This is a genomic window from Paenibacillus sp., assembly GCF_031177825.1.
Taxonomy (GTDB): Bacteria; Bacillota; Bacilli; order Paenibacillales; family YIM-B00363; genus Paenibacillus_AE.
Map to the genome: position 1 here is coordinate 115343 of NZ_JAPSKE010000010.1, position 57671 is coordinate 173013.

The 57671-nt window shown below is 45.8% G+C and carries 46 protein-coding genes (2 of these 46 running past the window's edge); 1 reads left to right on the forward strand and 45 read right to left on the reverse strand.

Features of this window, described 5'->3' with window-relative positions:
• The 24 genes from RIN49_RS14150 to RIN49_RS14260 form a co-directional block, all read right to left on the reverse strand.
• Nucleotides 1–174, reverse strand: partial view of a cohesin domain-containing protein gene (locus tag RIN49_RS14150; RefSeq protein ID WP_309120810.1) — the 5' portion only. Its footprint begins 492 nt before the window's first position; 174 of the gene's 666 nt are visible here — the first part of the coding sequence; it begins with the start codon at nucleotides 172–174; the stop codon falls past the left edge of the window.
• A 90-nt stretch (nucleotides 175–264) separates the two neighbouring features.
• The gene (locus RIN49_RS14155) at nucleotides 265–4191 is read right to left on the reverse strand and encodes a leucine-rich repeat domain-containing protein (protein WP_309120811.1); all 3927 of its coding nucleotides are present in this window, start codon (nucleotides 4189–4191) and stop codon (nucleotides 265–267) included.
• Between the two features lie 223 nt (nucleotides 4192–4414).
• Entirely contained in the window at nucleotides 4415–11248 is a 6834-nt protein-coding gene (locus RIN49_RS14160) for a cadherin-like beta sandwich domain-containing protein (protein WP_309120812.1), read from the reverse strand.
• A 245-nt stretch (nucleotides 11249–11493) separates the two neighbouring features.
• The gene (locus RIN49_RS14165) at nucleotides 11494–11622 is read right to left on the reverse strand and encodes a hypothetical protein (RefSeq protein WP_309120813.1); all 129 of its coding nucleotides are present in this window, start codon (nucleotides 11620–11622) and stop codon (nucleotides 11494–11496) included.
• A gap of 67 nt (nucleotides 11623–11689) precedes the next feature.
• On the reverse strand, nucleotides 11690–12295 hold the full coding sequence (locus RIN49_RS14170; protein WP_309120814.1) for a YdcF family protein: 606 nt from the start codon (nucleotides 12293–12295) through the stop codon (nucleotides 11690–11692).
• A complete protein-coding gene (locus tag RIN49_RS14175) occupies nucleotides 12285–13691 on the reverse strand; it encodes an undecaprenyl-phosphate glucose phosphotransferase (protein ID WP_309120815.1) in 1407 nt (468 codons plus the stop codon). Before RIN49_RS14175 ends, RIN49_RS14170 begins: the two co-directional genes overlap by 11 nt.
• A 34-nt stretch (nucleotides 13692–13725) precedes the next feature.
• Entirely contained in the window at nucleotides 13726–14592 is an 867-nt protein-coding gene (locus tag RIN49_RS14180) for a glycosyltransferase family 2 protein (RefSeq protein ID WP_309120857.1), read from the reverse strand.
• Between the two features lie 14 nt (nucleotides 14593–14606).
• On the reverse strand, nucleotides 14607–15563 hold the full coding sequence (locus RIN49_RS14185; protein ID WP_309120816.1) for a glycosyltransferase family 2 protein: 957 nt from the start codon (nucleotides 15561–15563) through the stop codon (nucleotides 14607–14609).
• Nucleotides 15564–15565: 2 nt separating this feature from the next.
• Complete coding sequence (gene rfbD, locus RIN49_RS14190) at nucleotides 15566–16417, reverse strand: dTDP-4-dehydrorhamnose reductase (protein ID WP_309120817.1); 852 nt, start codon at nucleotides 16415–16417, stop codon at nucleotides 15566–15568.
• Nucleotides 16414–17442: a dTDP-glucose 4,6-dehydratase gene (gene rfbB, locus RIN49_RS14195; RefSeq protein WP_309120818.1), complete on the reverse strand. Its 1029-nt coding sequence runs from the start codon at nucleotides 17440–17442 to the stop codon at nucleotides 16414–16416. The genes rfbD and rfbB overlap by 4 nt, the downstream gene beginning before the upstream one ends.
• An 18-nt stretch (nucleotides 17443–17460) precedes the next feature.
• Nucleotides 17461–18006 carry a dTDP-4-dehydrorhamnose 3,5-epimerase gene (gene rfbC / locus RIN49_RS14200; protein WP_309120819.1) on the reverse strand — a complete coding sequence of 182 codons (546 nt, stop codon included), beginning with the start codon at nucleotides 18004–18006 and terminating at the stop codon, nucleotides 17461–17463.
• 12 nt (nucleotides 18007–18018) lie between these two features.
• Entirely contained in the window at nucleotides 18019–18762 is a 744-nt protein-coding gene (locus RIN49_RS14205) for a sugar phosphate nucleotidyltransferase (RefSeq protein ID WP_309120820.1), read from the reverse strand.
• Nucleotides 18763–18777: 15 nt separating this feature from the next.
• Nucleotides 18778–19182, reverse strand: a complete 405-nt coding sequence (locus RIN49_RS28800; protein ID WP_375295252.1) for a GtrA family protein — start codon at nucleotides 19180–19182, stop codon at nucleotides 18778–18780.
• Between the two features lie 39 nt (nucleotides 19183–19221).
• Nucleotides 19222–20016, reverse strand: coding sequence for a glycosyltransferase family 2 protein (locus tag RIN49_RS14210; protein WP_309120821.1), 795 nt, complete (start codon nucleotides 20014–20016; stop codon nucleotides 19222–19224).
• Nucleotides 19994–20842 carry a sugar phosphate isomerase/epimerase family protein gene (locus RIN49_RS14215; RefSeq protein WP_309120822.1) on the reverse strand — a complete coding sequence of 283 codons (849 nt, stop codon included), beginning with the start codon at nucleotides 20840–20842 and terminating at the stop codon, nucleotides 19994–19996. The genes RIN49_RS14210 and RIN49_RS14215 overlap by 23 nt, the downstream gene beginning before the upstream one ends.
• A complete protein-coding gene (locus RIN49_RS14220; RefSeq protein WP_309120823.1) occupies nucleotides 20839–21612 on the reverse strand; it encodes an NAD-dependent epimerase/dehydratase family protein in 774 nt (257 codons plus the stop codon). The genes RIN49_RS14215 and RIN49_RS14220 overlap by 4 nt, the downstream gene beginning before the upstream one ends.
• A gap of 10 nt (nucleotides 21613–21622) precedes the next feature.
• Complete coding sequence (locus RIN49_RS14225) at nucleotides 21623–22603, reverse strand: glycosyltransferase (RefSeq protein WP_309120824.1); 981 nt, start codon at nucleotides 22601–22603, stop codon at nucleotides 21623–21625.
• Nucleotides 22600–23724, reverse strand: coding sequence for an FAD-dependent oxidoreductase (locus RIN49_RS14230; protein WP_309120825.1), 1125 nt, complete (start codon nucleotides 23722–23724; stop codon nucleotides 22600–22602). Before RIN49_RS14230 ends, RIN49_RS14225 begins: the two co-directional genes overlap by 4 nt.
• Nucleotides 23725–25584 (reverse strand): hypothetical protein, encoded by a 1860-nt coding sequence (locus RIN49_RS14235; protein WP_309120826.1) that lies wholly within the window; start codon nucleotides 25582–25584, stop codon nucleotides 23725–23727. It abuts the gene before it with no gap.
• A gap of 17 nt (nucleotides 25585–25601) precedes the next feature.
• A complete protein-coding gene (locus RIN49_RS14240; protein ID WP_309120827.1) occupies nucleotides 25602–26900 on the reverse strand; it encodes a glycosyltransferase family 4 protein in 1299 nt (432 codons plus the stop codon).
• 7 nt (nucleotides 26901–26907) lie between these two features.
• A complete protein-coding gene (locus RIN49_RS14245) occupies nucleotides 26908–30267 on the reverse strand; it encodes a glycosyltransferase (protein ID WP_309120828.1) in 3360 nt (1119 codons plus the stop codon).
• A complete protein-coding gene (locus RIN49_RS14250) occupies nucleotides 30264–31136 on the reverse strand; it encodes a glycosyltransferase family 2 protein (RefSeq protein ID WP_309120829.1) in 873 nt (290 codons plus the stop codon). Before RIN49_RS14250 ends, RIN49_RS14245 begins: the two co-directional genes overlap by 4 nt.
• Nucleotides 31124–32308: an ABC transporter ATP-binding protein gene (locus tag RIN49_RS14255; RefSeq protein ID WP_309120830.1), complete on the reverse strand. Its 1185-nt coding sequence runs from the start codon at nucleotides 32306–32308 to the stop codon at nucleotides 31124–31126. Before RIN49_RS14255 ends, RIN49_RS14250 begins: the two co-directional genes overlap by 13 nt.
• A 12-nt stretch (nucleotides 32309–32320) precedes the next feature.
• A complete protein-coding gene (locus RIN49_RS14260; RefSeq protein WP_309120831.1) occupies nucleotides 32321–33130 on the reverse strand; it encodes an ABC transporter permease in 810 nt (269 codons plus the stop codon).
• A 199-nt stretch (nucleotides 33131–33329) separates the two neighbouring features.
• Between RIN49_RS14260 and RIN49_RS14265 the strand changes: the two genes are divergently transcribed.
• A complete protein-coding gene (locus RIN49_RS14265) occupies nucleotides 33330–35804 on the forward strand; it encodes an O-antigen ligase family protein (RefSeq protein WP_309120832.1) in 2475 nt (824 codons plus the stop codon).
• Nucleotides 35805–35860: 56 nt separating this feature from the next.
• Here the strand turns inward: RIN49_RS14265 and RIN49_RS14270 are convergent, their stop codons facing one another.
• The 21 genes from RIN49_RS14270 to RIN49_RS14370 all read right to left on the reverse strand — a co-directional run.
• On the reverse strand, nucleotides 35861–36880 hold the full coding sequence (locus RIN49_RS14270; protein ID WP_309120833.1) for a stalk domain-containing protein: 1020 nt from the start codon (nucleotides 36878–36880) through the stop codon (nucleotides 35861–35863).
• Between the two features lie 3 nt (nucleotides 36881–36883).
• On the reverse strand, nucleotides 36884–37099 hold the full coding sequence (locus RIN49_RS14275; protein WP_309120834.1) for a hypothetical protein: 216 nt from the start codon (nucleotides 37097–37099) through the stop codon (nucleotides 36884–36886).
• Between the two features lie 199 nt (nucleotides 37100–37298).
• Nucleotides 37299–37571, reverse strand: coding sequence for a hypothetical protein (locus RIN49_RS14280; protein WP_309120835.1), 273 nt, complete (start codon nucleotides 37569–37571; stop codon nucleotides 37299–37301).
• A gap of 15 nt (nucleotides 37572–37586) precedes the next feature.
• Nucleotides 37587–39410 carry a polysaccharide biosynthesis protein gene (locus tag RIN49_RS14285; RefSeq protein WP_309120836.1) on the reverse strand — a complete coding sequence of 608 codons (1824 nt, stop codon included), beginning with the start codon at nucleotides 39408–39410 and terminating at the stop codon, nucleotides 37587–37589.
• A 101-nt stretch (nucleotides 39411–39511) separates the two neighbouring features.
• Nucleotides 39512–40201, reverse strand: a complete 690-nt coding sequence (locus RIN49_RS14290) for a CpsD/CapB family tyrosine-protein kinase (RefSeq protein WP_309120837.1) — start codon at nucleotides 40199–40201, stop codon at nucleotides 39512–39514.
• On the reverse strand, nucleotides 40182–40940 hold the full coding sequence (locus RIN49_RS14295; protein ID WP_309120838.1) for a YveK family protein: 759 nt from the start codon (nucleotides 40938–40940) through the stop codon (nucleotides 40182–40184). The genes RIN49_RS14290 and RIN49_RS14295 overlap by 20 nt, the downstream gene beginning before the upstream one ends.
• A gap of 136 nt (nucleotides 40941–41076) precedes the next feature.
• Nucleotides 41077–43518 (reverse strand): S-layer homology domain-containing protein, encoded by a 2442-nt coding sequence (locus RIN49_RS14300; protein ID WP_309120839.1) that lies wholly within the window; start codon nucleotides 43516–43518, stop codon nucleotides 41077–41079.
• Between the two features lie 120 nt (nucleotides 43519–43638).
• Nucleotides 43639–44409 (reverse strand): tyrosine-protein phosphatase, encoded by a 771-nt coding sequence (locus tag RIN49_RS14305; protein WP_309120840.1) that lies wholly within the window; start codon nucleotides 44407–44409, stop codon nucleotides 43639–43641.
• 152 nt (nucleotides 44410–44561) lie between these two features.
• Nucleotides 44562–45980, reverse strand: a complete 1419-nt coding sequence (locus RIN49_RS14310) for an MATE family efflux transporter (RefSeq protein WP_309120841.1) — start codon at nucleotides 45978–45980, stop codon at nucleotides 44562–44564.
• A 68-nt stretch (nucleotides 45981–46048) separates the two neighbouring features.
• Complete coding sequence (locus RIN49_RS14315) at nucleotides 46049–47191, reverse strand: O-antigen ligase family protein (RefSeq protein WP_309120842.1); 1143 nt, start codon at nucleotides 47189–47191, stop codon at nucleotides 46049–46051.
• Nucleotides 47192–47255: 64 nt separating this feature from the next.
• Nucleotides 47256–48167, reverse strand: a complete 912-nt coding sequence (locus RIN49_RS14320) for a glycosyltransferase family 2 protein (RefSeq protein WP_309120843.1) — start codon at nucleotides 48165–48167, stop codon at nucleotides 47256–47258.
• Nucleotides 48168–48180: 13 nt separating this feature from the next.
• A complete protein-coding gene (locus RIN49_RS14325) occupies nucleotides 48181–49284 on the reverse strand; it encodes a glycosyltransferase (RefSeq protein WP_309120844.1) in 1104 nt (367 codons plus the stop codon).
• 1 nt (nucleotide 49285) lies between these two features.
• Complete coding sequence (locus RIN49_RS14330; protein WP_309120845.1) at nucleotides 49286–49891, reverse strand: CatB-related O-acetyltransferase; 606 nt, start codon at nucleotides 49889–49891, stop codon at nucleotides 49286–49288.
• Nucleotides 49879–51204 carry a nucleotide sugar dehydrogenase gene (locus RIN49_RS14335; RefSeq protein ID WP_309120846.1) on the reverse strand — a complete coding sequence of 442 codons (1326 nt, stop codon included), beginning with the start codon at nucleotides 51202–51204 and terminating at the stop codon, nucleotides 49879–49881. The genes RIN49_RS14330 and RIN49_RS14335 overlap by 13 nt, the downstream gene beginning before the upstream one ends.
• Nucleotides 51194–52462, reverse strand: coding sequence for a glycosyltransferase family 4 protein (locus RIN49_RS14340; RefSeq protein WP_309120847.1), 1269 nt, complete (start codon nucleotides 52460–52462; stop codon nucleotides 51194–51196). Before RIN49_RS14340 ends, RIN49_RS14335 begins: the two co-directional genes overlap by 11 nt.
• 40 nt (nucleotides 52463–52502) lie before the next feature.
• Nucleotides 52503–53684, reverse strand: a complete 1182-nt coding sequence (locus RIN49_RS14345) for an ATP-grasp domain-containing protein (RefSeq protein ID WP_309120848.1) — start codon at nucleotides 53682–53684, stop codon at nucleotides 52503–52505.
• A 9-nt stretch (nucleotides 53685–53693) separates the two neighbouring features.
• Complete coding sequence (locus RIN49_RS14350; protein ID WP_309120849.1) at nucleotides 53694–54236, reverse strand: GNAT family N-acetyltransferase; 543 nt, start codon at nucleotides 54234–54236, stop codon at nucleotides 53694–53696.
• 39 nt (nucleotides 54237–54275) lie between these two features.
• Nucleotides 54276–54860 (reverse strand): sugar transferase, encoded by a 585-nt coding sequence (locus RIN49_RS14355; protein WP_375295253.1) that lies wholly within the window; start codon nucleotides 54858–54860, stop codon nucleotides 54276–54278.
• A gap of 284 nt (nucleotides 54861–55144) precedes the next feature.
• A complete protein-coding gene (locus RIN49_RS14360; protein ID WP_309120851.1) occupies nucleotides 55145–56371 on the reverse strand; it encodes a DegT/DnrJ/EryC1/StrS family aminotransferase in 1227 nt (408 codons plus the stop codon).
• Between the two features lie 49 nt (nucleotides 56372–56420).
• A complete protein-coding gene (galU, locus tag RIN49_RS14365) occupies nucleotides 56421–57314 on the reverse strand; it encodes a UTP--glucose-1-phosphate uridylyltransferase GalU (protein WP_309120852.1) in 894 nt (297 codons plus the stop codon).
• Between the two features lie 15 nt (nucleotides 57315–57329).
• Nucleotides 57330–57671, reverse strand: partial view of a polysaccharide biosynthesis protein gene (locus RIN49_RS14370; protein WP_309120858.1) — the final stretch only. It continues 1485 nt past the right edge of the window; the window shows 342 of its 1827 coding nt (coding positions 1486–1827); the start codon falls outside the window, past its right edge; the stop codon is at nucleotides 57330–57332.

Below are 57671 nucleotides of genomic sequence, written 5' to 3' on the forward strand. Positions count from 1 at the left end.
CGCCAGGTTCGCCGCTTCGCTGATCGAAATATGAACGTCGAACGCTTTCCCGACGGTTTGCTGCTGCGCCGCGGCTGTGATGCTCACCGCCGCCGTCGATTCGGCGGCGACCGCCGTAGCGGCAGGCAGCGCCACCATACTGATGGCGACAAGCAGTAGGAACCAACTTTTCATGAATGGTACTCCCTCCCATCGTTACTGTAAGTAACTACAGCCCACATGCCGTTCGTCGGTGTGGGCTGTAGCAGCTACACAAGCTATGAATTAGACCGGTTCAGGAATCGGGAACGGGATTACGCTTTCGTCCGGGCGATCCGGGTCGATCTCTCGGAAATGAGGAATTAGCACCCGTATATGCACGAAAGTTAGATCCTTCAAATCGACGATACCGTCTTCATTGAAATCGAGGAGCTGCTCCGGCGTATATCCGCCGCCTTCGCCACTGCCTTCCCAGTCGACGACGGTTCCGAACGCTTTCGCCACTTTCACGAGGTCGGTCACCTCGACGCCAGGATTCTGATCGACATCCGGCCAAACGATCGGCACGTAGAAGTCTGTCGGTTCCGCAAGCAGATGAACGATGCCTGCGCCGTCCGTCGTTTGCGCTGCCGCAATGCCGAAGTACAACGGCAAACGCCCGCCAGGTTCAGACGTCGGCTCCGAATCTGTCGAATAGCCTCCGGAATCCGTTCCGTCCGAAAACATATCCCCGGCCTCCGCGTAGATCGTGAAGAGATTCGCCGCGCCCTGGATCGACTGTCCCTCCGCCAGCTTGCCGGAGACGATATACGTATCTCCGAACCAGAAGTAGCCGGGTTCCACATCCAGAACGAGCGAGCCGTTTAATTTAGATGCGATGTCCGCATGAGGCTTAACGCCCAACACATTCCAAAACGGCGCGACTTCGAGTTCGATTCGGAAGCTGCGGGCGTCGTGATCGAGCGACTGCTTCGACACGGTCGCCTTCACGAATTCGCCCGGACCGACCATCTCCTTGCTGAATTGAATGTCGAACGTTTCGTCAATGGCTGCAACTTCGATCAGAATCGAATCCGATACCGTACTGATCTGATTCGAACTTACCTTCACTCGCGCCGTCCCCGGTCCGACCGCCGTCAGCCATCCGTCGGCATCGACCGTGACGACCGATTCATTATCGGAGGTCCACGTGACAGCTTGGTACGTCGTATTTTCCGGCGTGAACCCATAGCCCAACTGCATATACGTATCGCCTTGCTTCAGCTTCAACGCATCGACGTTCGGTTTGATTTCTACGGAAGTCGGAAACACCGTCGGCAGCATCGTCTGCACCACGTCGCTAGAAGCGACGAAGCGCGCCGACTCCGAATCCGAGAACTTCGTCTTGCCGTGCAGGAGCGTAATATCCGTGTGCGGTTGGAACGACTGCAGCACATTAAAGGATACGTCGACGAGCTTTACGTTCTCGCCGTTCGGCGCGAGCCCCGTTTCCGCATCTTGTAACGAACCTACGACCCGGAGCGTGCTCTCCGGCGTGATGACATCCATCAAGGCGATGTCCGCAGAGCCGGCACTATATTCCGGGTTCGCTTGTACGCTGACCACTTCAAACACATTCTTGTCGTACGCCAGCTCGAACTCGAAGCCGTACAAGTCTGGAACGTCTTCCACGCTGATCGTCACGGAGAACTGATCTCCTGCCGTGACATGCGTCTTCGAAGCTTCGATCGCCGGCGTCGCGTTCCCCGTGAACGGGATGATCGGATCGTGACGAACATCGATTCCGTACCCTTTAAGCGTTGCGATATCGGCGACCGTCAGGCTGCCCTCCATGAGATCCAAGGGATTGTCGTACATATAAATGTGTGCATATTCCCCTTGGAACGCGCCGGCGTCGTACATATCCAACAAATCGCCTAGATCCGAAATAAGATTATTATCCAAATCCAGCCCATTCAACGGCAAGCCGACCAACGGGCTCAAATCGGAAATCGCATTATTGTACAATCGCAAGTCCGTAACGTTGTACGCATACTGCATCCCTTCGAGGTTTACGATTCTACTGCCTTCTCCTCCGTACATAAATGCATTCGCCGGAAGGTTCATCATATCCGCGGACGTCAAATCGGCGCTTTCCTGTCCGACGATCATTCGGATGCGGTCGATGAACGCCGGATCGGTATTATTGATCGGGATTGGCGCGTGCGCCATGAACATCCCCGTCGGCGCGTTCCGCGCCCAATTGTTCGCCGCGTCTACTGCTTCCACCGTATACTTATGCTTCGCGCCCGGCGTCGCCGCGACGTCCGTATACTCCCGCGCCGAGCCCGGCAACGACGCGACAGGTTCGCCGTCCCGAAGCACGCGATATTCGACTACGCCGTTCGCGTCGTACGCGCCTTCCCATTGAATCGTTAACTCGTTCTCTGTAACGCCGGTAACGCGAAGCGTCTGTTGATAAAAGATGGGCGGTTCCGTATCCGCCGGCGGAGCGGACTCGATCGCGTCATGACGCACGTCGACGCCTCGGTCCTTTAACGACTGGATATGATTTGCATTTCCAGTCCCCTCCACCAATTCCAAGCCGGGAATGTTTTGAATGAATAAGACATCTCCCGAATTGATACCCGCATTCATAACAAGCGGGCTCAAATCCGTGATGTGCGTGGAATCCAGATCGACTCTCTCCAGCGTACTCAATCCGGTCAATGCTTCGATGTTCGTAATCGGGTTTTCGTCCAACATCGCGCCTCTAAGCATCGTCATGCCGCTTAACGCGCTAATGTCCAAGATCTCGTTATTCGAGAGATACAAGTAATCCATCGCGGTCATTCCGCTTAACGCGCTTATATCGGAGATCATGTTCCCAGATAAATTCAACGTCCTAATGCTCGCCATACCGCCCAAGGAAGCGATGGAGCTAATGTCGTTCCCGCTTACGTTGAGATCCATCAACATAGGAAAACTCCCCGGCGTTATGGAAGAGATGTCGGTAATGTAGTTGTTATCGAGCGAAAGCTGGCTGATTCGATGTTTGCTAGTCTCCGATAAGCCGGTCAGCAACGTCTGAAGTCCGCTGTCCCCCATGTCCAAATCTCTTAGCATGAGGGATCCGATCGTCATCCGATTCACCGCATCGGCCACCAGCGCCATATCGGTCACATTCGTACCGGTAAGCTCTAAGCTATAGGTTAAATTAGGCAGATTCACCAGGTCTCCGGCATCGATCGCGGAGCCGTAAGCGTTGAAGGTTTGCAACTTCGTCATCCCCGTCATATCAGGGAGGTCCATTATCGGATTCGCCGATAACGAGATCGAACTTAGATTGGCAGCGTACTGAATGCCTTCAATATCCGTAATTCCTACTCCCCAAGGAAGATGGAAGTACTCGAGCGCCGATAAATCCGTTACCGTTACGTTAGCGGCCGGGTAAACGCCGATTGCGTTCAACGCCTCGCGTACCGCCGACTCCATCTTGGAGTCGGGGAACGTTACAGCGTCCATCGGCGGCTCTTCGCCGGAGCTGTAAGAATAAGTCGGGCCGTCCGTCGATTCGAGGAACGTGCCTCCCGACGTCTCCCTGTATATCGCCTCGACACGGTAGTTTGTCACGCCGGAGACGGGATCGGATATGTATGCTTCCGGGAATTCGTAGAAATCAAGATAAGTCCAACTAGATTGGTAATTCGTAGAGTAGTACACATTATAGCCTACCAACATCGTCCCGCTTGGACCATCGTTCAACGTAGCGTCATACCAATCCAAGACGACATGCAATCCCGCCTCGTCTTCGCCGGGACCAATGTTGATCGCCGTCCCGTCCGCCCAAACATCGCCGCTGTATGCCACGAATGCCGGCAGGAACGAAGCCGAAGCCGATTGCGAATACTCTATCGCCCCATTATCCAGATGGGCCGCAACGTAAACGGAATAATCCCCCGGCTCCGGCGGGAAATACTCGAAAGAAGTTTCCGCAACGGTGCCAAGCACATCCCCGCTTCCGTAGACCGCGTACGTTACGACCGCAGGTTCCCCGATATACGGACTCCAAGATACGACCAGACGGTCGTTCGTGGCGCTCACGGCGACGCTATTCCCCCACTCCCCCTCCGCGTTCGCCGCGCCGGGAGCGACCGGAATCGTAAGTACGCTTACAAGCAACGTAAAGATCAGCAATCGATTGATCCAGTTGTACAATATTCTTCTCCGCATCAACGTTCCTCGCTATTCGTATAAGAATATGAACCGAAACCGCCACATGACCTGTATCCTAGTTCTAAAGTGGCAATCCCTAATTATTATACATGACTAAGGTTAGAATTTGGTTAAAAAAATTTCCTGAACCGAGCGATTTCACCTCTATTTCGGTAATTTTCCTTCCCCTGCAGGCGAAACGAAAACGGAGCCCCCGCAAGGGAGCCCCGACAGAATAACATTATTGTAAAACACGCGGTTCGATCAGCTTTAACACGAACTCGATATCGCTCTGATCCATGAATCCGTCCTGATTGATATCGACCAAGACGCCCGAAGTCAAGAAGGCGAACACCTTGTTTATCTCGATTCTTCCGCCGCCGGCGGCCGGGTTGATCGCTTCGATCAGCGCCGCCCGCTTCGCCGGGGTCACGACTCCCAGGCTTTCCACCGCCGGATTGCCGACGCCCGCCGAGGAGTAGACCGCCGCGCTCCGAATGGATAACGATGCCGCTGCCGACCATACAATGCTTGCGTCGTTCCCGTTCGGCACCAGCGTCAGCACGACCGTCCGTCCGCTGTCGTCCGCCGGGTCGACCGCCGCCGAGGTTATCGAAGCGTTCGCCCCGCTTAAGACGAAGCCGTTCGCCGGAATCGCTCCCGCGCGATCGAGCGGCGTCGTAAAGACGACCGTCACCTTCGTACCGCTTGCGTCGACCGCGGCGTACTTCGCCCGCGGCACGAGGGCGCTCGGCGCAGGCATAATATTGCCTACGACGACGGTCCGTACCGCCCGATTGCCGGCGGCGTCTTCCGCGTAAACCGTATAGGCGCCGTTCGCCGTAACCTCGAAGTAGCTGCCGAACACCGCTTCTCCGACCGTAGGGAATGCGTCCGCCGTAAGCTCTCCGGGAGCCCACAGCACGCGTTCAAGCCGATTCCCCGAGCCGATCGCCTCCGCGGCGACGATCACCTTCACCGCCCCATAGGTCTGGCTTTCCGGAGCGAGCGCAAGAGCGATAGTCGGAGGATTCCGGAAAATGTTGCCGATGCCCACCGACTGACTCATCGTATTGCCTGCGGCGTCGGTCACCACGATCGTGTATATGCCCTTCTCCTGAACGACCACTTGCTGCTCCGCTACCGCCGGCAGCGTCGCGACATGGTCGCCGCCGATCCATTGGATCGACTGAATCGTATTGCCGTCCCCGTACACCGATACCGATACGGTGACCGTCACATCGCCCGAAGTCGGCGCATCCGGGTTTCTGGCGATCGTAATCGTCGGCGACGTCACGTAAATATTGTCCACCGTCGTGTAGGCTACCGTCTCGTTCCCCGCCCGGTCCTTGGCATATACCGTATACCAGCCGTTGGCGCTGACGTCGAAGGCGCGCGTCGCCAGATCGATCGAAGCGCCCGCATCGGCGAAATGCTCCTTCGACAGCGCCCCGTAATCCCACTTCAACGTCTCCAGCGCGTTGCCGATGTCCGTCCCGTAGACGAACTCGGATACCGACAAGGTTACGCTCTGATTCGTCGGCGCTTCCGTCCCCGCGATCAGCGCAAGTTCCGGAGCTCTCCGTTCGATGTTGCCGATCGCGATCGTCTGCACCGTCTTGTTGCCGGCCTGGTCGGACAAATAAACCGTGTACGTCCCGTTCTCCGTCGCCTCGAATTCGAAGGCGTAGTTCTCCGTATACGTCAGCGTCTCTCCGGCCGAAGCGAAATATTCGACAGGCAACTCGCCGTACGCCCACTTCAGCGCTCCAAGCCCGTTGCCGGAGCCCGTCGTGTAGCCGATCCCCAACACCGTTACATTGCCGTTCGTGACCTCCGTCGTCGTAACCGCGAGCGATGCGGTCGGAACCTCGCGGAAGATGTTATGAATGATTACGGTTTTCAGCGTCGCGAGTCCGGATGCGTTCGTCGCGTAAATCGTATACGTTCCGTTCTCGGTCACGTCGAACGAATACATGCCGTCCTCACCGCGCGTAAGCGTCGTGCCGCCGATCGCGAAATCGTCGGCATTCCGGACGCCCGCGGCCCACTTCACGATCGTCTCGTCCGCAGCGGTTACTCGAATCTCCACGTTCCCATTGGTCGGGGCTAGCGGACTCGCCGTCCAAGACAGCTCCGGCGCGGTCGCCGCGACGCGGATGAGGAACGTCTCGAACGTCTCGTTCCCGAGGCTGTCCGTCGCGCGGAACCGAAGCGCGTATTCCCCGGAGACGCTGAACGGCTGCAGCGCGTTAATGGGCTGCCATTCTCCTCCGTTGACGGAGAAATCTACGGTCGGAACCGCCCCGTTGTTGTCGCTGTAGTGCATCTCCTTCAGCAGTACGGTTTGGTTCGCCAGCTGCCCAGACGCGTAGTCGGAACCGTCTTCGGTCTTGAAGGAGACGGTCATCGTCGGTCCCGTCCGGTCGATCCGAACCCACTGTTGGATTTCGCCGACGTTCCCCGCCTCGTCGATCGCCCGGAGCGTTACGAGATGCTCGCCTTCTTCGTCGATCTCCAACGCTCCTTCGAGCGGAGCCGGAACGGATCCGTCGACGGCATATTCCGTCCGCACAGGCGATCCGGAGCCGTCCCCGGCGGAAGCCGCGAGCCGCACGCGCTGCGTCGTCCATTCGCCGCCCGCGTAAGGCAGGCCGTCTTCCGTCGTCGCCGCCGCCGTCAGCAGCGGGGCGGTCGTATCGATCCGCACGTCGAAGGATGCGGTTTCGATTACATTTTCCGATTGGTCGTAGGCCTTGAACTTCACCATATATTCGCCGTCGGCGGACAAGACGATCGACGCGCTCTCCTCCCACGTCGCCCCGTCATTCGCGGATGCCTCGACGCGAGCGATCTCGCTCTCCCCGTCCGTCGGCTCGAACGTCGCTTGGACCGGATGTCTCGTCCAGGCGCCCGGACTGTACCCTATCCCACCGCTAAGGAAAGACACCGCATATGTCGGCGGCGTCGCGTCGACCCGGAACGGATCCGTCACGACATGCGCGGTGTTGCCGCGGTCGTCCTTCGCCTGAAGATGCAAGTACCAGATGCCGTCCGCCGTCCGTTCGATCGCGTCCCCGCTCGCGAACGCCGTCCACCCCGATGCCGGCGTCTCGGGCGACGACGACCAAGCGTACAGGAAGCTGCTGTCGTTCAGCGGTCTTCCGTACGTCGTTTGCGCGACCGTGACGGTTGCGGAAGCCTTCTTCAGCCAGGCGCCGTCGGAGTGGTTGGTCGACGCAACGATGTGCGGGAGGTCGTACAAACTGGTCGTAAACCAAGCGCTATTGTCTTCTGTCGTCCCGTCGTTCCCTCCGGAAAGCGACGCCCTCAGAATGCCCGAGCTCGTCGTCAGCGCGGCCGGCACGTCGACGGAAGCGATGATCGTCTCGTAAGCCTCTCCCGCTTCAATCGAATCCGAACGGGTACAAGCGCCTCCCGAACAAGTCCAGCCCTCGCCCGTAAGCGTCAGATTTTGGAACGACGTCATCGCATGGAAGCTCACCCGCACCTCGCCCGCCGTCGGACCGCCTTCTACGTTCGCCACGGTGAAGACGATGTCGCGGCGTTGACCGGTCAGGAAGTCGCCCGGTTCGGCCGTTTCCGCCGTAATCGTAAGCTGCGGAGCGTAGGCCACGTTCACCTCGGCCGTGGACGCGATTTCGAAGCCGTCCAGCTCCAACGCGAACGTGAAGGGACCTTCCTCCGCAAACGGCGGATTGTAAATCTCCGCCGTCTCCGGAAATTCGACGACCGCCTCTTGACCGTACTCGACGTCGGTCGGGAGTAGGAACATAACCGTGTTGTCCATCGTCATCGGCTCGACTACGTACGGCGTGCCGTCCACCTTCACCGTCACGCCCGATTCCGGCGTCAACGCGCCGATCCCGTATTCGATCGGGAACGTTAATCTGACGACTTCCCCTTCGTCCAGACTGCGGCTCGGCGCGAACGCGACCGACACGCTCGTATTCGCCGATGTATACGGCGTTCCCAGCGTAACGCTCATCGACTCCGCAGGGGCTTCCGGGAACGCGAGCTGGTAAGGCTCCGAGATCGTCCCGCTTCCGCCCGCGATCCGGATATTGTCCTGCAGCCGGATGACCGGCTTCGCCGCGAACGGCGTATGGAACAAGTCGACTTCGCCGGAGCCGTAGTTTTGTACGAAAGCATGGAACTGGTACCAGCTCGGGGTCGTCTCCGGCGCGTTCGCGATCGGATTCATGAGGAACCATCGTTCGTCCCATCCCGTCACCGGATCGTCCGGATGCAGCCAACCGCCCGTTTGGAGCGCCTTATACTCCGCATACGTAAGTAAAGCGACCTTTTCCCTAGCCGTGTACGGTTCAATCGATTCATCGACTTCGATGACGCCTCCCGTCTTGAGCAGGTACGGCACCTCGATGTCCATCGGGACGAGCCAATGTTTCCGGTACGCTTCGCCGTCCAACAAGTTCAGGAAGTTCGTGTTCAGGCGGTAGGCGAGCGACGATTCATGCGTCGAGTCGAAGCGGTACCCGTCATCCGTCCGCGACGCAGCCGCGTTATAATCGAACGCGTCGTCCCACCCCGTCGGCTCCCCGTAATGCTCCAACGCGACCAGCTTCCCGCTTCCGTCGCCCACCGTCATCCATTCCCGGTCCGCGAACGTAACGATCTCCCCGGCCGGAAGGGCGGCGAAAGCATCGCCCGAAACCGCCAGCTCGGGGAGGATTCGCACCGAATACGTCATCGCTTCGTCCTCGGCATTCACGGCCCTCAGCTCAAGCTGCGTCTCCGTCCCCGGTTCCAACGGAATCTCCAACGGAGCCGAACCGTCCTCCTGCAGCGCTCCGTTCACGTACAGCCTTGCTCGAGGGTCGTTGAGCGAAGGAATGAGCTCCACCGTCTCCGCATTCCTAGGCACCATGAGTACATGGTTCGGCTCTTGCGGCAGGAAGTCCGACAAAAAATACCCGACATCGGCATGGAGCCCGTTCAATCGGTTATCATATACCAAATCCATGCGAACGACCCGATGGCTGTTCTTATCCGCGACGATCAAGTTGCCGGCGGCATCCGTCGCCAGACCGTAAGGGTAATCCTCCGCGTCCGGCAAGAATTGCTGCAAGCCGCCGGCATACTCGCCGTCGGGGGCGAAGACGTGCAGCGTTTGGTTGTCCGAATCCCCCACGAATACGTGCCCGGCCGCGTTCACCGCAAGGCCCGTAATATAGTCCAGCCGGTCGTACGCTCCCGGATAGGCGCCAAGCTCGTAAGCGAACGTTCCGTCCGCCGAGAACACTTGAATCTTGTTGATTCCGCTGGACACGTAGATGAATCCTTTGCGATCGGAGGCGATCAGCCGCGGCTGGTCCGCCTCGAACAAACCTGTTTGTTCCAGCGACGCCCCGCTGTATTCCACCACGTATCCGACCGGCGTCTCCACGTCGTACCGCGTCTCCGTCGCAAGCACATTGCCGTGCTTCGAGAGCGCGATGCCGTGCAGCTCGTTCGGCACTGTAATGTCAGTGTCCTTGGTGCCGTCGGCGAGAAACTTCACAATGCGCCCCGCAGCCGCCTCGGCCGCATATACGACGCCCGCCGGACTGACGGCGACGAGATCCGGAGCGAAGTTCTCTTGCCGGAATGCGGCTACCTTCGTTCCGTCAGCGTCGTACTTCTCGATCTCCCCTTGACCGGAATCGGCCACATACACATTCCCTGCGGCGTCTACGGCCACGTTCGTCGGGTAGTCGAAGTAGCCTTCCGCTTCGCCGAAGGCGTTCGCCTGCACGATCGTCCCGTGCTCCGTATCCGTCACGTACAGCGTCCCTTGCTCGCCGTACACGAAGTCGTCGCTGATCGCAAGTCCCGCGAGCTGCTTTCCGATTCCGCTCCACTCGTCCAGCAGCTCGCCGCTTGACGGATCGAATACCTGAATCTTGTTCTTGGTCTCGTCCAGCAGCAAGAGGTTGCCTTCCGCGTCGATCGCGACGTCTTTCGGGGTCGAGCTATTTTCAAAAGGATCGATCATTTCGCCTTCGCCGTCTTCGCTTGTCCCCAGCGGCGGCGGCGACGTCGGAAACTCGGCCAAGTATTCGCCATTCGCGCTTACCTTATAGACGGTGCCGACGCCGATGTCGCCGCCCATCATCGGGAACCGCTCGGTCACGTATACGTTGCCCGCCGCGTCGACCGCCGCACCCATCGGATCCGCTAGGGCCCCGCCGTTGTCCCAATACCACGTATTGCCATCCTCAAGCAACGCGACGAGCCGGTCGCTTCCGCTATTCGCTACGTACAGGTTGCCGGCATCGTCGATCGCGAAGCCCTTCGGATCGTCCAACAACCCGACGCCACGAAATTCTACGAACGATCCGGCGGCGCTGAAGACAACGATCCGGTCGTTGGAAGAGTCCGAGACGTAGATCCTGCCTTCGTCGTCCACTCTTACCGCAGACGGGTAATTCAACGACTCTATGGCGCCGTTGTCGTCGAACACGCCGATGGTCAGCAGCACCTCCCCCGTCGGAGACAGCTTGACGACCTGATGCCTGCTATAATCCGCGACATACGTATTTCCGGCCGCATCCACATCCATCCCGGAAGGGTAGTCGAGATCGTACGCGCCCGCCGGAATCGACGACATTCCGTTCACGTCGAACGGCCTCCGGATCGCCCGGATGAAGTACGTATTCGTACTCTCCTCGCCGATGACGTCGATTTCGATCCAGTTTTCCCCGTACCGGAGAGGAACCGTATAAGGCGCGTTGTCCTCCGCCTTATGTCCGTTAATCTTCAGTTTGCCGACATACGGAACGTTCAGCTGCGGCGTAATTTCCAGCGTGTCCGCCGAGCCGACCGTCACATCGTAGCCGAGCACGTAGGGGTTGAAGGAAGGTTCCCAGCTTCCCTCGCTATTTCCCATGAGCTCAAGCTCCGTGCCGTCCGCACGCACCGTCAGATCCCCGAGCAGATCGTCCCCTTCCGCCGCTTGCGCGACAGGGACGCCTGCCAGAGGGATGCACGACATCCAGGCGATCAGCCCGACCAGCAGCCACTTGTACGCCCCCTTGCGAAAATGCTTCCTCACTTTCCCACTCTCCCGCTAGTTCTATTAAGTTATGATGTTTACTAATATAGGTAATTAAGGATATGAACTGCAGGTAGATTATACCCTCCCAGCCAACTCTTGTATATATTTTTCATGCTTGAAAAAGAAGAAAAAATCCGACCCAGGGAGAGTCCCGGAACATGTCCGGCGTCGCGACGAAATCCACAAAAAAAACGCCGAGCCGGCTTTCGCCGCGCTCAGCGCATCGGTGCTGCAATATCGAATCAAAACAACCAGAGCCACAACAGCCACAAAATGGCCGCCCACATGCTCGCCCCAAGCAAAATGCCGAAGAAGATGCCGCGCCATACGGATAAATCCGTCTCCCGCAAACCTCGTTGTTTGTCCCTCATGGCCGTTCCCTCCTAATAACAATATATGCTATCAGTATGGGAAACTTGCCGCTGCGGTAAACCTAGGTCAGAGGGCGTATTTCGCCCAATAGACGAGCGTCTTCGCCCACTCCATCATCACGACCTGCTGCTTCTCGCCGTCCTTCCACCATCCGTCGAAGTCGCTTCGATCGTCCGGAGCGCCGCAGTAGGCGAGTTCAATGCCGGACCCCTTATAGACTTTCTCGAAAATGAACCGCGACCGCTTCGCATGCCAGTCCGACGTGACGACGACCGCCGAATCGTACCCGAGCTGTTCCATGAGCTCTCTTGTGTAAACGGCGTTCTCGTACGTACTCCGGGACTTCTCCTCTTGCACGATCGCTTCGGGCGGAACCCCTTCCAGCACCGCGAGCGCGTGCATCTCCTCGTTCGCCGTCGTCCGCCACGACATCTTCGTCCCGTCGGACAGCATCACCTTCGGCGCCACGCCTTCGCGGTACAGCTCCGCGCCCTTGCGCGTCCGCTCGCCGTTGAGTTCGCCGCCGAGGACGACAATCGCGTCGCTCGCGGGCGGCGCGGGGCAGGGAAGCTTGAGATAGTTGCCCGTCGCCGTAAGGGTGGGGACGTGGAGCGCGGTCGCGATGACGGCCAACGCCGCCAGAAAGAGCAAAATCTTATATTTAATACGCATTGCGATTCAACAACCCGTTCACGACCGTCTTCAGAATGATCTTGATATCGAAGAAGAACGTCCAATTTTCGATGTAGAAAATATCGTGCCGAATGCGCTCTTTAATGGACGTATCCCCCCGGTATCCGTTCGATTGCGCCCATCCCGTAATTCCGGGCCGGATATGGTGCTTGACCATATACTTCGGAATTTCTTCCTTAAACTGTTCCACGAAATAAGGTCGCTCCGGACGCGGGCCGACCACGCTCATCTGCCCCATGAGCACGTTGAAAAATTGAGGCAGCTCGTCGAGACTCGTCTTGCGGAGGAAGGCGCCGAACTTCGTGCGGCGCGGGTCGTTTTCCACCGTCCATAACTGATCCGATTCCGATTCCGATTGCACCCGCATGCTCCGGAATTTGTACATGTGGAACGTACGTCGATTCAGCCCGACCCGTTCCTGTTTAAAGATCACCGGGCCGGGCGAGGTGATCTTGATGCCTACGGCGATCGCAAGGAGAAGCGGCAGCGTAATGAGAATGCAGACCGCCGAGAACGCGATGTCGAACGAGCGCTTCATGAACCGATTGCGCAATTCGTCCAGCGGGATGTCGCGCACGTTAATGAGCGGAATGCCCGCGAAATTATCGAAATACGGCCGAGCCGGCAGATAATCGAAGTAGTCCGGAATAATGAGCGTCTTCACGCCGGCCTTCTCGCAGGTCGCGATGATCGCGCCGAATTTCTCGTGCGCATTCAGCGGCAAGGCGATAATGACTTCATCGACCAATTCTTTCGCAAGTACCGCCTCCAGGTCGTCGATGCCCCCGATGATCGGCTTATACGCTTCAAACTCCTTCGGGTGCTCCTGGTGGAAGTCGTCCAAGAAGCCCAACACCTCGTAACCGAGCTCCGGGTAATGCTGCAGGTTCTCGTAGAAGCGTCTTCCTAACGAACCTGCGCCGAGGATGAGCACGAACTGACGGTTATACCCCCGCTCCCGAATGTTCTTCAACCCCTCCTTGACCAACAGTCGGTAGAAGGAGATGAAGGTGATGTTGCCGATCAAATAAATGGCGAGCATTTCCCGAGAGATGTCCACCACTTTCAATATAAACAACACGCTCAGCAATCCGAGCAAGCTAACCAAATGAATTTGTAAAATTCTTATAAGTTCAAAGGAGAACCGCTTTCTCCGCTTCGGCGTATAGAATCCCACCGTAAAACCCGTAACGACCGCGATTACGCCGTACACCAAGCTCCAGAGGAAATAATCCTCCATCGGCAGCGGGTTCTCAAAGGACAGCCAGCCGCTTTCGAACTTCAGCCACCAGGCGAGCAGGAAGATGAGCTGGATGGCGACGAAATCGGTTATTACGTACAACTGGGTCAGGAATCCAGAGCTTCGCCGGATCATGATTTGTTCACCACTCGAATCTTGTTTTCTCTTATTATATGATATTCTTCAGCGAATTTTTCGTTAGAGCCATTAAAAATTTTGTCCAAATTCCAAAATACACCAAACCATTCACGATGAAGTTGTACTTTTTCACATAATGCTTCCGATGAAACAGCCACATCGCGCGATGGAACTCATATACGATCTTGAACGGCTTCCGCCGGCTGCTCGCGCCCTTGTAATGAATCACCGTCGTCGCCGGATGGTACATGATACGCCATCCCGCTTCTTTGATCCGATAGCACCAATCGATGTCCTCGCCGTACATGAAGAACTCCTCGTCGAGCCCGCCGATTCGATCAATGACTTCTCTGCGAACCAGCATAAAAGCACCGACCAAACAATCCACCTCATACGTTTGATCAGGGGCTAAGTGAATCAGCTTGTACTGATTAAACTTCGGATGGTTCGGAAAAAGCTTCGAGAACCCGAACGCGTAGTAGAACGAAGCGAGCGGCGTCGGAAATCCCCGCTTGCACGCTTCGTCCAAAGATCCGTTCGGCAGTACCAGCTTGCAACCGCTAGCCCCTACATCGGCATGTTCATCCATATAGCGAACCATTGTCTCTAAGGTGTGCTCTTCCACGATGGTGTCGGAGTTTAAGAGTAAGATGTAGCGCCCTGAAGCGATCTCCATCCCCTGGTTGTTCGCTTTGGAAAACCCGACGTTTCGAGTATTCGCTAGGGTCAGGACTTCCGGGTGACGTTCCCTCACCGCCTCGATCGTTCCATCGGTAGAGGCGTTATCCACGAGAATGACTTCGTAATTCAAACTCGTTGCCGACGAGAAGACGGACCGAATGCAATCAAGCGTCAATTGCTTCGTATTATAGTTGACAACGATGATCGATAGATCCATTTTTGGCACCCGACTCATTGGAATTTTCCATACACTTCTCGCCAACTCGCCTTCCGCCGCTCCTGAATCCACTTTCTTTGCTGCAGTAGCCGATGACGGTCTCTCCAGAGATCGACCCAAGCACCCGCCAGCTTCGGATCGCGAAGCAACAAGTAACCAAGGCTGGCTGCCTCATACAATAGTATCCAGGGCGAATGCTTGATAACATAGTACACCGACTCATTCTTCATCATCATCCGATATCGGTTAATATACGAGTGTCTGCGCAAAAACAACGGTTTCTCGAACCGAGAGCCTTCTTTCCAGCCCCGTTCGTGATACGCGATTGCCATCGGGACGAAGTAAGACGTCCACCCCAGCAGCTGCGCCCTCCAAGCGGTATCGACGTCCTCTTTGTAAGCGAAGAAGGCCTCATCGAAAAATTGGCCTTGAAAGCTGACTTCGTCAACCATTTTGCGTCTGTATACCGCTGCCGCTCCGGATACGCCGAATACTTCCACTGGGTTCTTGTCGCCGTCATAAATAGCGCCTGTGCATCGATCGACGGCTTTGCGCTTTCGATCGATGCATAAACCGGTGCTGTCGATCGTTCGCCCGTCTTGCTTCCGGAGGAGCAGTCCTGTCACGCTTCCGACCTGCGGGTTCCTCACCAAAAAATCGATCGCATAAAGCAAATAATCCGGATGCAGGGTGACATCCGGATTTAACGCTACGACATAGTCCGAAGCGGATTGCGCCAATGCCTGATTATGCGCTGCCGCAAACCCGGCGTTACGGTCATTTCGAATGCAACGAACCGTATCGGCTGTAGACAGGTTCGCTACTGTTTCATCGGAAGAAGCATTGTCGACGACAATCACCTCATCGACCGTCAGCGATTGGGACAACACCGATTGCAGGCAGCTCCCGATGTCTTTCGCGCTGTTGTAGGTCACAATCTGAACGGCGACCGTAGCCTTCTTCTCGCTCATTTTCAGACCTCTCCCATTTCGGTCAAAAACCGCTCCAGTGCATCCTGCCATGGCGGAAGTAATGCAAATCCATTCGTTCGAATCGCCATATGATCCATCGCGGAGTATGCAGGTCGTGGCGCCGGACGCGGGAATTCCTCCGTCGTGCATGGCGTCAGTTCCACCTTCACGCCGGAACGCTCGAAAATCTCTTTCGCAAAGTCGTACCAAGAGCAGATTCCCGTATTCGAAGCGTGATATATCCCATATTTCTCCGTCGAAGCAAGGTCGAGCAGGAAGCGTGCCAAGTCCACTGTATACGTCGGCGACCCAACCTGGTCGTTCACGACCTTCAACTTCCCCCGCTCCCTGCCGAACTTCAACATCGTCTTCACAAAGTTGTTTCCATTCGAGCCGAACACCCAAGACGTACGAACGATGAAATATTTCGAGGACAGGGTTTGGATCAACCGTTCGCCGGCCAACTTGGAACGTCCGTACACGCCTTGAGGGTTCGTTGCGTCATATTCTTGATAAGGGCGTCCCATGCCCTTGCCGTCGAATACATAATCGGTGCTTACATACACGAGCTTCGCCCCGACCTTCTCGGCAGCGACCGCCAAGTTCCTTGCGCCGTCGGTATTTACCTCGAAGGCTTTATCGACTTCTGTTTCGGCAAGGTCGACCGCGGTATATGCCGCACAATGAACGATGACGTCAGGTTGGATTTCCTTCATACACCTGTCCACCCGACTAAGGTCGGTGATATCGCAATCCTCTCGACCCATGGGTACAACCACATGACCAGCCGCCTCGAATGCCTTGACGACATCGAACCCAAGTTGGCCGCGAACCCCTGTGATTACTGCTTTCATGATGGGGTACCGCTAAGGCGAGTCGCATATTGCTGCTCAAAATAACGGATATACTCGCCGGATAAGATCTGCTTCCACCAGCCTTCGTTGTCGAGATACCATTGAATCGTATGCTCAATGCCGGACTCGAAGTTGTACTTCGGCTCCCAACCGAGCTCGGTACGAATCTTTGTCGCATCGATGCCGTATCTGCGATCGTGTCCCGGGCGGTCTTGAACATACTTGATCAGACTCTCCGGTTTATTCAACGCTTGGAGGATCCGCCGTACGATATCGATATTCGTTCGTTCATTATTGCCGCCGACGTTATACACTTCGCCGGTAACGCCCTTGTGCAATACGAGATCGATCGCGCGGCAATGGTCTTCTACATACAACCAATCACGAATGTTTAGGCCGTCGCCGTAGACCGGAAGCGGTTTATCATGAAGCGCATTAATGATCATCAGCGGGATAAGCTTCTCAGGGAAGTGGTACGGCCCATAATTGTTCGAGCATCTCGTAATGTTAACGGGCAGACCAAAAGTTTCGTGATACGCCCGGACTAAGAGGTCCGCTCCTGCCTTGCTGGCCGAATACGGACTGTTCGGCGCGAGCGGGGTCGTTTCCGAGAACAGGCCAGTCTCGCCTAATGTACCGTATACTTCATCCGTGGACACCTGAACGTACTTTTGTACATCGAACTTCTTGGACGCATCCAACAGCGTTTGGGTGCCCGAGACATTCGTCTTTACGAAAATGCCGGGAGCCGTAATGCTGCGATCCACATGCGACTCCGCAGCGAAGTTCAACACCGCGTCGAATCGCTCCTCCTCGAAGAGGGTATCGATGAACGCGGCGTCCGCGATGTCTCCCTTTACAAATTTGTAATTCGGACGGTCTTCGACTGCTCGTAAATTCTCAAGGTTACCCGCATACGTCAAGGCATCCAAATTCACAATTTTGTATTTAGGATAAGTATTAACCATATGATGAACGAAGTTACTGCCAATAAACCCGGCGCCGCCGGTCACCAAAATCTTCAAGGCTCTCTCTCCCATATACTAGAAGTTCATTTCGGCATCTTTCAATCGTGGGTGTGTCTGATCCTTAGCCGAAAGAATCGGTTCCGACGTCGGCCAATCGATTCCAAGATCCGGGTCGTTCCATGCGATGCCGCGATCATGCTCCGGTGAATAAAACTCATCCACCTTATAGAACACCTGCGTATCCGGCGTAATCGTGCAGAAGCCGTGAGCAAACCCCTTGGGCACAAGCAGCTGGCGTTTGTTCCATTCGCTCAATACGACGCCTACCCATTGCCCGAAGGTCGGCGACTCCTTCCGGATGTCAACCACAACGTCGTAAATCGCTCCCGTCAACACTCTGACCAATTTGGTCTGCGCCTTCGGGTTGAGCTGATAGTGAAGACCTCTGAGGACGCCTACTTCCTTCGACAACGACTGGTTATCCTGAACGAAATCGAAATCCAATCCCGCTTCGGCCATCCGCACTTTGTTATAACTCTCCATGAAGAAGCCTCGCGAATCGCCGAATGCTTTAGGAACCAGAACTTTCACATCGTTAATTTTTGTTTCAAAAATATCCATGGTTGCGACCTCTTATAGTTTAAGTTTGCCGAAAGATTTATCGAACACAAGATCTTTGGCATATTCGTTCGCACGGACTAACGAAGCATGCGTACCTGCATCCGTCCACCAGCCTTGGAGAACGTCGTACGTGAGCTCATTAGCTTGAATATAAGCGTTATTTACGTCTGTGATTTCCAACTCTCCGCGGGCCGACGGCCTCAATGTCTTCACGATGTCGAAGACTCTGCTATCGTACATATAAATCCCCGTCACCGCGTAACTGCTCTTCGGCTGCTTCGGCTTCTCTTCGATCGATACGATCTGGCTGCCTTGAAGTTCCGGAACGCCGTAGCGCTGCGGGTCATGAACCTCTTGAATCAAGATTTTGGCGCCCGTTTTTTGCTCCCGGAAATTAGAGACATACGGAGCAATGTTGTCGGCAAACACATTATCGCCAAGGATGACGACCATCTGATCCCCATTCACGAAGTTTTCCGCCAGACCTAGCGCTTGCGCAATCCCGCCAGCCTCGTCTTGCACCTTGTAGGTGAAGCTGACCCCCATCTCATGGCCGCTGCCTAACAGGTTCACAACGTCTCCCATGTGGTCTTTCCCCGTGACGATCAGAATATCCTGAATATCCGCTTCTTTCAATTTATAAATAGAGTGGAAAATCATTGGATATTTTCCTACAGGTAACAGATGCTTATTTGTTACTTTAGTAAGGGGGTACAACCTTGAGCCTGTACCGCCGGCTAATATAATTCCTTTCACGAAAATACCCACTTTCTATTTTTCTTTACTATTATTAAATACCATAACACCATTTAACCAATATGTGAGCAAACTGGCAAGAAAAAGGCTTGCCGCAAAGGCAACCGTTTTATCAAAATTTTGAAATAGTAAGCTTAGTATCCCCCAGTTACTTAATAGTAACGAAAAGACAGAGGTGGTAAGCAGCCCTAAAAGTGCTATTAACACGTATTTAATAAAGCTAATGTAATGAAACGTTTGCTCAGACTTATACGTGAACTTCTTATGTGTAACAAAGCTAAGAACTATGGAAATTCCATAAGACAAGATAACTGAGATCAAGTAACTCGGAATGAAAAAGGCTAATAATTCCCGGATCAAAATTGTTGAAATTGCGAGAGAGCTCCCTATAAATAAAAACCTTATATACCTTGCATGCAATATTCTAGTTATGGAATTTATTGTTTCTCCACTTCCCGGTTAAGGATGATATTTTCTTCTTGCTAGCTTCCACAATATTTGCATTAAGAGCATATTGCCTCTTAAAGGGCTAATTTTCGTCGGTATCTTTCCCGTAGCAGGATAGGATCGCTTTACAGGCGTTTCTTTAACCTTTAAATGAAGCTGTGGCGCTCTTACCGATAAATAGGCGAGCAGCTCATAGGTGTTGAAGATATCTCGAAACGGCAATACTTCCGGATGCGCCAGATACCTTCTGGAATGGGCTCGATAACCATTCGTAGTGTCTGTATAGCGAAATCCCGCGATAAGGGAGATGAACGGTGCATGAATAAGTCGAATGGCTAGTTTACGGCTAAGCGGAGTATTCTCCTCCACCCCTCCGGGGATATATCGAGAGCCTTGTACAAAGTCATAACCATTATCGAGCTCTAATATAAACTGCGGAATGGATTCGATACTGTCCTTATTATTCCCGTCTACCGTAATAACCCCTTCATAACCTTCCATAAGCGCATAAGCGAACCCCATACGCAATTGAGCGCTTAGTTTTCCAGGTCCTCTCTTTGTGAGTAATGCGCGAACTCCCATTTTTCTTAAGAAGCCTTCTTCCAGAGAACCATCTGTACTGCCGCCATCCAAGATAATAATATCAACGTCATTAGCAAAATGTCCCATTTTGTCAATTTGCTTTCGGATTTTTTCGCCTTCATTAATGACAGGGACGCAGATGCAATACTTTGATCGCTTTTCCCTAAGTTCAAGGGTTTCGAATGCAGGTACATCCCATTTACTACTTGCCTCCAGCCGTTCCACGAAACGCCTCCGCTTCTGCAAGAGCTGCTTGTGATATGGATACTGCGTGTTCTACGGCTTCAAAGTTATGATTCTTAACTCCGGCTTTCATTTCGATGGATACAATTCCATCATAGGAGTGCTGTTTTAATGACTTTATCATTTTTTTAATCGATGATGAATTCTCGTTCAGCAAATTCAAATAAGGCTCGCTCAGATGAACATGTGATAAGTAAGGTAACGCAGCGTGAATACTTTGCGGTACACCCTCATGGTTTAATGTGAGAGCAGCAGCATCCAGGTGTAACCTCACCCCAGGATGGTCCACAGATTTAATAAGCTGAATCCCCTCCGAAGTATTGGTAATAAAGTCGCAGCCATATGCAGGGGGATTAGGCTCAATACAAAATACGACCCCGACATTCTGAGCAAATACGCCAATATCTCTAAAGAACTGTACCGCCGTATCCATGGCCTCGTCGTAATGCATATTCGAGAGCATACGATTTTTTGGCGAACCGAAAACTAACTTCCGCGTCCCGATCCAACTAGCGAGTAACATGATTTGTTCAAGATATAATTGGAGTGCCTTCCTTGATTCTTGGTTAAGGAAAAGCTGTAAGTCGGGCCGGTTAAATAATAAAGATTGCATGGCGACAAGTTCGAATCCCTCGTCGCTCCATTTCATCCTCGTTTCCTTTGCTTCGTCGGATGAAACCTCGGTTGGCCGTGTCCACCATTTCGTTGGAGCTACCTCGATACAATTAACCTTATGTCGCCTAAGAACTTCTAATATTTGTTTATCCTCAGAAGGTTCCCAGGCGATGTTGGATATCGCGAGTCTCATAGAGCCCCTCGTTTCTCGTCTTCAATAAATGCTTTCAACTGATCGATGATTTGATTTTTGGAGTAAAGATAACCATCTCCCCCTCCAAAGCATGCTGCATACTCACTCTTCATATCATAAGCAACCGGTTCCTTGGATGTAACATTTGTAAATTGCGTTTTAAAGCACTCAGCCGCAACTTCTTGAGCACTAATCGGTTGGGAAGAGAAATTTACAGTGTTCAACCCATTTGCCATCGCTGTTTGCAAGTCATCCCATAAACGACTCAAATCGTAGAACTGGAATCTGCTGTCTTTATGTGTCAAATGGAGACAATTGTCGTATATTAGATCGTAAATAAAATTCTTCTTAAGGCCTTTCCCAAATAAACCCGGCAATCGAACGATCAAAGTATCTTTGAAATGTTGGCTGCAAAACTCTTCAAGGAAAAAACGATGTTTCCCATATGGATCGGTGTGTTCGGGATCAATAAAGGTCTTTTCCGTTACGTTCCTTGGTTGTTGGTATACATCAACCGTGGAGATAAGAATAAGCTTATTAGCCTTGACTTCTTTTAGATTGGAAATCAAACATTGAATGTTACCCCAATCCTGATCTGGTTCCTGATTCGCTTTCCACTTAACGGCAGGAGCACCTGCGCAAATAAGCAAATCGAAGTGCTCGCCTTTCATCTCTTCTGCATTTTTGGAGTTGTACAAGTTTGAAAAATGGACCCTATTCATAAGATTCGAACCTACGAACCCCGTGTAACCTACCAACCCTGCTTTCATACCCAACCTCCTAAACTTTCGTTGCGGCTGCTTCCGAATGGGAAACCATCACTTCGTGCTTTATTTCCGGAGAAGCTTCTTTAAACATTTGTACCGATCTTACGCTATAGGACGGTCTATCTTGTAATTCGATCAACATACGACTGAGATATTCCCCTAACATTCCAAAAATAAAAAACATCCCGGCAAATCCGGTGGATATTAAAATCATGAGGGTTGTCCAACCCTCGACAATATTTTTGTTAAAAATGAAATTATAAAGGGAATACACAATCATCACTATCGAAAAAAGGAAGAAGAGTAAAGACATATAATGCGCAGCTTTCAACCCAATATTAGAAAATGAAACGATGACATCTAATGCTAACGATACATTCTCCCTATTCCAAGACCTAGGGCGAACACCCGTTGTCTCAACTACAAGTTTGGTGCTCGGATAACCAGTGAATGCATAGAGAGCCTTACGATATCTCACTTTCTCTTTTAGATTTAGCATTGCGTTAAGAGCGCGTCTTGACACTACACGAGCCACTTCTGTTGATAGATCTAATTGTAAATAAGATAGTTTATTAATCAGTTTATAGAAGAGTTTAGATTTCGTAGAAAGCTGCTTGGATGATGCCGAAACGATATCATAACCTTGTAATGCCTTTTTATAGATTTTCATAAGGACATCCGCTGGGAAAGTTAAATCGAAGTTATCGATTTCAAATACGAAATCACCAATAGATTTATTCAACCCAGCAAACATTGCTTGTTCAACACCGTGTTTACGAGACAAATTAACGATAGTGACATGACTTATCATCTTTTGAGCTACCGATTGTGCAACTGAAAGCGATTGATCGGTACTATAGTCATCAACTATGATAATTTCGTAATTTTCAAATGAAGATGCAAAAAAATAGTCAATGGCGCGAAGCGTCCCTTCGACTTGGGATTCTTGATTATGCAAATACATAATTAAAGACACGAAGGCTTGCTCCTTCATAAAAGCGCCTCCTCTAGGTCGTAGATGGTATTGAATTTCCCCGACATAACGGTATATAAGTTCGGGGCGGTGCTTAGTCGTTTTATAACGGTCGGTCTCGAATCATCTAATTCGGCTTCTGCAAGTATCGTTTTTACGGCAAATAAAGAGTGATCGTACTCAAAGCTTAAGTTGTCGCTCAAGTACTTGTTTGCAAGCTGTTTCATTCGAGTAAAGGCGCTGTTAGGTTTAGATTCACACAAAGAACAATTCATAAGCTGCATGGGTGAGCATTTATTATTTTTGCTTTGACAAGGGAACGTCGGAAGCGCTTCTGTCGAGGACATATGTGGAGTATCCACGACGGAAGTCAAAGAATGGAGCCCGCTTAATCCGAAAGGCATTACGGAGAAAAATGGCCCATCCATCATAGTAATTCCCTTTCCTTCAAGTTCCTTATTTGCCTTCGTTAAGATGACCTCGCAAATTTCATACTTAATTTTCAAGAAATCTGCATTGAACTTATTTAGTATTTGATTTGTACTAGCATATGTCACATTCAAGACGTTAGGAGCAATTAGGGTTTCGCCATTTACAAAATTCAGGACGTATTGATTACCATCGACAACCACATTCATAAGATCCATACCATATGAAATGTTTATCGAAGGAATCCGATTCAACTTCTCAATGAACCAATCGCGAATTTTCGCTGCGTCGTAGGAATACTCTAATGTCTCAAATGCCGCTTCAACAGAACCCTTTCTGAAATATTGGTCTGCTTGGATCTCCGTAGCCGGAATATTTACATATTTACAGAACTTTAAAAATTGCGAGGCATTCGTTAATGAGTCAGTTTTAGATATTGCATAAATTTTCCTGAACGACTGGTTTATTGCAAAATTGAATTCTTGATTGAATCTAGCGTAATAACTTGCCGATTTCTCGGCTGTCGATACACTCCTCGGGTAATGGTAGCCATTATGGACCCGTGCCTGATTTATAAAACTCGCCCTTTGGAGGGGAGCTTGATCAAATTCTATTAATGCGACCCGTAAGCCTTTGGTTCCAAGTATTTTAGCTGCATAGAGACCGAAAACGCCTGCTCCAAAAATGACGTAATCATAAGCTGTGGCTCGCACTTATTGCCCACTCCTTTCGGTAAAGTTGACGTCAGTCAGTGTCAGCTTTATCCCGTATTGGAGGTTATCCTTAGGATTGTACAGTCCCATTACCAGCTCTTTATATTTCACCACTTGGGTACTCACCGTTTTTGTAAGCACATACTCATTTCCTACCATCCATTCGTTAGTCGGAATATTGGGGGTAATGTCCCAATTATCATATCCGTATTCCTGTCTGTTCTCAGGAAGTTTTAATATATCCTCCGAAAAGGGAAAAGCATGCATGTAAAAAACGAATCCCTCTTTTACCTCGTCAGTAACTTGCACAATTATGTTTATATCGTAATGATTTGCTCCTTTGGAGCTTAATTTAACATCTTTAATCAGCAATTCGTCTGTCAGTTTAAAGTTCACTGCTTCTTCGGAAATCGAAGTCAATTTATCTACATTAGGAAACTGTTTTTGAAAGTCGTTCACCTTACCCACAACAGAATAGACAACTAAGAAAACCATCAAAAACACTAATATAATACTGTGGTTCTTACTAATATTATTTTCACCGTTTACTTCAACAGCCTGCTTCTTTAGCATACGATGAATAAATAATGGCAATGCTGCAAAAGCTAATAAGTGAAAAGGCATGTAGAAAATGATGGAATTTAGATGAAGGTGATATCTCATATGTCCTTTTCCGAATACACCCCAAGAAAGTGTAGATATTAACGCCAAAACGAGGAGAACTACAATTCTTTTAGACTCCTCCGTCCGTGTTTGACTGACAAAAACATATCCTAGTCCTACAGTAGATACAATAATAAATAAATGGCTTATCGAAAGTACTTGTTGTATTGTGAAGGCAGGCTGAAGCAAATAATCAATAAAAATCATTATATCCTGTGATAGGCTCACTTGATTTCCAAGAACATCTCCGAAAGTTCTACCATACGAATTTTCTAAAGTTTTACTTAAACCATCCTGAAATGATCCAAAATACTTAACATTTTGAAATAGATTTAATAGGAATGCGAAAACAAAACCTACACAAGCCGCAGCGAAAGAAACAACCGAACGAAAAATAATCCTTCGAAACGAGGAAGAATTCTTCATTTCGTAGTATACTACCGGAATTGCAACACTTAAGGCAATATTCGTTAAATGCTCGTAACCAAGTAGACTTTTTAAAAATACTAAAAAACCAAGGAAAAAAAACCAGAGCAGCATTCTTTTTTTCGAAGATCTAAATTTTTCATACCACATAAATGAGAAAGCAAATGGGAGCAAACTGGCGAAAATAAACCAATAAATACTCATGGAAAAATTAACAAGCCAAGGCGAAAACATAAGACCTAAAAGTGCACTAAGTGCAGACCATTTCCCAAATTCTCGGCGAACTGCGATAACAAATAATGCTAATGTCAAGGCGGTGAAAAAACCGAGAATGGTTCTAATCCAATAAAAATAAACCGGGAGCAACTCAGCATTATTTGGAGCAAACAACCCCAACAATTTAAATTGCAAATAAAATTGTTGCCATCTGCCTAAGATTTCTCCACCGAAAAGAAAAACGCCATGTTCAACAGATTGAGAAACATGATCTTTTACGATATTGTCGGAAAAGCTTTCAAAATTCCGAACTTCAGCAAATGATATTTCGAAAAAATTTATTGAAATAAATAACAGCAAAGTAGAAAAAATAAAAACATATAGTTTTCTAAAAGGATATTGAAAAAAGAAATATATTGTAACAGCAGCCAATACAAAGAATGCAAATACCTTCAACTGTTGAAAAGGAGTGATTAATAATAATGAGAACGCGATACCCATTAGATAAATAAGGGCAGCTTTAGTTGAACATATTACCTCAATTAGTCTTACCATTCTAACATCCCTTATCTCTAATGTAGTCTATTCTTGATAAGCTCTATTGCCTTCCTTAACCCTTTCCCTTTTAAAATCCGCTTGGCATTAACGACAAAAAATTTAACATTCATTTTTATCACCAGACTTATCTTGCCTTTTGTTTTAAGCTTCGTAGGGTGCAAACAATGCTCTCGTAAATCGCGAGTTGTTTTTTCCCACAGGAAACCTTCCTTGATCGATTTTAAATTACTCTTGTATCTCTCATACTCGGATGGATTATTAAGCATTTGGTTTATTGCATTTTTAAATCCAAGAACATCATTTTCCTTAACAACTAAACCACAATATTCCTTCTTTACTAATTCGGCAAAATAATCACCGTCTGTGGTGATTATTGGAAGCTCGCAAAGGATATAATCCAACATTCTGGTCCGGAATGAAAACCTTGTTTCTAAGGAATCGAAGTGACCGCACACTCCTGCGTAAGAATGTACTAAATAATTGATTCTTTCATCGTATGGCGTCCATTCTTCAAAGAAGACAACAGTTCCCTTAATCCCCAATTGCTCTGCTAAAGTTATCGCTCGGACGGTCATTTCCGACTGTTCAATATGAGAATTGGGATGTTTTACCCCAAGGAAAAATAACTTTACATCGTCGCGTTCCTCACTTAGTAAGTGGAAAGCACGAATTAAAGTAAGGGGATCAAGCCACTGCCAAATCCCCCCACCCCATATAAAAACCTTGTCTGTATCTTTTATATTGCTATATTTCAAGAATGGATTCAAAGCCTTTTTAATGGGACTTTCGGATTGCAAGCCAAAAGGAACTACGCCAATAAGTTTACTTAGATTTTTATCATTTTGAAAATATTCAAGATCAACCCTTTTTAAAGCTGTCAACATACCAATATACATGTCCCTCTGTCGTTCACTGGAGCAAATAAAGTAATCGCCAGCATGAATTTGTTCAAACATATAATCTAAATCTAACGAAAAATGAAGATCCTTCTTTCGAAGGTTAATCGTTTCAAAGACAAAGGGATCATAAAGGTCGACAATAATTGTTGCCCTCGATTTTTTTAAAAATCTATTTCTTGACAATGTCATTCCTTGTACAAGAATAGAATCAAATGTATTATGCAACTTTTTCAATACACTTCGTCGGAAAGTAAGGACTGATAAACGCTCATGTTTCCTTGGGCATTCGTTGGGGGTCATAAGCGTAACCTGGAAGTCTTTTGAAAGCTGCTCGGCGATCTGCCAATACCTAATGCCAGGACCGGCCATTTGATGTCCAATCACATCTGGACTAATAATCAGTACTTTCCTCATACCATTCCTACCCATTTCCTTGGAAAATAGCCTCAAGTTTATCTATAGTCGGCTCCCATTTCCACTGGTCAGCAGTTTTCTTTCCATTCATAATCAATTTCGAACGCAGTTCGGAATCTTCGATGAGACGTTTAACTGCAGCCTTCGCTCCTTCTATGTCACCCTGTTTAACTACCAGTGCGTTGTACTCATCCACAATGTATTCGTCGTAGCCCGTTACTTCCCCAACTACGCAGGCACCGCCGCAAGCCATCATTTCGAGAGGCGGGCCGAAGAAGCCTTCTACTCTGCTCATCTTTAGGAATATGTCGCAACTCGAATATATTTCTTTCATCTTGTTCATAGGAAGCTTCTCGAAAAACTGATCACATCTCCAGCCTTCACGGGGTCTACCCGCCGAACTTACACACCAGATTTCACAATCTAAATCCTTGACGGCGAGGAATGCATCTTCCATCCCTTTGTAAGGAATGTCTATCGGTCCCTCTAGTAAAACTCTCAATTTGTTACCTTTTGGTAGAAGAGGCTCTGAGGGATGAATGATCTCTTCATCAAGCCCATTGGGAACATAGTATGAGTCTTTTGAGAATTGCTCTTTTAGCCAACATTGAATCCATTTAGCTTCTGTCATAAACTCGTAGTCGAAAGTGTACGTTTGCCGGGTCATTTCCTTGTCTTTTGATCCTTCGGGATGAAAGCGGGTCTCGTCGGACTGTACAAAATAAAATTTTCTCTTTGCAGGTAAATTCCGTATTGTGTATGCTGTGCTCCACCCGGTCGCAACCAAGATATCCAAGTTTAATGGCATTCGCTTGATCGGAACAATCTCGACCTTCTGATTCGGGAACCACGAAATCTCCTCTTTATCGTCTTCGGTAATGAGGATGACATCATACCCGCGTTTCAATAAACGGTTTACATGTTGACAAATAACCGCGATTCCACCAGAGATTCCGCATCCCGGAATGACATAACCGATTTTCGGCTTTAACGGCTGAATATTTTTATGTTCTTCGAGCATTAGGCTAAACCAATGGTCATCCGTCCCTTTAAATTGCAGTTCGAGATTATTGGAATGAAGTCTTAAATTCGTCAAGATTTCCGGTATGGCCTTGAATTTATACTGTTTATATGCCAGACGCAACCACAGTTCATGATCTTCTCTATATCTCATAGAAGTCTTCAAACCACCGACTTTGCGCAACGCTTCCGTCCTGGCCATTACGGTACTTTGACATGGAACACAGATCTCTTTGAGCATTGCATAATCGCAATCCGGACTAAAAACCTCTTGACCGTTCTCGATATCGATATTACGAGTACCGTCTACTAAAGCTCTCCACCCACCGTAAACGATATCCGCGTCATAATTCTCCATGTATCGCAAAGATATTTCTAATCTTCTCGGCTCTGCAATGTCATCGCTATCTTGAAAAGCAATATACTTCCCTCGCGCCTCTACGATTCCTTTGTTTCTTCCCCTTACAGCATTACCGCTGTTATTAAAAAATTTAAAAATTCGAACTTTTTCATTATCTTTATAAGCATCTACGATCTCTAAGGTTTCTTTAGGTGACCCATCGCAAACAATAATTACTTCAAGGTTTTGATGTGTCTGTCCTAGTATGGAATCTATGGATGTACGTAATACATCCGTTCTATCGTAAACAGGAATAATGACGCTAACCATAGAGTCGAACTCGCTAGTGATCGGTGTTGGTCTTGAAACCGGTGTAATATTTAACTTCTGGATGCCCGCTCGTCCGAATAAGATCCTCTTAATTGCCCACTTCGGGTTATTTCTTATTTTCTTGATTACACCTTTCAATCTTCTACACTTAAGAACCATCTTCCAGGCTTTCGAGTCATAAATCGCCATTAGTTCTTGGTTCTTTTCTTGATTAAGCTCTAATAAATACTTTGTATTGTTTTCTTTCTGGGTCAATTGTTTCTCATAATCCAAAAGTTTTTGGTTATATTCTCCCGCTTGTTGTTCGAATTCATGCACTTTCTCTTGAAACCCATCGATCATCTGTTGTGAATCCAAGACGAGCTGCGATAACTCCATATTTTTAACCGTTAGAGTATGGACCTCCTGCGTAAGTTGGTTAAGGCCCATTGTTATTTCTTCTTTTCTAGCCTCGAGCTGTTCAACTTGTTTGTATAGGTGCTCGTTTAATTCATCCTTTCTACTAACTACATTTACAAGATGTTGCAGTCTCGCGTCCATTTTATTTTCGAATTGCTCAATTAAATCGCCTAACTTCTCCATTTCGTATTTCGACAATAGGATCTCCTCGCGATACTTAGTTTCAATTTCATTCTTCAACTCTATTAAATATCTTAAATTCTTTTCTTTCTGAATTAATTCGCCGCCGATGCGTTCATAAGCCTCATTAATGATTTCTGAGACAATAGATGTTTCAATCGTTCGGTCCGATATACCTAATTCCATAACCTCAACGTACATGCTTTCCAACTCAACTATATTCTTTTTTATATCATGAAACTCTCGAATTATCTCCAGGTTCCTCTTTGCGTTGTATTCGTTATAATGTTTCGATACTTCCTCTTCGAGTAACGACTTGGTAAACTGAAGTTTATGTGTCCTTCCCGAAAAATTCTTTCGACGCAACTCAAAATAATTCCCAGGAGTAACAATCCCATCGCCACCATTGTAATCGTAGACCAACGAAATTTTCCCGCAAGCCATGGCTTCTAGGATCCCTCGCCCCAAAGAAACAACAATGTCCGCAGTGGAAATACTTTTTTCTACTTCCCACTTTTGCGTAACCGCTAAGCCTAAAATCTCAAACTCAATGTTATGCGATTGACAAAACTCTTGTAGGTTACCCTTTACTTCTTCTGTAAAGCGATTCGATATTAACAATAATCTTTTAGGTTCTTTAGAAAAAAAGTTTCTTGGCGAAAATCTATCCAGATCAATAGAGTTTCTGAAAATGGCTGTATCTTTCTCAGGAATATTATGCGTCCGAACTAAATGTTCTTGAACCTCTTCGCTTACCGCAAGGTATTTCCTTACACTTGGAAGTTTTACGGGTTGCTCCTGCCAAGGCAAAATCCCATGGCTCATAAAGACCATGGGAACATTAGGGTAACGCAGATAGGCAATAGCAGCCTCCATTCTGTGTTGCGCATGGATAATATCGATTTCAAGAGGAAAATCAGTTATATTATTACTTACAATAATTCCTGCCTCAGTAAACTTCTCAGCAATCTCTCCTAATTTCGAAGAATAGCAGAATACTTTATTCCCTCTATCCACTAATTCTTTAGCGATCGTATAGGTGAATGTCTCTGTCCCGCCGAACTTTTGTAGATCGAATAATGTAAATAATATTCTCACTTTTGATCCCCGCTCCTATCCATATATCCATGTATGATTACGGAGTTCATAAATAATTCTTGTCCCCAAGGGTACAGAGGCCGGTCGAAATCCGATAGGGTATGAACCGCCTTTCCCTTTCGTGCCTCCCACTTTTGACCATACGTTTCCTTTGGGAAATACTGCGAATAGTAATTACATGTCTCTTCCCAGTGTTGAATGGATAACGACTTGCCGTAATGTTGACAGTAAAAATGTACCATACCCACTGCAGATTCTGGAACTACCGGTTCTCTCGAGTCGCTCCCCTTATAAAAAATATTTTGATTTGAAGCCCTCCATAACATAATTATATTTCTGCACTCTGGACCAAAGTATTTCCTAAAATACGCTAAGGGTCCGCCTGAATACGGTTCATTGTCTTCAGGGGTGATGTAAGCATCAAATAAACGTATTCTTATATAATCTAGCGAAGAAGCTTCTTCCGTTTCTAGATAGGTACGAATATCTCCGATATATCGCTCATCCGCATCCGCGCAAAGAATCCATTCCGGGTTATATTCTAAAGCAAGTTCGTGAAGCAATTTCCTGTGGTTCGTCTCGCTTTCCAATCGTTCCTCAATCTTTGTAGCCCAATTAAAGTTTCGGATAACGGCAATGGTTTTGGGATGCTTCGAAACGATTTCAAAGGTCTTGTCGGTACTTGCGTCGTCGTAGCAGATAATTGCATCTGCAATGCTAGATAAGTGTTCCAACGTATCTCTTATAATTAACTCTTCGTTTCTTATTCTTAAAAGTACAATGAGTTTTATTTTTGATGGAACACGTGAAGGATATCTGTAGACACGCGTTTTTTCCAACTTCTTATATATAAAGTTTAATAAATCCATTCGTGTTTACTCCGGAACATACCGTCCCCAATCGGGATACCGTTTCTGTTTTTCTTATATTCGATCGCGAAGGTTGTTATAAAATCTTTTCTGTCGTACGGGAACATCGATAACTCGTCTGAGATTACAACAGTTAAAAAATATTTTCCCCTGATAAAGTCATTCCTCGGGATCCTAAGTATTAACTCATTATAAGTACTACTGAACACGATATCGTCTCGCACCGTATTATACAAGGTAACTAGACGACCGCTTGCATCATAAACGATGACGCCTACCCCATAGGACAGGATTTCTTCTCGGAACTCTAAATTTATTTTAATTTGGATATCCTCATCCATTTGATATACTGCCTTATCCATCTTCACATCGCGAATATATATTTTATTTTGACTATTATCGCTTTCTTGTGCTATCTGTTGATGGTGGGCTTGGTTCTGTTCATTAATAAAATCCTGATATTCAGTGCAAACCACATCGGCCACACCGTCTAATACCAGTTCTCCTTTGTCGATCCATATCGCTCTGTCACAAAAATTCCGCACCCCAGATATGGAGTGACTTACAAAAAATATTGATTTACCTTGTTTTCTAAACTCTTTCATCTTTGTAAAAGATTTCTCCTGGAAATAGGCATCTCCTACGGACAAAGCTTCATCGACAATCAATATATCCGGATCCACATTGATTGCCACTGCAAACGCTAAACGAGCAAACATCCCGCTGGAATACATCTTTACCGGTTGGTTGATAAATTCTCCAATGTCTGCAAAAGTGACAATCGAGTTTACTTTCTCAGAAATTTCCTTTTTCGACAAACCAACGATAGTTCCGTACAAGTAAATATTTTCCATGCCTGTATATTCCGGATTAAACCCGGCTCCAAGCTCCAACAAAGCAGAGACGCTGCCATTCACCTCGACATCACCAAAACTCGGTTGAAGTACACCTGCAATTATCTTGAGTAATGTAGATTTACCGGACCCATTCTTCCCAAGAACACCTACGGTTTCACCTTTAGACACTGAAAAGCTTATATTATTTAATGCAAAAAATTGATTATGGAAGGTCTTTTTAAAAGGATGTACTATCTCTTTCAACCTATCGACTTTCGACTGGTATAAGTTATATGACTTGGTCAACTGATTTACTTTAATAGCGTACTCACTCATTGTTCCAACTCCTTAAATCACATCGGCAAAGTGAACGGATGTTTTTTTGAAGAAATATCCCCCAACAAGGAGTAATATACCTGTGAAGGACCAGAAATAGACCGTCAAATAAGGCTCCGACTCCCAAAACCAAGTGTGATAAAGCAAGGACGACCTATACCCTTCAACAATGTAATACATCGGCAATAACTTAATATACAGGTGGAATTTTTCAGGCATCATGTTGAGCGACCAAAAGATAGGGGTTAACCAAAAACCGAATTGCAGCAACATGCTTACAGCCTGGGCTGTATCCTTAATAAATACATTTAACGTTGCTGTTATCCACGATAAAGCTTGGACTAGCAAGATCGTTGCTAATAAGAAATATAGTAATTGAAGGTTAACGATGGAAAATGGTATTCCGTATAGAAATAAAATGACAATAACAAATACTATAAAGAAACAATGAACAATTAATGAAGATATAATTTTTACCATCGGCAAAACTTCTACATTAAAAACAATCCGTTTTACCAAATGACTGTTTTCCGTAACGGAGTTAGTGGCACTTGAAAGACTTTCTGAAAAGAAAAACCACGGTATTATACTAGCAATGAAGTAAATAATATAAGGAATATCATTAACAGGTTGAGATTTAAAACCCATTTCAAAAATAAACCAAAAAATCAAAACCATTGCGGTTGGTTGGATAAAGGCCCATAACGCACCAAAATATGAACCAAGATACTTAGAGCGAAAATCGTTGTAGGCTAAATCCAAAATTAAAGATCTTTTCTTTACAAACTGTTTTATTAGCGATAGAAAATTTCTAAAAATCATTGTAAACAACTCCTGGAGTAATTGGGGTTGAGCAATTAGTCATTGCCTTCAAATAGCTCAATAAAGTATATCAAAATTCAACACCCTTAACTACAAACCATGAATGCCAAATATCAGCTTAATCCTTGTCTCTACCTATCTTAGCTTTTAATATGATAAAATACTATTAATTGTTCGATAAGTAGAAGAGGAGAAAACTATGCAACTTCAATCCAACCAAAAAATTATCCGTCAAGGAACAGATAGTGGTGGCTTTCTGTTCTGGACTGTGGCTATTGGAGCTTTCTGTTTTTTAATTTTTGCTCCATTTAGCAGAGGACTTTTCAATGGAACCCAAAGTTCCTTTGACAGCAGTATTTTTGCTGCACAAATTGCTGTTGCACTAACTACAATGTTTCTTTCCCTTCGCCTATTTAAGTTGGATACGGCTATTCGCAGCCTGTCGCTGGTTCACATATTATGGTTAATCCCCTTATCGTACCTACTAAGTTTATTTGGGGCTGCTTCAGTTTACTCAGCTATGTATTCTTTATGGATCTCCATTCTATATACTTTTGTAGTTTACATTGGAGCGGTAACAGCCAACGGCAACTTCGGCAGTCGTCTCCTCTCCATTGGAATATTAATATCATCTTCAATTATCGTTTTATTCGGACTCATGAACTGGTTCGGTGATGCGTCGTTCTGGGGGTTATTTAACTGGTCGGAAGTCGATGGTCAGGTATCCAAGACCTACAGGGACGCCGTACTAATCGACTCCAATGGTGAGCGACTTACTTCCGTCTTCCAATATGCAAATAGTTATGCTGCCTATTTGTTGGCTGTTATATTAGCTGTATTGGTCATCATGGTTGGGGCGAAGAATCGGTTCTTTATCGCATCCACCGCCTTGTTGTTGGTTCCAGCCTTATTATCCCTTGTGTTGACTTTATCCCGAGGGGGCTTGGTCGTATTCCCGATCATTTTAGTACTTGTCTTACCATTTCTAAAATTCTCAAGACAAATTCTGTTTATCGTCCATCTCATTCTGAGCGGAATCACCGTACTCTTGATATTAAACCCAGTAACGGAGTTAGGTTTGGAGTTACAAAATAATTTTTCCTCCGGTACAGCATTGCAGGCTTGGAGCATCGTAATTGCAGGGTCCGTTACCTCAGGCGCACTAAGCTTTGTAATCCAACGGTTTCTCTCCGTAAAGGTTGAAGGACGACTGGCAGCCTTTGATGACAAAAAGATGACGATGCTTGTTTTGCCCCTAGCTGCGGTAATTGTCGGTGCACTTGGACTTTATCTACTCTTGGGAAACACCGGCTTTGTTAAGATGCTTCCGGATAACATCCAGACCCGCGTAGAGAACATAAACTTAAACCAGCACAGCGTTCTTGAACGCGGAACCTTCTATCAAGACGCGATCAAGCTTTGGAAGGACTATCCGGTGTTCGGGGCCGGCGGCGGCGCTTGGCAGACACTGTATGAGAAGTATCAGAACAACCCTTATACGAGCCGACAAGCACACAACTTTTATCTCCAGACCTTAGTTGAAGTCGGGATCGTCGGTCTTCTCTCGTTGCTTCTAGTAATCGGCGCAGTTCTTTATCACTTCCTCCGATCTTACTGGAAGAAGCCCGAAGAAGATCGTTATCCTTACCTCGTATTTTACATTTTCGCAGCCGCCATCCTGATACACAGCTTCATCGACTTTAACATGAGCTATGTGTACCTGGGTGCGATCGTGTTCTTATGCCTTGGCGGCATGCTGGCCTCCAACGAGCTCTCGCCGTATGCATGGCAAGAGAAGATGGCCAAGTCGAAAGCAAGGTATATATACCCGTCCGCACTAGTGATCGGGGCCGCAGTGTTCCTGTTTGTCTCTATAAGCAATCTGTCGAGCAACAATCAGTACAACTTCGCTCGGGACGGTGCGTTCGGAGGCAAGCCCTTAGATGAATATTATGACGAACTCAACAGTGCGATCGGCAAACTGAAGCATCCGGAATATGTCGACCTGAAGTTGCAAATACTGAATTCATTATATAATCAATCCAACAATGAGCAGTATGCCCAAGAAGCTGAAAAGCTGTTGTCGGAGATGAAGGAACGGGAACCGTACTACAAGACGTTCGTTTATCGTGAGCTCCAACTCCGGTCGGCCCAAGGTCAATTCGAAGCGGCGGTTGAATTATTAGAGAAGAGCATTCCCAACTATCCATGGGATATCGAATTATACGAACAACTGGCAACTACGCATTTTATAATTGGATTAAACAGTCTTCAGGCAGGCCAGCCGGACGCTGCCAACGCGGCTTGGAATGAGGTGGCGTCCCTCTTGGCTCGGGTGAACGAAAAGGCCGCTTACTTGGATACGCTCCCTGAAGCGCAGCTTCAAGGCCGTGCCTTCGGACTTACGCCTGGCCTAGCGCTTCCCCTGGGCCAAATCGCTTATTATCGGGGCGACTACGCACAGGCGGAGCAGTATCTAAGCATGCGCCTAGACCCCAATTACGATGATGCATACGACTCTGAAGCGACGTTGTACTACGCCGCTACCTTGACCAAACAAGGCAAGGGGGACGACGGATTAATCGCGGAACTTCTTGTCCGCTTTCCGGACAATCAAGAACAGCTGACCGGGAAGTTAGAGGCGATCTTATCGCAACCCGTCATAGGCCAATAATACAAAAACCCGGAGTACCGATTCATCGGCATTCTGGGTTTCTTTATACTAAATCTTTATAATCCGTATTGGGCTTTCTTATCTGCAACGAAGTCTTCGTACAGGTTAACATACCCATCCGCGACGGCGACATCGTAACCATTGTCTTGGAGGCGATTCTTAAAGTCGGCAATAAGAGAATAGAAGGCATTGTCGCAAGCGATGAACTCCGCCTCTCCCTGCGAATAAAGCGCGTCTTTCTCTGATGGATCCGTCGCCGCTTCGTATTTGTTTTTAATATCGGTTAATTTAGCCTCGCAGGCAAATTGCAATGCGAGGATTTTGCTTATTGCATCGGATTCAATCGATTCGGCACTTGGCTTGGGCACTCCCGCACCGCCTCCAGCGCCGCCCCCGCCGCCGACTGTTGGCGGCGTCGCCGGTTGCGTTGGAGCCGTCGTTCCAGGCTTCTGGTCGTTCGTCTGCGGTTGCTTCGGGGTTGTGGGCGATTTACTTTCCTGAGTCTTACCTGTAACCTTGATCGCATACGTCTTCGGGTCGAATTGGACATTCTGACCTACTGAGTCGCTGAAGAAGCGCAACGGTACATAAACTTTATTGTTGTAGATAAACCCGGATTTGTCGGCGGCGGGCGTCTTCTTCACGCCATCAAACATATAAGTAATCGGCTTGGAGAAAACTCCAATGGATTGAGTAACGACCGATTCTTGCGTCGGTGCGGTCGAAGACTCGACGGCATAAGCGGCGTTCGATTTGCGGATGGCTTCCTTTTCGTTCTTCGATGGCTCGGTGACATAAACGGTCATCGTGTTGCCATCCCATGCTACCGACTTCTCGACGGCATTAGACATGAAACGCAGCGGCACGTAAGTCGTACCTTCGTGGATAAAACCTTCTTCCCCTTTCGCCGGGGCTAAAACTTGTCCATTGAAGGTAAAGCTTATCGGCGCTTTAGCAATGGATATCGACAACTGAGTTTCCGAGGCGTTATTCGCCTGCGCGACGGCGAACGCGCTTCCAAAGATTATGGCGCTGGCAGCGGCAAGGGCGCTGCCTCTTTTCAAAAGATTCTTCATACCCTACTCCTTTGGCTGTTCTGTGCTTTCTTTTACCTCGGCGTAACTATTCCCCTGGCTTAACCCGTATTTGGCCGCAATAGCGATTAGTTCGTTATACTCCTCTTCGCTTAAACGTGATAGAAAAGTATCTCGAGCAGCTTTTTTCTCTTCGACCGTAATGCCGCCGGCAGCGATCGCCGCGAATTCCCGCAGCTCCGCCGCGCTGAATTTCTCCATTAATACGCCTGCTACTGTAAGTTTCTCCCGAGCGGTTACGTTTTCTTGTACGCTTGCCGCCTGTTCCGAGCTAATATTCGGATCATAGCCGACAGACTCTTCCGACTTATCCGCGGCCGTCTGCGGCGGGTTACCGTTGCTTGACGGCTGCTCTTGAGACGAGGAAGAAGGCGCTGTCGCCGACGAGCCCCCTCCCGCTTCATCCCCTGTCATAGGCTCCGAAGCAGGGACATGACTTGATGTACCCCTGAGGCACCTCAGACGCCCCTTCTGGCGGGGTTGCCTTGTCCTCCTCTGATTCCGGCTCCTGCACCGCCTCTTCGGCCGCAACTGGTATTGAAGGGACGGCGTCGGTCATCTGTTTTAGCGTATACGTCACAGCTGCATCCATGGCATAATAAGCGCCGATGCCAAGAATGAGCAAGGTGCCCGAGAGGATCCACACCCATCGGAATCTGCGCTTCGCTTTCAATCGCTTCACCTCCTCTTAAGATACATTCCCGTAACTCGGCACAATCGTCTTTAACAGCGAACGGATACTCTGCTGGTCCTCCCCGAGCACTTGCTCCAATCGCTTCAACTCGAAATCCATCTCGGTACGGCTAATGTTCGAGGGACGGCCGATAAAGATTCGATTATGCTTCGTGGACGTAAGTCCCTCTTCATCGGTTAGCAACTCTTCGAATAACTTTTCCCCGGGACGAATTCCCGTAAACTCGATCTTAATATCCACATGAGGCTCCAAGCCGGAGAAGCGAATGAGATCTTCTGCCAGCGTGACGATCCTCACTGGCTTCCCCATGTCGAGTATGAACACCTCGCCCCCCTCGGCGTAAGCACCAGCTTGGATGACAAGTTGTACAGCCTCCGGGATCGTCATGAAGTAACGGACCATATCCGGGTGCGTGACGGTGACCGGACCGCCTGCCGCGATCTGTTCCTTAAACCTTGGAATGACGCTCCCTCGGCTCCCTAACACGTTCCCAAACCGTACAGCGGAAAACTTCGTCTTGCTATGTACATTCATACATTGGATGACCATCTCCGCGATCCGCTTCGTAACCCCCATAATGCTCGTCGGGTTTACGGCTTTATCGGATGAGATCAGAACGAACCGTTCAACACCGTAGAGATCTGCATACTCAGCTACATTCCTAGTGCCGAACACATTGTTCTTAATGGACTCCGACGGGTTACGTTCCATTAACGGTACGTGCTTATGGGCGGCCGCATGGAACACAACCTGTGGGCGAAAATGATTAAAGATCGTGTCGAGTCTCTTCCGGTCTTGAACGTCCGCAATGATCGTCTCGATCGGACAAGCGACTTTCAACCGCAAGAGCTCTGTCTCGATCTGATAGATGCTATTTTCCCCGTGACCCAGGAGAAGCAGCTTCTTTGGCTGGAAGAAGGCGATCTGACGGCACAGCTCCGAACCGATCGAGCCCCCGGCTCCGGTAACGAGTACCGTCTTATCCCGTATGTAGTCTGTAATCCCTGCCAGATCCACGCTGACGGGATCTCTACCCAATAAGTCCTCAACCTGCACATCTCTAATCGAGCTTAAGCTTACCTTGCCAGCCAGAATTTCGGAGAGCGCTGGAAGCATTTTCAAACGAACGCCTGTGTTTTTACAAGCCTCAATGACGTCGGAGATCTGCGTTTTGGATATGGACGGCATCGCAATGATGATTTCTTCAACGTGGTACTTTTCCACAGTTGTCGAAATGAGTTCCCGACCGCCGAGAACTTTAATCCCTTGGACCTGCAGCCCCTTCTTCTTCGGGTCATCGTCGATGAAGGCAACGGGGTATAACTCTGAAGCCGGGTTATTCTTCAGCTCCCTGACGATCGATGCGCCTCCATCGCCAGCGCCTATAATAAGCGCCGGTTTCTTCGTTCGTTGGTTCTTTCCGAAGTACGTATCTCGGAGCACTCTCCAGACGAATCTCGAGCCTCCGACAAGAATCAGAACCGTTTGGAACGTACGCGTCAGCACAGGAAAATCTACAACTTCCTGAAACAACACCATCGTTGCAAGGTAAGCTAATAGAATCCCTATCGCCGTGGCCTTGACGACGGCAACGATCTCTCCAATGCTAGCATATCTCCAGGCTCTGTGATAAAGCTTAAAGTAGTAGAAAGATAGACCCAGGGCGAATACCGCCGTCATGCTAAATCCGACGACTTCTCCCCATAGTGCAATCGGGATCATCCCGTCGTGGCGGATCAGGTAGGATGAAACTACAGAACTCCCAACGAAAATGCAGTCCAATGCAACGAGCAGTATGACTCTTACATTGTTATTCATAGGTATTTCGCCGTCCCATCTCTCTTTATGTCCGACTATTGTAGCACAACCGCGATCATTTTTGTTAATAAATAGAAACAATTAAAAAAGAGCAGCCGGAGCTACTCTTCTGTTGCACCATAGTAGTAATAGTACGCATCCGCATTTTTCCGGTCCATGTTGTTTAAGACGACGCCTAGAATTCGTGCCTTCGCGTGGTCCAAGCTAGCTTTCGCCTTCGCTGCCAAATCCCTCTTCGTATTACCGGAACTGAGTACTAATAGCACTCCATCCGTTAACGTAGAGATGATCTGTGCATCAGCGACCGCCAAGGTCGGCGGGGAATCGATGATGATCGTATCGTATTGATGACGAAGTTCTTCGATCAAGCGGCTCATCCGCTTGGAGGACAGCAACTCCGAAGGATTCGGCGGGATCGGGCCCGACGTGAGCACTTGCAAATTCGGCGTCGACGTATCCCGAACAACGGACTCGAACTTGCTTTGATTCGTTAAGACGCTTGTAAGCCCGCCACGATTGCTTAGCATGAAGAAGTGATGCATTGTCGGCTTTCGAAGGTCGGCATCGATGATGAGCGTCTTCTTCTCGGCTTGCGCATATACAACGCCTAAATTGGATGCGGTCGTCGACTTACCGTCCCCGGGATTAGCCGAGGTCGTCATAACGACTTGAATCGGATTGTCTACCGCAGACAACTCAATATTCGTTCTTAGCTTGACGTACGCTTCAGAGATCGGCGACCTAGGGTTATGCTGGGTAATGATTTTCCGCTTATTGCTCAAGGACGGCACGTTTGTCAGTCACCTTTCTCTTGGAACTTTTCGCCCCGTGGGCGAAATCTTCTTCCGTCGTCTTCGCGATCGCGGTCAAGGTCGGCAAGCCTATAATGGCCTCCACGTCGCGTTCCGTCTTAATCGTATCATCCAGGTACTCTAACAAGAACGCGATACCTAGCATCACCATCAACGATACAACGAATGCGATCGCAATGTTTAACTTTACGTTAGGCTTCACAGGGGAAGGCGATACATTCGAAGGCGCTTCGTTCAAGATGGAAACATTGTCCACGTTCATAATGAATGGAATTTCCCTCTGGAATACAACCGAGATTGCATTGACGATAGCGGCCGCCCTCTCATAAGAACCATCCTCTACGATAAGGGTCATAACTTGCGTGTTATTAACCGAACTAACTCGGACTTTATCGCTCAATTCGCCCGCGGTAAGACCGAACTCGGGATGTTCGGACATCACCTTATCCATGATCGCAGGCGTCTTAATGATTTCTTTGTATGTATCGATGAGACGTAAGTTCAAATTTACCGCATTCAAGTCCAACTGCTGCATGCCCGCCGTTGATTCGTTCGATTGGTTCACGATCAACTTCGTCGAAGCCTCATATACAGGCTTAAGGACATACATACTTACGATTCCTGCAGCGACACTCGCAAGGATCACGACAGTCACAATCAACCAAAGTCGCTTGCGTACAATCTTAAGATAATCCTTCAGTTCTAACTCCATTTCCATGATGAGCTTAACTCCCTTAACAGTCTTGTCCTATCATTTTACACGAATATCGGAGGATTGGATACGGGAATGAATAGGAAAATACAAGGCCCGTCTTCCTCCGAGAAGAAAGACGGGCCCTCATGTTGGGTTCTACTTATTGTTGCAGCAAGCGATAGATCATAACCGCTGCTTGCGCTCGAGTCGTGTGGGCGTTCGGTGCGAATTCCTCTGTCGGAAGGCCTTGAACGATTCCTAGGTCAGCCGCGAATGCGACTCCATCCTCGAGCGTTGCAAGGATTTGATCCGCATCCTTGAACTGCGCCAATACGTCTTCATTCGCGATGAAGCTTTGTTCGCCGCGCACTTGCTGCAGACCGCGAGCAATCATCGTCGCCATCTCCGCGCGCGTAATCGGCGCATTCGGATCGAAGCTTGTAGGCGTTCTTCCGTTCGTAATGCCCCACTTCGAGACGGCTGCGACGTACGGTTGGAACCAATCGTCTGCGGAAACGTCAGCGAAGCTTTCTTTCGCGCTGCCGCCAGCGATGCCAAGCGCCTTGGAAATCATCTTGGCGAACTCTGCTCGCGTTACGCTTGCGTTCGGGTCGAAGTCGCCAGCGCCGCGGCCTTCGACGATCCCCTTCGCCGCAACGACCTTGATTTCCTTCCCTGCCCATGTACCGACCGAAGCCGTGTCCACGAATTCAACTTCATTCTCGACGACCGTATACGTCGACAGCGTCGAGCGAGGTGCCGTCACCGTTCCGTTCTCGTAGGTGCCGCCGACGATCTCAAGACCGTCCTCCGTGACCTTCGCTGCCGTCAAAAGATCCTCGTCGAAGTCCGCATCCGAATCCACCGACAGCGTCAGGGAAACCGGGCGATCGAATTCGTCGATCTCGCCACCCGTCGGAGCGACGAACGTGAACGTTACGACATCGGCAATTCCGCTGACGGAGTCATCCGAGGCGTTGCTAATCGTCAGCGTCGTTCCGGCTGCGACCTCCGAAGGAGCGAAGTTAATACCCGCGCCGTTCACCGTAACATTGATCGAAGTAGCGCCCGCACCGGTTACAGCTGTTAGAAGCGCGCTAACCAATTGAAGGCTGACTTCGTCCGCATCGACGTCGCCAAGATCAAGCGTGAGCGCCATGTTTACGTTGGCATTGGCGTCGAGCTCCTTCAACGATGCTTTCAGCGCGTCTACTTCCGCCTTAATTGCAGCAAGCTGTTGCTGTAACTGCCCAACGTTCACGTTGGCCGTCGCCTTGCCGTTCGTTACCGTCACCGTGTTGGACAAGGAAACCTTACCAATCTCCTTGATTGCCTCTTTTACGTTCTTGAGGGCTTCCTTCATGATCTTGCTCTTCTCTTGCGGCGAAGCTTCCGCCAGCTTCGCCTTCGCTTCTTCTACAGCTTTCTTCGCGGCTTGGGCTTGTTCTGCCGCTTGCGGAGGAAGCGTCGTGCCCGGTCCGGGACCGCCGGGGCCAGCTGGGCCGGATTCGGAATTTCTACGAAGCGTAATGTTGCCTTTGAAAACCAACTCATCATACACTTTAGCCTTAGCATATACGGATGCCGTAACGTTCGTATCGGTCGGTGCGGAGCTGCTCAGGACGAACTTGCCGCCGGAGAAGCTAATATAGCTTTCTGGCGTCTCAACTCCCCAATTGACATAGCTGGAGATATCTTCACCGAAAATTGTAAGCCGCGGCGTCAACTCTACGCCTCCTGAAGTAGAAGCAAGCTTCGCTTCGGAGCGAACGACTCCCTTCAGAATCGCGGTCGTTGCTTTCGCATCGCTGTCGAACTTGTCCAAGTAATTCAACGCAGTATCTGCGAGTGCTTCAGCCAAGGCCGTTTTTTCACCAGGCTGGGACGTGTAATAAGCCAATGCTTTGGAAATCTTCAGGTTCGAATCGCCGATCACAGATACGTACGCCGCTTTCAGGTCAGCCTTCAAAGCGCCCCGTTGCTCCGTTAACAACTTCCCATTCTTATGGGCGTTCAAGTAAACCAATGCCTTTTCCAAATCAAACTGGTTGATAACAGCCGATTGAGAGGCGCTCAAGAATTCCGCAAAGTCGGATACATCGAGCCCATTCTCCCCATCCAAGCTTACACCACTGCCTGCTAGAATTCTAGAAATCCAAGCTCGGAAATCACCATTCTCCCGCAGCGTGTTCAAACCTTTGCTCAGCGTCTCTTGATCGCTCGAAAGCATGAGAGAGAAGGAAGCGACCACCGCTAGTGTCTCGAAAGCATTGATTTCGTTCTCATCATCCTGCTTGGCATTGATGAATTCGACTAACGGCTCGACCAAGTATTCATTCCCCGAGCTAACGCTATTGTTGGCCAAATCTAGACTAAGCTGTTTAACCTCCGCTTGTTCTTCCGCGGTTAACTTGCTGTACACGTTCAGTACCCGCTCCAGCCACGCATTTGCTTCCGGTGGGAGCGGATTCTCGGACAGAGAAGCGCTTGCTACAGGAGTTCCGAACAGCTCTTGAATCCCCTTATGACTCAACGGAATTCCCGCGATGGAACCGAAAACCAAGCTTGCTGCCACAGTAGTCTTTAATACTTTCTTCTTCATGGTTTCACCTCGTATGTACTTTATAACCGACAAACATTTATACCAAATTCAGTAAGGCAGTTAGGGCTAGTCTATCACAATATTGCATCTTTTATCAACGATATTAATAGATTTAAAAATCTACCTGCGCCAAAAATATAGGATGCTCTTCTTCTTTTTCATTGACTTCAACAATTCTATCGGCTCATCATGAATGACCCTGGCCGCGTTGGACAAGTAATAGGCTTGCATCTCTTCCCCAAGCTCATTGGCGACCCATTCCGCCGCTTCCTTCATTAGGAAAGGTCTTGACGTATTATTATGTGCGTCGGATGCGATGACATGGATCAAATTACGCTCACATAGTTCCAAAGCGACCTTCTGTACTTTAGAACCGAAACGACCTACTAATGACTGAGAAGTGACCTGGCTTAGAGCACCATACTCAACTAACTCCTCTAGCAACTTCGGTTGGCGTGCAATCGCTCGGTTTCTCTCGGGATGTGCGATGATCGGTGTTAATCCGTAGATCTGAAGCTCGTGGAACATCTCTTTGATGTTCGCAGGAACCTCGCTCGATGCAAACTCTATTAGAATATATTTTGAATTGTTAAGAGTCAATAGGCTTGAATCTGCGTATAAATCCTCAATTAATGAATCGTAGAAGCGAATCTCTTGTCCTGATACTATGGTAAGCGGAATTGACGCATCCCTTAATGCTTCGTTCAATGTTTTGACACCTTTAATTACCAAATCCCGATTATTAACAAAGTTTCCATCATTATGATGAGGAGTTGCGACGATTATATCTATGCCATCTGCAAATGCTGCTCTTGACATCATTATAGAGTCCTCTATCGAACCCGCCCCGTCGTCAACACCATGAAGTATGTGGCAATGTATATCAATCAAGTGACCACCTCTTGACTTTTGAAATAAATTAACCCACCCTACATTTATCTTCTACAGTAGGGGATTACATGATTTACTCCACTATGTAGCGCTCTCTAACGTCCATTCATTCGTGCTAGTGAACATGACCAACAAACTATTTAATTCTACGCTTAGGTCTTCGTTAATCTCTTCAAGCTTATTATTGAATTCTTGAGATCCTTCTTTTTTATGCATACATATATCACTAACGCGAAACCGTAAATAATAATGGAAATTGACGAATCGGCATACCATCCGGCTATTATAAAGGTTGTTGTCATGATTATCTCAAGCATTGCATCCTTATAAAAGGGTATCTTTATTATCCTTGAAAGAAAGGCTTCAGCGATAATACACCGAAAACATAATAGGATCACCATAGAGATAATAGCTAAATTCAAGTTGTGTAGTATCTCTGTTGTTACTAAGGTAAGAACTAAACTAAGTACAAGAGATATTAAATTGACTCTTAAGATCAGCTTTTCCTTTCTTAAAGTTTTCAAGTATGTGCTTATTAGGAGTGCCATCTTACCTTCAAACACACAAATAGGAAACATCAAGGCCATGTAAAATAAACTATCAGTATATTTAGGTAACCACACTAACAAAATTTCTTTAATTGGGTAATAAGTAATAAGAGAAGCAAATAAAAACACCATTAGGATGTCTCTAAGTGTAATATAGATTCTTGGCAAACTCTCCCCATTAACTTTTCTTAAAACCGGAAATAGCACCATTCCAACGGAATTAATTAGTAACATCAGTAATTTTGAAATACTCAATGTTAAAGATACCTTTCCAAAGGCGGAAACATCCCAAGTACGCTCTATTCCAAACCTAACTACTCCAATAATTAGCATACTCGCGATATTCGCAAACATCAAACTAATTCCTGATTTAATATTCTCAAGTATTTCAGTCAAACTAAAAGAAAATTTTTGAACCCTCTTGTAAACTATATCTCTACAACAATACATCGCATAAAACAACGAAATTAATTTCCCTACCAAATCAGCTTGTATAATTAATTTGTAATCTGTAACTCCTGTAAACAGTAACGAGAATACTATTAAACAATAAATTATTCTCTCAAATACAATAATCCTTGCGTATTCAACTATTTTATTTGTACCCTGAAGGATATATAACAACATTTGTCTTACATTTGTAAGAATCAAACATAGTGCGGTCATTTGATAAATAAATAACTTATTTTCATCAACAAAAAAGACTATTGAGAATGTAAATATTATTAATGCTATGAAAGATTGCATAAATAGAAGCATATAAAATTGCGAAAAAAATAAGCCCTTGTCCAGATCCAGATAATCCTTACCAGTGTATCTTAGGTATATTCCATCATTCCACCCCAGATGCAAGAAACCGACATAGGAAGTATAAAATAAGTACAATTGAAAATACCCGTACTCTTGTACGCCTATTAATTTAGGTATTATCAATATAATCAAAATTGAAACAATAACTGAAATAATATTAGATACTAATGAATATGATAAATTTTTAATAAAATTAATTGCTCTACTGTTCATCAAAGGAACCTCATTGTTCTCTATATAAACTCCAGAGTAGTTATAATAATTATCGCTCCATGTCAATATTAAGGACCTTTATCATTTAGTGCATTATTAGTACCGAGACCAAGAACAAACCAAAAGATCGATGCTAACGCCATATTTGTTTGGTATAAACAAACACTTGTAATACCCATTACCATTAATGAGGATAAAAATGCAATATTAAACCTCGAATACTTAGAACTCTTATACTTGTAGTGAATAGCCCAAATCATAAAAATAATTGTAACGAATATTACTAGTCCAACAATTCCACTCTGGGCATAAATCTCCAAATACTGGTTGTGAGCTGACAGATTTAAGTTATTTAACATTTGGCTTGTTATATCGGAACCCAGCCCAAACATCCTGTCATCTTTAACATTCTCTAATATATTTGCCCAAATTACCTGCCTACCAGAGAAAAAGTTCTCGCCAGTGTATTGATTAAACTTAATATTTAGATCCAAGAAAAACGGGTTATAAATTAACGAAGGATATAAAACAGATGTTGTATAGGCCACAAATAATAATCCTGAAAATAAAGCAACATACGTAAGTTTATTTTTTGTAAATCTACCCCAATTTTTATAGATTAACACAAATATTACCAATGATATTAAATGTGTCCTTCCCCCACCCAAAATAACCAATGGTAAAAACAAAATAATGTAAATGAATTTAATTTTCTTATGTATATACATTAGGAAGTTCATTGCAACAAAAGCGAACGAAACATCGGATAGTAGCGCCACGTTTTGAATGTAACTAGGACTAAACAAAGAAAAGTATAAAAGCGCTAATACTGAAAAATTAAGAAGTTTGTATATATCAACTTTAATAATTGAAAGATTATACAGAAAAGTAGTGTTTAAGTAAAGGCATATCAAGCCAACCAATTGAAAAACTCTTATAAATAACCTTGTATAATCTGGATAGCTGGAGATTCCAATAATTTGAAAAAAAACATAAACCATTGTTAACCCCAACAATATTAAGAAAATGATATCTATTTTTATTTTCTTAAAAAGAGTGGTAATTACCAAACCTATGTTAATAACTAAGAGAATTGTAATGGATGCTTGGGAGATTAGATGATATCCCAACGCAGATGAAAAATTTATGACCAGTAATGATAAAATAATATTAAATATTACTGTGTTCTGTGCCATGCCTTTGATTGTCATTATAATAGTTTCCTTTTGCCAATTTTAAAAACTCAACTCATTCACGATCTTATTACATCTCCCTTTATTCAAAGAGCTCCAAACTCTTTTGAATAAAAACCTTGCCAAATTTCCTGTACTCTCTTTTAATAATTCCATTTGAAATAAATGGAATTAAATTCAAGAATAAAATAAAAGATAACTGAATCTTATTTATACCTTTGTACCTTCTAAGCATATACATAGAACTATAGTATCGGTGTAATCTTGAAAATGCACTAATTTGTTTACCTATTGAAACTGAACATTTATGTAAAACAACGGCTTGGGGTAGTACACATGTTTTTAATCCTTTCATTAATGCTTTATGTGAAATAATTGATTCTTCGAAATACAAAAAGACGTTTTCATCTAATAACCCACATTTTTCGAAATATTCTTTGCTTAGTGCTATGCAGCAACCAGCAACAAATCCATCAAAAACTAATTCAGTATCATATTTGTAATTCTTGAAATAAGTTTCTTGCATTATTCCTTTAAAATCAAAATAAAGAAAGGGCTTTTTACCAAGAATATAGTTTTTGAAAGTATAATTCATCCTAGGCGAACTTTGTATATTATTGTTTGGCAACACTACCTTCGGGCCTAATATCCCCACATGCTTATTGTTGATTAAATATGTATACATAAGATCAATTGAATTACTGTAATATATTACATCGCTGTTAGATAATAAGATTACCTCCATACCATCAGAAAGCGCCCTCTTAATTCCCAGGTTGTTTCCTGCAGAATAGCCATTGTTGTATTGAGCTTGCATTAATACAATATCCTTGGATGAGTGGTACTTAGCATGCAATTGAGTATAAGAATCATCGGGTGAATTATTATCAACAAGATAAATCTTATATTCACAATTTGTACTTTTCCTAATCGAATCTACACATTCTACTGTTTCCTTCCAAGTTCTATAATTAAGTATTACAATACCTATCATCCTTTTACACCCTTTAGTCTTTTAAGTTATCATAAATTTGTATCATAGAATTAACATTCTTTTCCCAATTGTAATGTTCGAGTACTCTTTTCCTGCCTTCCAAGCCAAACTTACTTCTTAATTCTCTGTCCATAACTAACCTTCTTAATGCACGAGCTATGTCATCTGGGTTCCTTCTTCGCACTATGAAACCTGTAATATTGTTTTTCACAACTTCCTTAAATCCATCAACATCTGTAACTACAACAGGTAGCTCCATCGACATAGCTTCAACCACAGCTACACCAAAACTTTCGCTGTCAAGAACACTTGTTGCACAAAAGATATCCATTTCCTCTAACGCTTCCGGTACTTTATTGTTTGGGATTTTGCCCATAAATTTTATCGTTGCCTCAAGTTTACTCTCAATTGTTTGTCTTAACAGTTCATCCTTTTGTTCCCCGTCACCATAAATCCTAACTTTGATCCTATTTGATATTTCATGCATATTATCTTTAAGTAAATCGTCTTTCAAAATCTTAATTGCCCTGACCAAGTCATCAATTCCATATTTCGGCGAGAGAGTCTTTATATTTCCAATGATAATGTCATCCTTATCCAATAGAGGTTTGCTTCGAGAGAATCTTTTTATGTCTACACCAAATGGTACAACATTAACATTAAGCTCTTTCGGTAAGATTAATTTCCGGGTTACATCTGCCATACAATGACTGGTAGAGGTGAGTTTATCTGCAAACAACAAATTCCTTTTTATAATTTTCATATTTAAAGGACTCTGGTTGGGAAAATCGTAAACATCACTCCCCCAGACTGATAGCACTAACGGTTTAAGTCTTGCGACTCGTGCTAAAGTCCCAAAGCCACTTGCATAGTGCGCGTTTACGATATCCGGTTTGACTCTGCTTAAAAGTTTAGATAATGCAATCGCATTTAGATAATATGCAATTGGACCACTCCACTTAAGCTTATGTTGTGTAATCTTCTCACTAACATTGTCTGTATTCGGCTCTTGACCAGAATTGTAAACTAAATGCACTTCATGACCTTTTTCAGCCAAAGCATTAACCCAACGCACAGTATGGATGCTGTTACCTGCGCCTAAGAACATTACTCTCATTTCATTTATCCCTTTTCAAGTTTAATTGATTTTCTAATAATTTTAAAATTTGTTTTGCCTCTTTCAAATTGTGCTCAAACCACCGACTTTCCTTAATCACACTAATAACATCATCATCAAATCTGTAGTTTATCACTCGAGCAGGAACACCTACCGCAATTCCATATTCAGGAATATTTTTCGTAACAACAGCATTGGCACCGATAATAGCACCATCACCTATTTTTACGCCTTGGAGTATGACTACATTTGCTCCACACCAAACATCGCTCCCAATAATAGAAGGTGTTGAATTCAGAGAGTGACCAATCAACTGTTTGCTAATTTTTTGGAAAGTCGTTAAATAACTCTTACTGTGTTCTGCCTGGCCTATTTTTACACCAGGCCCGATCGAACAGTAATTTCCAACTACAGCATTGTTTATCATAGAATAAGGACCGAAATAATTATTATTTCCAATCACAGCACCTTCTGAGATAAAAACCCCAGTTGTGAACTTGTTCCCCTTGCCAATTTTTCCGTAAATACCTTTTTTTCCTACTGCTATCCTATTAATTCTATTAAAACCCTTTTTGAACAACTTTATAAACTTCATTACAGACTCCAATAACTATAACCTCTTTCGTTGATCTCATCCCTTGAAACAATTCCTTTAACGTCAATAATTATTTTTTCATTGTAACCGTAGTTTCCAAACATTTTGTCTATCCTATCCCAGCTCATTTGTTTAAATATATCGTGCCCAACTGCAAAAACAACGCAATCAGCTCCAGTTACGGAATCAATATCGGTCAGTTCTATACTATACTCATTAAATGTATCGGCAACATTAGCCAAAGGATCCACCACAATCGGCTTAATCCCATATTCACCTAATCTTGAAATAATATCCACGACCTTGGAATTCCTTATATCCGAACAGTTTTCTTTAAAGGTTATACCGAGGATAACAACTTTAGATTGTTTAACCAGCTTATTTCCAATAACTAGTTGTTTAATAATTGCATCTGCAATAAACGCTCCCATACCATCATTAATTTTACGACCTGCAAGTATTATTTGGCTGTGGTAACCTAATTTTTCTGCTTCATAAATAAAATAGTATGGGTCTACCCCTATACAATGTCCTCCGACTAACCCAGGATAAAAGTTAAGCGCATTCCATTTAGTGTTCATAGCTTCTACAACTGACTTTGTATCAATCCCCATACGGTCGAAAACCATTGCAAGTTCGTTCATAAAAGCAATATTAATATCACGTTGACTGTTTTCTACAACTTTTGCAGCTTCCGCTACTTTAATGGAGCTTGCCTTATGCACACCGGCTTTTATTATAAGTTCATATACTTTAGCTATTTCCTCCATACATTCTTCATCTATCCCAGAAACAATTTTAACAATATTATCCAATCTGTGTACCTTATCACCTGGATTTATACGTTCCGGGGAATAACCAACTTTAAAATCAACTCCACACCTTAAACCGGATTCTTCCTCCAAAATTGGTATGCAGATATCTTCTGTAACCCCTGGATAGACAGTTGATTCATAAACAACAACTGAACCTACTGATAAGTTCCGTCCTACTATTCTGCTAGCCCCTTCTACAGGTGAAAGATCTGGGGTTTTATCCAGATTAATTGGAGTTGGGACTGCGACAATGTGAAACCTTGACTCTTTCAGTCGCGATTCTTCCGCTGTAAACTCAACTTTAGTACCTTTGATCCCCTCGTTTCCCACCTCGTTTGTTGGGTCAATGCCTGATTTATAAAGTTCAATTTTCTTTTTGTTTAAGTCAAATCCAATTACATCAACTTTCTCGGCAAATGCAACTGCTAAAGGCATTCCAACATAGCCAAGACCAATGACAGACAATTTTGTTTCTTTTCTCACTAACGAATCTAATATTTCAAATTTCATTATATTCACCTATTTTGGACTTTGATTTCAATGCTACTTTCTCCAAATATTTAGCAAAATCCGGGTAAACCTTGTCTGAGTTAAATTTCTCCTCATACAATTTATATGCATTAACCGACATTGACTTCAAGAGATCATTATCAAAATATAGGCTCTTAATTATCTTTGCCAATTCCTCTGAATCCTTATAAATATCCCCACATTTATAATCCCTCACTAAATCTTCCATGATACCACCTACTCCAAGAATAACAGGAAGACCCGCAGATAGATATTCACCAAACTTATTTGGTGTATTATTCGTAAAATTAATACTGTTTCTATAAGGAGCTATGCCTATTGATGTAGCAGATAACAAAGAATGGATTTCACTTTCCTCGATCCAGCCTGTCAAGATAATATTATCTAAATGTTTAGATTCATTTTTGAAACTTTGGAGAGTCTCACCACTTCCACATAGCACAAACTTTATATCTTGGTACTCCTTTAGTTTCTCTGCCGCTTCAATTATTGGATTTAATACAAATTGCTTCCCAAAATTACCTACAAAGGTCACTATAAAATCACTTTGTTTCAAACCATAGTGACCCCAATTTTCCTTAAAACTTGGCATTTGATTTGTTAAATCACGCGGCTTATATGATGTAAAAAAAACCTCATCGAACTGCCTCTTTTTTAAGCCTGCCACATTGAGACCATATTCCAAAAAATTAGGTGTGACACCAATTATCGCCGTTGCTCTTCTAATTATTGATTTCAGTCGTTTTTTACACATCCAGATATATGGTCTAATTATACCCTTTCCCCACTTCGGGATAACTTCACTGAAGATTTCAGGCCAAAGATCCCTAATATCAACAATAACTGGGATTTTATTTTGCTCACCATAATTAACTACAACCTTACTCAGTTCAAGAGGTGCCAAGGTTACAAGTATAATATCCGGTTTGTTGTAATCAATAGTCTTTATATTAAACTTTCGAGCCAATGTTCTGTGATGATTAATACGTTGAACGGATACATTATTTTTATATCCTTTAGTTTTAATCAAATGAATAGTAAAATTATCCTTAATAAGAATTTCTGTATCGTTGTTGCAACGCTGCTCCTTCTTGTAATGGTGAAAAGAAGAACTAAACCAATGGACCTCATGTCCCATTTGATACAGAATAGTAGACAACATACCCATTCTTCTCAATCTTACATTTTGACCATCTGTTGGTAGCGGCTCCCCATCTGAGACGATCCATATATTCAAGACAATTGCCTCCTACCAAGTAGTTTTTATTTGTCTTACTTTATGTAACTATGAATTTAATTGAGCTTGCTACTTCCTCACACAGAGCAACCGCTTCCCGAGGTGAAGTTGCCCTTGAGATAATATAACCGACCCTATCAGTGCTGCTTCGTATTTTTGTTACACTCTCGCCAATACCTTTTGTTATCCTAATCTCTTCTACTCCTTCGATATCCTCTGTTACTGTTAAATATTCTATAGACTTTAGGATGCCTTCTGGTGCATTAAAATATCTAATAGCTGCACCCATTTGATATTTTTGAAAAATCTCAATCTTCTCTCCTAAAGCCAATCTTATAGTGCATTCAACCATATCTATACCAGTGGCTAAAGGAACCAGATGAGTTGTAATATTATCCCCCCCAAGCCTTGCACCTAGTTCAACGATCTTGGGGCCATCTTCAGTTATGATAATTTCTGTATGCGAGGGACCAACATTGATTCCTATAGCTTTTATTGCTGAAATTGCGAGATTCTTAATTTCATTTATTACTTTATCCGGAAGCTGTGATGGGATAGAATGACCCATCTCTGTAAAATGAGGGGCCCCCGTTGTAAGTTTATCGGTTATTGAAATTACATGCGTCTCATCGTCGACTGTTAGAGTCTCTACACTAACTTCAGGCCCCATCATATACTCTTCTACAAGGATGCTACCTGATCTCGAGTGGGCCTTGGCATGCCTAAATGCATCATCACTTTTATCCATCTTATTCACTAAGTAGATTCCTCTACTTCCTGAATTATCTGCTGGTTTAACGATATAATCCCCCGAAAAGTTATTTGTAACTAATTTATACTCCTCTAAACTGGATATTACATAAAACCTGGGTATAGGAATATTATGGCTCATAAGTGTTTTACGCATTTCGCCTTTATCGGTCGCTTTTAATGCTGTTTCAGGAGAAATAGTAACTAATCCGCACCTTTCTCCTATTGCGGCAACAGTTCTAATTGGCATATCGCTAGCTATTGTTATAACAGCATCCGGCTTAATCTCCTCTGCGACTTTCACTGCATTTTGAATATCATTAGTACTTAATTGAATAGATTCATCGGATATCTTAAACCCAGGTGCCTCGGGATTCATGTCTAATGCGATCACATGTAGTCCCAATTCTTTTGCTTTAATTATTGCTGGTACTTGTAAAATGCCAGCACCAATTATCATTATTTTTTTCATGATGGTTCCTCATTCTCCCTCAGATATACCTCTATCATTGAGAATAGCCATAATTATCTTGTCGTGATATTTTCCACCTTTGTAAAGACTTTCTTTCAGAACCCCCTCAGTTACGAAACCCACTTTTTTATATGAAGCAATAGCCCTTGTATTATAAGAGAAAACAACTAAAGATATCCTATGTAAATTTAATTCCTCAAACGCAAACCGCACCAATGTTTTGATTGCGTCAGTTCCGAACCCCTTACCACAGTACTGTTCGTCGCCAATATAGGTAAATAACTCAGTACTTTTATTAAATAAATCAGTGTTACTCAATCCAATAACACCAATTAAGTTACCTGATTTTCTTTCCTCAATACCAAATAATTTATTTACTTTTTCGTTCAACTTTTTTTCAAACCATTCTTCATGTTCAATTTCTGATATAGGAAAAACCGTTCCTGTCCAATATTTCAAACTTGGATTGTTTACCCATTCAAGAATCTGTTTTGACTCTATACGTTTAAGTGCCCTTAAATTAATCAAGTCACCAATTATCAATGCTACCATCCCTCCAACAAATTCAAATAAATAAACTACTCTTTAGGTTTACGAATTTATATTTTTACTTGTCAGCACATTTTTTACTGTTAAGATAAGTATTTTTATATCTAGATAAAGAGAAATGTTATTTACATAAAATATATCATTTTTAAACTTCTCACTTTGTTTTACCGCATTCCTATAATAAGCTTGACTATATCCCGTAATTCCTGGTCTAACCTCTAATTTGCGCAAATCATCATCCGTATAATAATCTAAGGCTTCCGGTGTGTCTGGTCTCGGACCTACGAAACTCATATCTCCAAATAATACATTAAGAATTTGTGGAAGTTCATCTAGACTTGTTTTTCTTATTAACTTTCCAACTTTGGTTAACCTTGGGTCTTTATCTGAATTATAAGTTGACCCATCTTCATTCCTTATGTCTGGGGAGTTTACTTTCATTGATCTTAATTTATACATTTTAAATACTTTTTTGTTTTTCCCTAATCTCTTAGCAAAATAAAAAACAGGACCTCTATCTTCAAATTTAATTAAAAGTCCGCATATTGTTAATACAGGTACTATTAATGGTAAAAGAAGCAAAGATATAATAATATCAAATTGTCTTTTAAAATACAGACTATACAACATGGGGTCTCTCCTAAAATATTCTACGTAAGTCCAATGATGCAAAACCTCTGAGTCGTGCATGTTCCGGCCTTCGTTGGACATGCGTAGTTTCCAAAATAATAGATAATACTCGCTGCTTGCAGATGCTCCATCTATCGTCGGCATATCTCATATTCCAGAGAGCCATTCTTCCTGCTTGTTCTTTAATAAGTCCTTCCATACATCTTTTCAAGAAAATGAGAGAACATATTCCAATAAATATCGCTATGATGCATGAAAAGAAAAGTACACCTCATATTCACTTACTTCATTCTACGCGGTAAAATGATGTCTATTAATGAGTTTACAATATACTCGACATCTTCATCATTTAACAAAGTATGAAGTGGGAGTGTTATCTCATTGCAATACATATTATAAGCATTAGGAAAATCCTTAATATTAAAGCCCAATTCCTTATAAGCACTAAACATTGGTAGCGGTTTGTAATGAACATTGCAACTTATTCCTCGTAAAGCCATTTTTAATATTATTTCATTTCTTTCAGACTCGTTAATACCAGGTATTCTTAGAAGATAGAGGTGTCCGGAAGAATTGGAACCTTCATGATAATGTTGCAAACTGTTAAGGCCTAATGGGGATAATGCACAATCGTATTTTATGATAATTTCCTTTCGCTTTCTCAGTATACCTTCGTATTTTTCTAATTGAACTAGGCCTATACTTGCCATAATATCAGTCATATTACATTTATAACCAGGATAGACGATGTCATATTCCCAAGCACCTTTTTGAGTCTTTGCCAAAGCATCCTTAGACTGCCCATGTAAACTCAGCAACATATATTGTTGATATAACCAATCATCGTCTAACCCGCAGTCGTTACGCCAAACAACCGCTCCACCTTCTGCTGTTGTTAAGTTTTTAACCGCGTGAAATGAAAAACAGGTAAAGTCACCAACTTGGCCGCATTTTTTGCCATTCCTTTCAGCACCAAAGGCATGCGCGGCATCAGTTAAAATTATGATTCTATTGAACAATTCCTGAATTTCATTCTTTGCCTTGAACAATTTTCTTTTTCTATTTACTATTTCATAAATAGTTTCGTAATCACACATCCTACCCCCAAGATCGACAGGGATAATGGCCTTTGTCCTTTCTGTTATCACACTCGAAAGCATTGTGTAATCCATTTCAAATGAATCCATTGCCGTATCAACTAGTACGATTTTTGCACCAACATGATTTATTACAGATGCTGTCGCGGTATATGTATAAGCTGTTGTAATCACCTCATCTCCAGGTCCTATTCCTAATATTCTCAATGTCAGCTCCATTGCTGCTGTTGCGGAATTCAAGCAAACAGCTTTATTCGTTCCAACGAAATCAGCTATCTTGCCCTCGAATTCCTTTGTCTTGGGTCCAGTTGTTATCCAACCAGATTTCAGTGTTTTAACTACTTCCTCGATCTCTACATTCGTAATATCAGGGGGTGAAAAATGTATGTTTCTTCGTTTGATGTCAATCATTGTTTTTCCCTCGCAGTATAGGTTATTAATAATTTGATTTTAAATTTAGTTATAAAAAGTTAACTTTCTGCATCATTTCACCATTAATTAATTCCCTTAGATAATCCAACAAGTCCTCTTTTAACTCCTCGCGCTGCAGCGCAAACTCTAGCGTCGTCTTAATAAACCCAAGCTTCTCGCCCACATCGTATCGAATGCCTTCGAAGTCGTACGCGTACACCGCTTCGCTACGATTCAGTGCCGCAATTGCATCCGTCAACTGGATCTCCCCGCCGGCGCCAGGTGTTTGATTGTCAAGAATTTCAAAAATTTTCGGGGTTAAAATGTAACGCCCCATGATCGCGAGATCGGATGGGGCATCTTCCTTCTTCGGCTTCTCTACTAGGTTCGTAACGCTGAACAGACGGTCGTGGATTTCCTTCCCGTCCACAATGCCGTATCTGGAAACCTCGTCGATCGGGACGCGCTGCACCCCGATGACGGATGCCCGGTATCGTTCGTATTGTTCGATCATTTGCTTGAGGCACGGCTTATCGGCTTTCACGATGTCGTCGCCAAGCAGAACGGCGAATGGCTCGTCCCCGACGAATTTGCGAGCGCACCACACTGCATGGCCAAGGCCTCTTGCTTCTTTCTGTCGGATATAATGTATATCGACCATTTTGGAGGATTTCTGAACCTCGTTGAGCAGGTCGATTTTTCCTTTTTCCAACAAGTTCTGTTCCAGCTCGAAGGAGTTGTCGAAGTGGTCCTCGATCGCCCGCTTCCCCTTGCCGGTGACGATGATGATGTCTTCGATCCCGGATTCGACGGCTTCTTCGACGATATATTGGATGGTCGGCTTGTCGACGATCGGCAGCATCTCCTTCGGCATCGCCTTCGTCGCCGGCAGAAACCTCGTGCCCAGCCCTGCCGCTGGAATAATCGCTTTCCGTACTTTCATTTCTCTTTCTCTCCCTTATCGGACCATGGCCATCTTCTTGACGACTCGGTTATTCGCTAGATCTAACAACTTCTCGCGCAGCTGCTCGCGATCCAGATTCGGATGATTGATGAGCTCATGGATTTCTTCCATATATAAGGCTGCGGTTTTCCCGATGTAGATTTTCGGGTAAACTTGCCGTTCTTGCACTTCGTTGTCGTTGAGCAGCTCTTCGAACAGCTTCTCTCCCGGCCGGATCCCGCTGAAGCGAATGCCGATCTGCTCTTCCGTATACCCGGACAAGCGGATGAGGTTTCGAGCGAGATCTACGATCTTCACCGGTTCGCCCATGTCCAGCACGAATATTTCGCCGCCGCG

Coding starts and splice junctions, on each gene's coding strand:
- RIN49_RS14155 (WP_309120811.1), bottom strand. CDS start 4,191: ATGCGGAGAAGAATATTGTACAACTGGATCAATCGATTGCTGATCTTT.
- RIN49_RS14165 (WP_309120813.1), bottom strand. CDS start 11,622: ATGAGGGACAAACAACGAGGTTTGCGGGAGACGGATTTATCCGTATGG.
- RIN49_RS14170 (WP_309120814.1), bottom strand. CDS start 12,295: ATGCGTATTAAATATAAGATTTTGCTCTTTCTGGCGGCGTTGGCCGTC.
- RIN49_RS14175 (WP_309120815.1), bottom strand. CDS start 13,691: ATGATCCGGCGAAGCTCTGGATTCCTGACCCAGTTGTACGTAATAACC.
- RIN49_RS14180 (WP_309120857.1), bottom strand. CDS start 14,592: ATGGATCTATCGATCATCGTTGTCAACTATAATACGAAGCAATTGACG.
- RIN49_RS14185 (WP_309120816.1), bottom strand. CDS start 15,563: ATGAGCGAGAAGAAGGCTACGGTCGCCGTTCAGATTGTGACCTACAAC.
- rfbD (WP_309120817.1), bottom strand. CDS start 16,417: ATGAAAGCAGTAATCACAGGGGTTCGCGGCCAACTTGGGTTCGATGTC.
- rfbC (WP_309120819.1), bottom strand. CDS start 18,006: ATGGATATTTTTGAAACAAAAATTAACGATGTGAAAGTTCTGGTTCCT.
- RIN49_RS14215 (WP_309120822.1), bottom strand. CDS start 20,842: ATGAGACTCGCGATATCCAACATCGCCTGGGAACCTTCTGAGGATAAA.
- RIN49_RS14220 (WP_309120823.1), bottom strand. CDS start 21,612: ATGAAAGCAGGGTTGGTAGGTTACACGGGGTTCGTAGGTTCGAATCTT.
- RIN49_RS14225 (WP_309120824.1), bottom strand. CDS start 22,603: ATGAAGGAGCAAGCCTTCGTGTCTTTAATTATGTATTTGCATAATCAA.
- RIN49_RS14235 (WP_309120826.1), bottom strand. CDS start 25,584: ATGGTAAGACTAATTGAGGTAATATGTTCAACTAAAGCTGCCCTTATT.
- RIN49_RS14240 (WP_309120827.1), bottom strand. CDS start 26,900: ATGAGGAAAGTACTGATTATTAGTCCAGATGTGATTGGACATCAAATG.
- RIN49_RS14250 (WP_309120829.1), bottom strand. CDS start 31,136: ATGGATTTATTAAACTTTATATATAAGAAGTTGGAAAAAACGCGTGTC.
- RIN49_RS14255 (WP_309120830.1), bottom strand. CDS start 32,308: ATGAGTGAGTACGCTATTAAAGTAAATCAGTTGACCAAGTCATATAAC.
- RIN49_RS14260 (WP_309120831.1), bottom strand. CDS start 33,130: ATGATTTTTAGAAATTTTCTATCGCTAATAAAACAGTTTGTAAAGAAA.
- RIN49_RS14265 (WP_309120832.1), top strand. CDS start 33,330: ATGCAACTTCAATCCAACCAAAAAATTATCCGTCAAGGAACAGATAGT.
- RIN49_RS14270 (WP_309120833.1), bottom strand. CDS start 36,880: ATGAAGAATCTTTTGAAAAGAGGCAGCGCCCTTGCCGCTGCCAGCGCC.
- RIN49_RS14275 (WP_309120834.1), bottom strand. CDS start 37,099: ATGGAGAAATTCAGCGCGGCGGAGCTGCGGGAATTCGCGGCGATCGCT.
- RIN49_RS14285 (WP_309120836.1), bottom strand. CDS start 39,410: ATGAATAACAATGTAAGAGTCATACTGCTCGTTGCATTGGACTGCATT.
- RIN49_RS14295 (WP_309120838.1), bottom strand. CDS start 40,940: ATGGAAATGGAGTTAGAACTGAAGGATTATCTTAAGATTGTACGCAAG.
- RIN49_RS14300 (WP_309120839.1), bottom strand. CDS start 43,518: ATGAAGAAGAAAGTATTAAAGACTACTGTGGCAGCAAGCTTGGTTTTC.
- RIN49_RS14310 (WP_309120841.1), bottom strand. CDS start 45,980: ATGAACAGTAGAGCAATTAATTTTATTAAAAATTTATCATATTCATTA.
- RIN49_RS14315 (WP_309120842.1), bottom strand. CDS start 47,191: ATGACAATCAAAGGCATGGCACAGAACACAGTAATATTTAATATTATT.
- RIN49_RS14320 (WP_309120843.1), bottom strand. CDS start 48,167: ATGATAGGTATTGTAATACTTAATTATAGAACTTGGAAGGAAACAGTA.
- RIN49_RS14325 (WP_309120844.1), bottom strand. CDS start 49,284: ATGAGAGTAATGTTCTTAGGCGCAGGTAACAGCATCCATACTGTGCGT.
- RIN49_RS14335 (WP_309120846.1), bottom strand. CDS start 51,204: ATGAAATTTGAAATATTAGATTCGTTAGTGAGAAAAGAAACAAAATTG.
- RIN49_RS14345 (WP_309120848.1), bottom strand. CDS start 53,684: ATGAAAAAAATAATGATAATTGGTGCTGGCATTTTACAAGTACCAGCA.
- RIN49_RS14350 (WP_309120849.1), bottom strand. CDS start 54,236: ATGGTAGCATTGATAATTGGTGACTTGATTAATTTAAGGGCACTTAAA.
- RIN49_RS14360 (WP_309120851.1), bottom strand. CDS start 56,371: ATGATTGACATCAAACGAAGAAACATACATTTTTCACCCCCTGATATT.
- galU (WP_309120852.1), bottom strand. CDS start 57,314: ATGAAAGTACGGAAAGCGATTATTCCAGCGGCAGGGCTGGGCACGAGG.